The sequence below is a fragment of the Streptomyces phaeolivaceus genome, from assembly GCF_009184865.1.
In the GTDB taxonomy this organism is placed as follows: Bacteria; Actinomycetota; Actinomycetes; order Streptomycetales; family Streptomycetaceae; genus Streptomyces; species Streptomyces phaeolivaceus.
In genome coordinates this window covers 7,221,704-7,279,374 of record NZ_CP045096.1, presented here as the reverse complement: position 1 = coordinate 7,279,374, position 57,671 = coordinate 7,221,704, and the positions used below count along the sequence as shown (strand labels likewise).

Genomic DNA, 57,671 nt, shown 5'->3' with positions numbered 1-57,671 from the left:
GGAAGTCCTCCGGGCAGGCACGGACTTTGACGGCACGGAGCGCTCGCCCATGCGCAACGCCGAAGCGCGCGTCACGCTTGGCGTGACGGCCGCGCGGGAGGGCGACCTCGAAGGGGCTCTCATCATGGGGGAGCGCGCCCTCGTAGGTGATCGCCAGTCGGTCCCGTCGCTCATCATGACCAGCCGTGAACTGGCGGCGGAGATGCGTCTCCGGTACGCATCCGAACCGGCCGCTCAGGAGTACCTCGCGCAACTGCGCACGCTTGGGCAGACGGCGCCTGGCTTCCTGCCTCAGTAAGGACCGCCCTGTCGGGCGGACGACTCTCAGGCGCCTACTCCCGCTCGGGAGCTCCCGCCGGACGGCGACCGCGCCGGTTCGCCCCTTCCCAGGTATCCGCAACATCCGCAACGCCGCAACATCCCAGGTCAGAGGGGGTGATCGTGTTGCGGGTAGCTTCCGTGTTGCGGATACCTGGCGACACAGACCGCTCTTAGTAGGGGGGTTTCCTCCCCCTTCCCAGGGATCCGCCACGTCCGCCACGCCGCAACATCCCAGGTCAGATGGGGTGATCCCGTGGCGGATCGCTTCCGTGTGGCGGATCGCCCCCACGTAAAGCAAGACCGGAACGGCCCGTGCCGGGTGCCCCTTCAGGCGCCTGCCCGCTCAGCAGCTCCCGGCGGGACGGCGGGTGCGTCCGGGCCCGTTGGACTTGTCGTCTCCCTTGTCGCGTGGCTTGTCGCCTCGCTTGTCGTCTCGCTTGTCGCTTGTCTTGTCTTGTCGCTTGTCGCCTCCCAGGTCAAAGGCGGTTTTGCGGCCCACGAGCAGCCAAAGGAGCCACCTCGGGGCGGGGGCGGTCTCTTCGGCTGTCTCCGCCCCGAACTTGCGGGTGGCCTTCCAAGGGGGAGGCTCGGGAGCGCCGACCGTCAGGAGGTGTCAGGGGCACCGGGGAGCGCCCGCCGGCCGAACCGCCCCCGCCTGAAAAGCCGGGAGATTCGAGCGGGCCGGACGGGGCCCGACGGCGTTGCCCCGGACAACCTCCCCCTTGGAAGGCTCGTGTCCGGTCTTGCTTTACGTGGGGGCGATCCGCCACACGGAAGCGATCCGCCACGGGATCACCCCATCTGACCTGGGATGTTGCGGCGTGGCGGACGTGGCGGATCCCTAGGAAGGGGGAGGAGACGCCCCCTACTAAGAGCGTTGTGTGTCGGCAGGTATCCGCAACATGGGAGCCATCCGCAACACGATCACCCCATCTGACCTGGGATGTTGCGGCGTTGCGGATGTTGCGGATACCTGGGAAGGGGCGAACCGGCGCGGTCGCCGTCCGGCGGGAGCTCCCGAGCGGGAGTAGGCGCCTGAGAGTCGTCCGCCCGACAGGGCGGTCCTTACTGCCCTTACCGCGGGGGCAGTCGCCCCCAGCGCGCGACACACCTCCGACACACTCTGTGTCGTGGCGCGCCCCCTGCCGGGTTCCGCCGCAGGTCAGAGGGCATACAGAGGCATGATCAGACAATCACTCCGGAGCCGTGTGCGCAGGTTCGAATCCTGCCGGGGGCACCGGAAATTTAGGCCCTGACCAGCGGAAACGCCGGTCAGGGCCTTTCTTGTGCATGCCAAAACGCACACGGCTACTTGGCGATGACCACTCCGTTCAGGAAGGCTTCGACCTGCGGCTTTACGGCACCGCACGGATGGAATCCCAGATGTCCGATCCCGCAGAGTGCTCCGCGCGGGACATACGCGGGACGGCGAACCACACGATGCAGCCGCAGCAGAAAAGCACCTGCCGCGACCAGTGTGTTTTCCGATGAGGACGGCTCCAAATGAGACGGAGGAACACTCCGTTTCACTTTCGCGGGCCAGCACGCGACACGAATGTGAGAGCCCGTCGCCGCAGCCACCGCTTACGCACTGCATGACACAGACCGCCGGGGAAGCCCGCGAGCCACCGGCCCCCGCGGAGACGACCGGTGGTCTGGTTCAGCGACGCTTCTTGCCCCTGCTGTGACCGCCGCCCTCACGTCGCGTGGTCGACTGCGTTTGGCGTACCTGCGCCAGGTACGCCTTCTCGCACTCCTCGTACGCCAACGCAGCCGACCCGGCGATCTCCTCGTCCGGGTGGTCCGAGAGCAGTTGAAGGGCATGCGATGCGGTGGCGGGGTCGGCACGGGCGAGATCCGACACCAGCGTGGGTGCACCGCCCGGCCAACCGGTGGCCATCTGTTCCAAGCCCTCGTACAGGGCGCCGAGTTCCGGGGTGGGGCGGCCACCGTCCGTTCCTTCCGGCGGCACCTCCTCGTCCTCCGGGACTTCGTCGAGGGCGAAGGAGGCGCGCAAGGCCGGGACCGCGAGGGCGTGCAGCCGGTCCAGCCTCCACAGCAGCCGGGACGAGAGGGGCACGGCCTCTTCCTCGACCGCCTCCCCCACCGCCCGCAGGACCTCGGCGGCCCAGGCACCGAGTACTGGGTCACCGAGGTGACCGGCGAGCAGCCCGGGCGGGGAGTCCGGCAGGGTCAACGCCACCAGCCTGCGGTGGCCCGGCAGGTCCGTGGACGGCGCAGGGGCCGCCAGTGCCGCCAGCAGCGACGGCCAGCGCGCCTCGGGCCCCTCACCACCCCCGACCCACTGGCTCAGCACCCGGTGGGCGGCGGGATCGTCCCACTGCCGCGCGGCGGGGACCAGCCGTGCGGCATCCATCGCGACCACCGCTTCCATGGTGGGGAAGCGATCCGCCACACTCGAGGGCGTCCACCCGTGCCCCTCGCTGTCACCCGCGGCGGCCCCGTCTGTCTCCCGCGTCGGCTCACCGGCTCGGGGTGGCCAGCCCCCGCCGTACGCCAGCAGCAGCGCCTCTCGAAGTACGACAGCAGCCAGCGGGGTCAGCCCGTACGCGTCGCCACGCCGCCACACCGCACCGGCCGCGGCCAGCAGATCCAGGCGGCCGACCAGCCGCTGAGCCTCCGGCGCCAGCTCGATGGCGTCCTGTTCGTCCAACTGGCCCATCTGCAGCAGTCGTTCGAGCTCCGGCAGTGACGGCAGCCGGTACGTCTCCGCCGTGCACCCGGACTCCTCCAGCTCCGTGGAGTCCTGAGGGCCACGCACCGGCGCGGCGAGCGACGCCTCCGGGGGCACCACCCAGTCGGCTGCCACAGCCGCATCCCGCGCCACCGACCGGGTCTCGCCCGCCGCGCAGTGGAGTGCCATCAGATCGCCCAGGGTCTCGCCCTCGAAGCCGCCCCCGAGGTCCGGATCGTCGTCCAGCCGTGCGCACAGTTCCACCAGGGCGCGCACCGCGAGAGCCGCGAGTTCACCCACGTTCCGCTCACGCCATGCTTCCAGGGACGGCCCGTGCCGCGGCCTGCCCTCCGGATCCAGGACGAGAAAGCCGGTCGTGAGCGCGCTGTCGACCCCGGCCGTGTCGACGTCCGAGGGCGGGGACGCGGCGAGCTGCGCGGCGGGCGCGAGCAACCCGCTGCCGCACAGCGCGGCCACAAGGCAGTCCCGGTCCGCGGGCAGCGGGTGCGGCGGCGCGAACGGCTCTTCCCCTCGCAGCATGTCGTACTGCTCAACCACCTCGCCCACCGCGGTGAACAACGCCATGTCGTCCGGACGCGGACCGGGAGCGGGAAGCGCCGCCGACGGCAGTTCGGCCGGCCCCAACGACCAGCGGCGTCCCACGCGCAGCCCGGCTTTCGTGACGGCCTCGGTCCACTCGTCGACTCCATCGGCATCCATCAGACGCGCCACCTGTTCGGAGCCGAGCAGGTCCAGCACCCATGGCGCCTCGTCCGACTTTGTCAGATACAGGGCAAGGCGCTGCCCCAGCGCCATCGCGGCCACAGCCTGCCGCTCCATCGCCAGTCCGCGCCGGTATGGGCCGAGCGCCCACGCCGCCGGGACCGCGGCCAGTGAGCCCGCGTCGGGCTCCGCGGCATCCGTCGCGTCCGGAAGGGACAGCAGCCTGACACGCTCCGCGTACGGCAACCGCCCAAGTTCCTCCAACTCTCCCCGCACCGCCCGCGCGTCCCGCACGTCGACACTGCGCGACCGCAACAGGCCGCCCCAGAAGCGCGGGAGCGTCAACTCGCGTGGGTCACACATCACCCGCAGGTGTTCCTCGGCGCACTCGTCGATTGCCTCGCGCAGCCGCGCGTGCCGCTTGGCGTTGAGCCGTCCGTCCGCTCTGGTGCGGTCCGCCAGCGCGCGCAGCACCGCGAGTGCCGCGCCCTCCTCGCCCGGTGTGACGGACAGGAACTGCGGAAGCGCCTCGAGCAGCACGGCCCGTACCAGGTCGGGAGTGGCCTCGGGCAGCCCGTCGCGTACCTTGGCGCCGCTCAGGGCGAGCAGATGCAGGACCGCGTCCGCGGCCACTGGATCAAGACGTCCGCCACGCTCCGTACCCCAGGAAAGAAGAGCGTGGGTGGCCAGACCGGATTCCGCTTCGCGTGTCACCCGAACACCGTACAGAGCCGCTCCCGGGGGGTGAAGCCACTTCTGTCCGTCGCATGCGGCTCACAGAATGTCAGCAGAAGGAACACTCCGATGCCTTGCAGGCCCACTGCTGTTCACCGAGCAGGACAGCACAGAAGCCGACGCATCCGCCCGGCGATCCGCCAAGCCGACGGCCCGTCCTCGACCTGCTCGAGCGGGAACGTACGGGAACTCCACAGTCCGCTCTGGGCGGCCGTGTTCCGGCATGCCGCGTCGCGACAGCCCGCGGACTCAAGCCCAGGACGCCCGTTCTCCACGATGACGGTGGCTTCGACAAACCGGCATCGATCACGGGCAGCCCAATAGTAAGGTCGACCTGTACCATTTTTGTTCAGGTAGGCCCAAACGGAATTGGGGAAGCTGTGACTGGACAGAGCGACAAGCCGGGGCGGCTGCTGGACCGCGATCACGAGTGGGCCCTCCTGAACGACTTTCTCTCCGATCCAGCCACCGAGCTGCGGCTGGCCATCGTCTCGGGGCGCCGGAGAAACGGGAAGTCGTTCCTGCTGGAGGCACTGACAGAAGCGGTGGGCGGGCTGTACCTGACCGCCGTACAGGAGGAAGGCCGGGTGCCCGCGCTGCACCGGTTCACCGAGATGATCGCCGCGCACGCGGGTGTGCGGCCCGGGGCGATGCGGCTGGACGACTGGCGGGATGTGCTGACCGCCGCGCTGGAGGTGGTGAACCGGGCCTCGGGGGCGCCTCTGATCGTCATCGACGAGCTGCCGTACCTGCTGCAGCACTCCCCGGAGATCCCCGGGTTCCTGCAACTGCTGTACGACCAGTCGCAGTCAGGCAAGGCACCAGGCGGCCGGATCGTGCTGTGCGGCTCGGCGATGAGCGTGATGTCCGAGCTGCTGTCCGGGACCAAGCCGCTACGCGGCCGAGCGGTTCTGGACCTGCGCCTGCCGGCCTTCGACTACCGCACCGCCCGCACCCACTGGGGGATCGCGGACCCGGCGGTGGCACTGCAGGTCGACTCCGTGCTGGGCGGCGCCCCCGGCTATCGACCGCTGGCCGCCGGGCAACCCCCGCAGAGGGAGGCGGAGTTCGCCCCCTGGGTGGAACGCACCCTGCTGGACCCGGGACGGGCCCTGTACTCCCGGGTGGAGGCGGAGTTCCTGCTGCGCGAGGACCCGCGGATCACCCACCGCACGCTGTACTACGACGTACTGTCCGCGGTCGCCCGGGGCGCCTCGACCCCGGCGAAGGTCGGCTCGATGTTGGAACGGTCCCGCTCCGCCATGGTCGCCCCGCTGGAGGTGCTCGAGTCCACCGGCTACGTCCGCAAGGAGCAGGACCTGCTCAAGGCGCGACACCCGGCCATCAGCGTCGCGGACCCGGTGATCCGCTTCAACCAGCTGATCACCCTGCCCATGGTGGACCTGGTCGAACGGCGGCGCGGTGCCCAGGTGTGGCAGTCGTCCCGACCGACGTACCACTCGAAGATCCTCGGCCCGCATTTCGAGGAGACCGCGCGCGAATGGGCCCGCTCCTTCGCCATCGACGAGACGGGGCTGTCGCTCGGCGCGGTGGGCACGGCGGAGATCGCCGACCCGACCGCCCGGACCAGGCACGAGGTCGACCTGCTCGCCATGGCTCCCGGCGAACGCCCTCAAAACCCGCGAGCCGCCATCGCCCTGATCGGTGAGGCCAAGGCCACCGTCCAACCCCGAGGACTCAAGGACCTCGAGCGCCTCGAGCACATCCGAACCCTGCTCGCCGAACAGGGACACCGACCCCATGCCGCGTCCCTCGCCCTGTTCTCCCTGCACGGTTTCCACCCCGATGTCATCGACGCCGCCGGACGCCGCCGCGATGTCCTCCTGGTCGACATCGCCGCGCTGTACGGCGACGGGCCCATCCAGGGCCTGACATGACTGAGCCAGGGTCGCGTCACTGACGCGGGCGCCATGGGCCCAGTCCTGGTGGCCGACAGAGGCGGGATCGGCGCCGGCTGGCACACGAAAGCGCGATCACCGTCTCAAATGGGGTATTTCATTGCCGCGGGACATGCACGGGACGACGAGGCTGACTTCTCATCAGATACCCCGCCGACCTGCTAAAACGTCTGGGAACTGTCCGGCCTCCGGAGCCGTGTGCGCAGGTTCGAATCCTGCCGGGGGCACCTTGGATTAGGTGCCCGGGACCCCGTCATCAGCGGATGCCGAGGACGGGGTCTTTGTGTGTGGTCTGGCTCTGTGGGTGTCAGGGGGAGTTGCGGCGGGATGGTGGGGTGAAGAGGTAGAGGTCGAGGATGGGGGGCATGGGGGTGGTGCCGGGGCCGCCGGAGAGGATCCAGGTGGCTATGTCCTCGGTGGCTTCGGGGTCGTTTACCAGGCCTAGCCAGACGGGGCGGGCGCCGGTGGCTCGGGCTGCGGAGGAGGGGTGGACAACCACGACGTTGGCCTGGTCGCAGGCGTCCAGGCAGGTGGAGATTCGGGTGGGGACCAGGGATTGGAGGCGGGTGGTCTGGGCCTCGTGGTCCACGCCGGGAAGTTTGGGGGTGCCGCAGCAGCAGTCTCGGCAGAGGGTTACCCGGGATGGGGTGGGGGGTGTCATCCAGGGCCTCGTGGGGTCGTGAAGTGGGGGCTGAAGTAGGCAACTTCTGCGGGGAGTTTACTCGCACCCGCCGCCCCAACCCGTCCCGTCCCATCCACCAAGGGCTCTGCCCTTCGGCCCCTGGGCCCCCGCGCTGCGTCGTGGCTTGTCGCGCAGTCCCCCGCGGCCCTGAAGAGCGTGCGGTTCTGCCGTTTCTTCTACGTCTCCTCAAGGCCGAGCCGGTGTTACTCCGTGCCTGTCAGGCGGACCGCCGCGTCGTGGACCAGGCGGGCGTGGAGTTCGAACATGGCGAGCAGGTCGATCGCGTCGCCGTGGACCTCGCGCTGGATGAACAGGCCGTCGGCGCCGGCCACCGCGTAGGTGGTGAGGACGGCCACGGACGCGTCGTCCAGGTCCGGGAAGAGTTCCCTGACGACATCCGTGATCCTTCGGCTCGCGATGTCGCGGACCTGGAGGAAGACCGTACGGCCACGAGGTTCCGTGGGGCGGCGTTCCAGGGCGAGCATCAGGCCGAGGCGGAGGAAGTCGGGGGCGTCGACAAGCGACTTGGCCACGCCGACCGCCATGAGCGTGGCGCGCTCCAGCGGGGTGCCCGCGTCGGCGCCCGGCAGCTCGACGGCCTGGAGCCAGCTCTCGAAGCTGCGCTCGATCACCGCGGCGATCAGGTCGTCCTTGTCCTTGAAGTGCCAGTAGATCGAGCTGGCGGGCAGTCCGCACTTGGCGCTGACCGCCGCGATGGACGTGCCCTCGTATCCGCGCTCGCCCGCGATCTCCACGGTGGCGTCGAGGATGCGCTGACGCGACTCCACGCCGTTCGCGCGCTTCTTGCGCGCCGTCTGCGCCCCGGTCGTCGGCTGTGCCCCGGTCATCGGCTGCGGCCTGGTCATGGGCTGCGCCCCGCCCTTCCTGTCGTGTGCCGAGTGTCCGAGCGTGTTCGCACTCGGCCGGCTCTCCGTAGCGAGTGTTCCAATTATAGTGACCGTTACGTCAAGGGTGGGGCAAGGGCTGTTCGGTCCAGATGGTCTTGCCGTCGGGGGTGTAGCGGGTGCCCCAGCGTTCGGTGAGCTGGGCCACCAGGAACAGGCCCCGGCCGCCCTCGTCCTCGGTGCGGGCGCGGCGCGGCCGGGGTGAGGTGCCGCTGCCGTCGTAGACCTCGCAGATGAGGGCGCGGTCGCGGAGCAGGCGGAGCTGGAGCGGGCCGGTGGCGTGGCGGATGGCGTTGGTGACGAGTTCGCTGGCCACCAGTTCGGTGGTGAAGGCCAGTTCGTCCAGGCCCCAGGCGGCCAGTTGTGCGGTGACGGCCACGCGGGCGCGGGAGACGACCGCCGGGTCGCTGGGCAGGTTCCACTGGGCGACCCGCTCCGGGCCCAGGGTGTGCGTACGGGCGACGAGCAGCGCCACGTCGTCGCCCGGCCGGGCCGGGAGCAGGGCGTCGAGGACCGCCTCGCAGGTGTCCTCGGGGGCGCGGTCGGGGTGGGCCAGGACCTTGCGCAGCGCGTCCAGGCCGGTGTCGATGTCACGGTGCCGGTCCTCGACCAGGCCGTCGGTGTAGAGGACCAGCTGGCTGCCCTCGGCCAGGTCGAGTTCGGCGGTCTCGAAGGGCATGCCGCCGAGGCCCAGCGGCGGTCCCGACGGCAGGTCGACGAACTCGACCGTGCCGTCCGGGGCGACGACCGCGGGCAGCGGGTGCCCGGCGCGGGCGAGGGCGCAGCGTCGGGTCACCGGGTCGTAGACGGCGTACAGGCAGGTCGCGCCGACGATGCCGGTGTCCTGGTGGGTGTTCTCCACCGCCCAGCCCTCGCCCCGGTCGAGACGGCCGACCAGGTCGTCGAGGTGGGTGAGCAGTTCGTCCGGGGGCAGGTCGAGGGCGCAGAAGTTGTGGACGGCGGTGCGCAGCCGGCCCATGGTCGCGGCGGCGTGCAGGCCGTGGCCGACCACGTCCCCGACGACCAGGGCGACGCGGGCGCCGGAGAGCGGGATGACGTCGAACCAGTCGCCTCCGACGCCCGCCTGCGCGGGGAGGTAGCGGTAGGCGACCTCGACCGCGCTCTGCTCGGAACGGCCGCGCGGCAGCAGGCTGCGTTGCAGGGCGAGGGCGGTGTTGTGCTCACGGGTGTAGCGGCGGGCGTTGTCGATGCAGATCGCGGCGCGGCCGACGAGTTCCTGGGCGAGGGAGAGGTCGTCGTCCTCGAAGGGGGCGGGCTGCTCGGAGCGGTAGAAGCTGACGACGCCGAGGGTCGCGCCGCGCGCCCGCAGCGGCACGGTGATCAGGGAGTGGATGCCGGCCGCGAGGGCGCGTTCCAGCCGGGCCGGGTCCTGGGCGAGCCAGCCGCCCGCCTCCGCGAGCACCGGTTCGAGCACCGACCGTCCCGTCTCCCAGCTGCGCGCCTGCGGGGTGGTGGGCACGTATCGGACAGGGTCCCCGACCTCGTACAGGTGCGACTCCTCGTGTACGGCGCCCAGCGCGACCCGACGCAGGCGCATGCCGGGGCCGAGGGGTTCGGGTTCGTCGCCGAGGAGGACGGAGACGGGGAGGTCCACGGCCGCGAAGTCGGCGAACCGGGGGACGGCCACCTCCGTGAGTTCCTCGGCGGTACGGGTGACGTCCAGGGTGGTGCCGATCCGGACCCCGGCGTCGTGCAGCAGCTCCAGCCGCCGGCGGGCGAGCACGGCGAGCCGGCCGACCCCGGGTTCGCCGATGAGGAGGAGCCAGGCGTCGGAGGGGGAGTCGGGGGCCGCGGGGGCTTCGTACGGCGTGGGCTCGTACGGAGTCGGTTCGTGTGGGGTGGTGGGTACGAGGGTGCGGAGGACGACGGTCGGTGGTGGGGCGGTGTCGATGGTGGGACTCGGGGTGGTGCCTGAGGTGGCGGGTGGAGGGGTCAGTCGCGTGTGGTGCAGGTGGGGGCCGCCGAGGATGCGGGCCTCGACGACGACGCCGGTCTCACCGGACTCGCTCATGATCGGGCGGCGCAGGAGGGTGGCCGCTCGGCCGCCGGAGAGGGTGACCTCGTCGAGGGTGCGGTGCGGGGAGGCGATGAGTTCCTCGGCCTTCTCGCGGAGGACGGCGAGGTCGACGCGGCCGAGGGTCTCGCCGTACCGGCCGTCGTCGCCCCGCGCCCACGGCGGCTCGTCGGGCTGGCGCGGCCAGGTGCCGGGGCCGGCCGCGGTGCGGGCGGCGCGGTGGTACGCGGCGAGGAGCGCCCGCTCGCGTTCGGTGGCCTGTTCGAGGAGGCCGGCCTCGATGTCGTGGGCGGCCTCCCTGACCAGCCGGAGCATGGTGGGGTCGCCGTCGTCGCGCAGACAGGTCAGGTCGAGGACGGCCTCCACCCGGCCGCTGAGCGGGTTGCGGACGGGGGCGCCGGCGCAGGCGAAGGGCGAGAGGCAGTCGGCGAAGTGTTCGCGGCCGAGGACGTAGACCGGCTGGCGTTCGGCGAGGGCGGTGCCGACGCCGTTGGTGCCGGCGGCGGCCTCGGAGGCGCAGAAACCGGGGGCGAAGTTGACCTCGTCGAGGCGGGTGCGGAGCTGTCGGTCGCCGCCGTGCCGCTGGACCATGCGGGCCTGTCCGTCGCAGAGCACGACGGTCATACTGACGTTCGAAAGGGAGGTGGCGAGCCGCGCGAGCACCGGGTCGGCGGCGCGCAGGAAGGGGTCCTCCATGGCCAGGTCGGGCGCGTAGGGGATCAGCAGCCGGTGGGGTTCGAGTCCGGCGGAACGGCAGCGCTTCCAGGAGTCGAGCACCGGGTCCCGGACGGCCGAGTCGACCCGGGCACCGGCGAGGAAACGCTCATGGGCATCGACGAGACCGCCGATGTCGTCCCAGGAGACGGACAACGGGATCACTTCCTCACCTGTGGGCGGCCCCGCCGCACACCGCCACCCGATGCGCTCCCGGGGCCGCCTGCCAGGCGCTACAACCCTAGACCTTGGGTGACGCGCATCACAACAGCGCGAGGGGGCGGGGTGGGTGCGGGGCGGGCGGGGGGTGACATGTGTCTCACGCGGGGCGGCGGGGGCGGACCGGGTGTCGGTGGCGGAGCCGCTGCTCGGACGCGGTGTCGTCGTTCTGTCGGTGGCAGGAGTTCGGGTGGCGCATACCGGGGAGTCATTTGGGGTGGGAACGGTCCTGGGGTTCCCTTCGTTCTTGACTTGCCCTGCCTCCGTCGGTGCGGTCCCCCGCCGTACCGACGCGACGCGGAAGGACGACGTGCCCTTTGTTCCCGCTCCCGCTCGACGTGCCGCCCCCCTCGCGGCCCACCCCGTCCCCGGTCACCGACCCGCTCCCCCTGATACCCAGCCCGGCCCGCCCCGCGGACCTCACCCGAGGCCCGCGCCAGGGCACGGACACGGCCACAGCCACAGCCACAGCCACAGCCACAGCCACAGCCACAGATACGGCCACGGCTTGGGCCCCGGCCGCAACCCCCGTCCCGGATCCGGTCCCGAGACCGCTCGCCGAGGCGATCGGGGTCGACTACGTCCCCTCCCCCGCCGCTGTCCGTGATCCCGCGCCCTGCCTCCGGGCAGGGGATGCACGGGCGGCCCGGTTCCCGGCCTTTCTGCCCGCCCGGGTGCGGGCGCTGCTTCCCGCGCGGTCGGCCGTCAACGCGCGGCGGCTGCGGTTCGCGCTCACCTTGCTGCCGTTGGCGCTGCTCGGGGTGTGGGCGGCGGTCGACTGGCGGACGGTCCACGACGGGGCGGTACGGCTGGCGTCGGCCGACCCCTGGTGGCTGCTGGCCGGTGCCTTCTTCACGGCCCTGTGCTCGGTGGCGTCCGCGTGCATACGGCAGGGCGCGGTGCCGGAGCGGCTGCCGCCGGGGCAGTTGCTGGCGACGCAGTTCGCCGCCGGGGCCGCCGGGCACGCGCTGCCGGGCAACATCGGCGCCCACGCCGTCGTCCTGCGCTTCCTGCGCCGCCGGGGCATCCCCCTCTCCCGCGCCACCTCCTCGCTCGCCCTGTACTCGGCGGTCAAACCGGTGGCCAAGACGCTGGTCATCGTCGTCTTCGTGCTCGCCTTCCCGGGCACGCTCCGGCTGACCGAACTGCTCCCGGAGGGCGAGACCCTCGCCCTGGCCGGCGCGATCACCGGGGTCAGCCTCGCCGCCGTGGTCACGCTGGTCACGACCGTACGGCCGTTGCGGCGGCCCCTGATCGGAGGGCTGCGTTCCGCCCTCACCGACACCCGGCTCGTGCACAGCCGTCCCGTGCGGGCGCTGTCGCTGTGGGGCGGGGCCGCGGCCTTCCCGCTGTGCCAGGGGGCCGTGCTCGCCTCGGTCGGCTCCTCGCTCGGGCTGTCGGTGTCATGGGTCCAGATGATCTTCGTGTATCTCGTCGCCAGTACGGCCGCCGGTGCGGTGCCCGCGCCGGGCGGTCTCGGGCCGATGGACGCGGCGCTCGTCTTCACCCTCGTCGCCTTCGGCGCGCCGGCGACCCTCGCCACCACCACCGTCATCGGCTATCGCGTGCTCACCGTCTGGCTCCCGCTCCTCCCCGGCACGCTCGTCCTCTCGGCGCTGGTGCGCGCGAAGGTGCTCTGAGCGGCCCTCTCCCCCTCTCTGTCCCCCTCCCCGGGCCCGGTGCCGACATGGCTGTGAGTCCTCGGGTGCAGCAAGCAGTTGAAGCGGGAACCATCTCTGGTACAGGAGGCATCCGGCGGGGCTGGGCGGGTTGGGGGATGGTGCATGTCGTACGCGACGGGGCGGCGGGTGGTCGTCACGGGGCTCGGGGCTGTCACACCGCTCGGGGTGGGTGTGGGCGAGCTGTGGCAGGGGTTGCTGGAAGGCCGGTGCGGGATACGGGAGTTGGCGGGGGCGGAGTTCGCGGAGTTACCCGTGCGGGTCGCGGGGACGGTGCCGGTGGATCCGGCCGACCTGCTGCCCCGGCCCCGGGCCCGGCGGATGAACCGGGCCGCGCGGTTCGCCGTACTGGCGGCGCGGGAGGCCTGGCGGGACGGGGGGTTCGATCCCGGCGGTACGGCCGCGAGCGGGCTCGATCCGGAGCGGGTCGGGGTGTCCGCCGGGGCGATCCTCGGTGACGCGTCGGTGCTCGTGGCGGGCGACCGGCAGTTACGGGACCGGGGGCCGCGCGGGGTGTCGCCGCTCACCACTCCGATGTGCGTGCCCTCGCAGGCGGCGTCGCAGATCTCCCTGGACCTCGGTATCACCGGGGAGGCGCGGACCGTCACCAGCGCGTGCGCGTCCGGGACGGAGGCGATCGGGCAGGCGGTCGACCGGATCCGGTACGGGCGGGTGGACGTGGCGGTCGCGGGTGGGGCCGAGGCGGTGGTGACTCCGGCGATCATGGCGTCGTTCGCGGCGATGCGGGCGTTGTCGCGGCACGGGCTGGACGGGGGCGCGGGGAGTCCGTCCCGGCCGTTCGCGACGGACCGGGACGGGTTCGTGAACGGGGAGGGGGCGGGGTTTCTGCTGCTGGAGGCGGAGGAGCACGCACGGGCCCGTGGGGTGCGGATCTACTGCGAGGCGGCGGGGTGGGGGCTGTCCGCCGACGCGCACCACATGGCGGCGCCGGATCCCTCGGGCTCGGGGGTGGCGCTCGCGCTGCGGCGGGCGCTGGTGGACGCGGCGGCGTCGGCGTCGGATGTGGTGCATGTCAACGCGCACGCGACGGCCACGGTCGACGGGGATCTCGCCGAGGCGAACGCGTTGGCGGTGGTGCTGGCGGGGCGGCGGGTGCCGGTGACGGCGCTCAAGGGGCACCTCGGGCATCTTCAGGGGGCGGCCGGGGCGGTGGAGGCGCTCGCCACCGCGCTCACGCTGCACCACGGGGTGATCCCCCCGACCATCGGCTGCGCCGACCAGGACGACGCCATCACCCTCGACCTCGTCACCGCCTCCCCCCGGCCCCTCCCCTCCGACGGCGACCTCGCCCTCACCAACTCCTTCGGCTTCGGCGGCCACAACGCGGTCCTGGCCCTACGCCGCGCGGCATAGCCCCGGGTCCCTTCACGCGGTAGTCCGTGCGGCGGGTCAGGCCGAGCGAATGTGTTCGTGGGGCGGGTCAGGCCGAGCGAATGTGTTCGTGCGGCGGGTCAAGCCGAGCGTTTGCGTGGGGTTGCCTTCTTTGGTGGGGACTTCTTTGTCGTGGATTTGGTGGCTGTGGGTTTTGTGGTCGTTGACTTTGTCGGTGTTGCTTTCTTGGGGGTTGGCTTTTTGGCGGTGGTTGTCCTCTTCGTGGGCTGGGGGGCTTGGGGTGTTGACTTCTTGGTCGTGGCGGTGGACTTCTTGCCGGGGGGTTGTTTGGGGGTGGGGAGGGCGGTGATGTCGGCGACCGGCTCGGGTGGGGGTTCGCCTCGGGATTGTTTGGCTTCCCGGACGCTCTTCTCCAGGGCCGCCATGAGGTCGAGGACCTTGCCGCCCGCGGCCGGCGCGGGGGCGGAGGGCGGCTCCGCGCCGGAGGCCTTCGCGGCGATGAGTTCCTCGACCGCCTCGCGGTAGTCGTCGTGGAGGGATTCGAGGTCGACCTCGCCGAGCGTGTCCATGAGCGCGTCCGCGAGGTCGAGTTCCTTGTCGCGGACGGTGACACTCGCGTCGGGGGCGACCCCCTCCGTCGTACGGATCTCGTCGGGCCAGAGCAGACCGTGCATGGCGAGGACGTCGTCCACCACCCGCAGCATGCCGAGCCGCTCCCGCCCGCGCAGGGCGAACTTGCAGATGGCGACCTTCCCGCTGCGCCGCAGCGCCTCGCGGAGCAGGGTGTACGGCTTGGCGGCGGGGACACCGTTCGCCGCGAGGTAGTACGCGGCGTCCACCTGGAGCGGGTCGACGCTCTCCGCCGGGACGAAGCCCTCGATCTCGATCGTCTTGGCGGTGGGGATCGGCAACGCCGCCAGATCCTCGTCCGTGATCGGGATCATCGTGCCGTCCGCGTCCTCGTACGCCTTGCCGATCTCCCCCTGCGTCACCTCGCGGTCCTCCAGCTCGCAGACCTTGCGGTAGCGGATGCGACCGCCGTCCTCCAGGTGGACCTGACGGAAGGAGACGGAGTGGCTCTCGGTCGCGTTCACCAGCTTGATGGGGATGCTGACCAGGCCGAACGAGATGGCGCCGTTCCAGATGGATCGCACGGGCAGCACGCACCTTTCGGGTCGCCGCTTCCGGTTTGTCCACACCGTAACGCGGACCGAATTCACCTGCCCGTCGGCCGCCGGGGCCCTGCCGGGGGCCTGCCGGAGGACCCGGCGTCGGACCGGTCAGGATTCGAGAAGCGCGGGTCGGTGGGGCGCGCCTAGCGTGAAGGGCATGGACCTGACCTTCAACGCGAGCTTCCTCCCGCACGACGACCCGGACGCCTCCCTCGCCTTCTACCGCGACATCCTCGGCTTCGAGGTCCGCAACGACGGCGGGTACGAGGGGATGCGCTGGATCACGGTCGGACCGGCCGGCCGGACACCTCCATCGTCCTGGAGCCGCCGGCCGTCGACCCGGCCGTCGACGACGCCGAGCGGCGCGTGATCGTCGAGACGACGGCCAAGGGGACGTACGCCCGTGTCCTCCTCGCCAGCGCCGACCTCGACGGCACCTTCGCCCGGCTGGAGGCGGCCGGCGCCGAGATCGTGCGGGAGCAGATGAAGCAGCCGTACGGCGTCCGTGACTTCGCCGTCCGGGATCCCGCGGGCAACCTGATCCGCGTCCACGAGGTCTGAGGTACCGCCGCGGTCGGACCGAAGACACCCACAGGGCCCACCAGCGCCCGTACTGTTCCCAGCGGATCGGATCCGGACAGGCGACGCCGACGGGGACCGCGGACGCGGCCCCCGCCCGACAGATGGAGGAACGATGACCAAGGCCACGAGGGCGCGGACGCAGGCGCAGTCTCCCGGGCCGCACGCCGCCGACAGCCATGATCTGATCCGTGTGCACGGGGCGCGGGAGAACAATCTCAAGGACGTCAGCATCGAGATCCCGAAGCGCCGGCTGACGGTGTTCACCGGGGTCTCCGGCTCGGGCAAGAGCTCGCTGGTGTTCGACACGATCGCCGCGGAGTCGCAGCGGCTGATCAACGAGACGTACAGCGCCTTCCTGCAAGGCTTCATGCCGAACCTGGCCCGTCCCGAGGTGGACGTGCTGGACGGGCTGACCACCGCGATCACCGTGGACCAGCAGCGGATGGGGTCGGACCCGCGCTCCACGGTCGGCACCGCGACCGACGCCAACGCGATGCTGCGGATCCTGTTCAGCCGGCTCGGCAGGCCGCACATCGGCCCGCCCGGCGCGTTCTCCTTCAACGTCGCCTCGGTCTCGGCGAGCGGCGGGCTCACGGTCGACCGGGGCGCCGACAAGACCAAGACGGAGAGGGTGACGTTCAGCCGTACCGGCGGGATGTGCACGCACTGCGAGGGCCGGGGCAAGGTCTCCGACATCGACCTCACGCAGTTGTTCGACGATTCCAAGTCGTTGTCCGAGGACCCGTTCACCATCCCCACCTACACCGGGGACGGTTGGGTGGTGCGGATCATCGCCGAGTCGGGCTTCTTCGACAAGGAGAAGCCGATCCGCCGCTTCACCAAGAAGGAGCGGCACGACCTCCTGTACCGCGAGCCGACGAAGGTGAAGGTCAACGGGGTCAATCTGACGTACGAGGGCCTGATCCCGAAGCTGCAGAAGACCTTCCTCTCCAAGGACCGCGAGTCGATGCAGCCGCACATCCGCGCGTTCGTGGACCGGGCGGTCACCTTCGCCGTCTGTCCCGACTGCGAGGGCACCCGGCTCGGCGAACTGGCGCGTTCCTCGCGGATCGGCAAGGTCAACATCGCCGAGGCCTGCGCGATGGAGATCCGTGACCTGGCCGAATGGGCGCGCGGGGTCAAGGACGCGTCGGTGGCGCCGCTGCTCGCCAAGCTGCACTACACGCTCGACTCGTTCGTGGAGATCGGCCTCGGCTATCTCTCGCTGGACCGGGCCTCCGGCACGCTCTCCGGCGGTGAGGCGCAGCGGACGAAGATGATCCGCCATCTCGGTTCCTCGCTCACCGATGTCACGTACGTCTTCGACGAGCCGACCATCGGGCTGCACCCGCACGACATCGAGCGGATGAACAACCTGCTGCTGCGGCTGCGCGACAAGGGCAACACCGTGCTCGTCGTGGAGCACAAGCCGGAGACGATCGCCATCGCCGACCATGTCGTGGACCTCGGCCCCGGCGCCGGTACGGCGGGGGGCACGGTCTGTTTCGAGGGCACCCTGGAGGGGCTGCGGGCGAGCGACACCGTCACCGGGCGGCACCTCGGCGACCGGGCCGCCCTGAAGGAGACGGTCCGCAAGCCCACCGGGAGGCTGGAGATCCGGGGCGCGTCGGCCAACAACCTCCAGGACGTCGACGTCGACATCCCGCTCGGTGTGCTCACCGTCGTCACCGGGGTCGCCGGGTCCGGCAAGAGTTCGCTGGTGCACGGCTCGATCCCCACCGATGAGGGCGTGGTGTCGATCGACCAGACCCCGATCCGGGGCTCCCGGCGCAGCAACCCGGCGACGTACACCGGCCTCGCCGACCCGATCCGCAAGGCCTTCGCCAAGGCCAACGGTGTGAAGCCGGCGCTCTTCAGCGCCAACTCCGAGGGCGCCTGCCCCACCTGCAACGGCGCCGGGGTCATCTACACCGACCTGGCGATCATGCAGAGTGTGGCCACCACCTGCGAGGAGTGCGAGGGGAAGCGGTTCGAGGCGTCGGTGCTTGAGTACCGCTTCGGCGGCCGGGACATCAGCGAGGTGCTCGCGATGTCGGTGACCGAGGCGGAGCGGTTCTTCGGCGAGGGTGAGGCCCGCACCCTCGCGGCCCATCGGATCATCGAGCGGATGGCGGACGTCGGGCTCGGCTATCTCACCCTCGGCCAGCCGCTGACCACGCTCTCCGGCGGTGAGCGGCAGCGGCTCAAGCTGGCCACCCACATGGGTGACAAGGGCGGGGTGTACGTGCTCGACGAGCCGACCACGGGTCTCCACCTGGCCGATGTGGAGCAGCTGCTCGGGCTGCTCGACCGGCTGGTCGACGCCGGGAAGTCGGTGATCGTCATCGAGCACCACCAGGCGGTCATGGCCCATGCCGACTGGATCATCGACCTCGGCCCCGGCGCCGGTCACGACGGCGGCCGGATCGTCTTCGAGGGCACCCCGGCGGACCTCGTCGCGGACGGCTCCACGCTCACGGGGGAGCATTTGGCCGCGTACATCGGCGCCTGACGGGCGGTCGGGCGCCCGGCCCCTCCGGGCGGGCGCCCGCAACCGCCGACCCCTTTGCCCCCTTCCGTACCGAATGGGATTCTGGCTCCCATGACACCGATCACCGAGGTGGAGGGCCACAGGGTCGCCCTCTCCAACCTGGAGAAGGTCCTCCACCCGGCGACGGGCTTCACCAAGGGCGAGTTGCTGCACTACTACGCCACGACCGCCGGCGCCCTGCTGCCGCATCTGCGCGACCGCCCGGTCTCCTTCCTGCGCTACCCGGACGGGCCGGGCGGCCAGGTGTTCTTCACCAAGAACGTGCCGCCGGGCCTCCCGGACTGGGTCACCACCGCGGAGGTACGGCGGATGGAGGGCCCGGCCCGGATGGTGCTGGTCCAGGATCTGGCGAGCCTGATGTGGGCGTCGAACCTGGTCGCCGAGTACCACACCCCGCAGTGGACCGTCCGTACCTCCGACGAGGCCGACCGGCTGGTGTTCGATCTGGATCCGGGGGCGCCCGCGACGGTCGTCGAGTGCTGCGAGGTGGCACGCTGGCTACGGGAGCGGCTCGCGGCGGACGGGATCGAGGCGTACGCGAAGACGTCCGGGTCGAAGGGGCTGCATCTGCTGGCGGCGGTGCGCGGGGCGTCCTCGGAGCGGGTGACGGAGTACGCCAAGACGCTGGCCGTGGAGGCGGAGGAGGCGCTGCCCCGCCTGGTCGTGCACCGGATGACCCGCAGTCTGCGTCCCGGCAAGGTCTTCGTCGACTGGAGCCAGAACGCCGCCCGCAAGACCACGGCCACGCCCTACACCCTGCGCGCCCGCCCCGAGCCGACCGTCTCCGCGCCGGTCACCTGGGCCGAGGTCGAGGAGTGCGCCTCCCCCGGCCGGCTGGTGTTCCGGGCCGAGGACATCGCGCCCCGCCTCCAGGACCACGGCGATCTGCTGGCACCGCTCCTGGACCCGGACACCGCGCACGTACTGCCGTGACGGTCCACGCCTGCACCCGGGTCCACGCCCCCACCGGCGTCCCCGTCTACACCCGGGTCCATGTCCGTCGGTCGCGGGCCGTCGCGTGCAGCCCCTCCACGTCCGCCGGCTTCAACACCCCACCCGCGCGGGCGAGTTCCGCGAGGTCCGTGTCGCGCAGGACGCGGACCTCGCGCAGGGGGGTGGCGATGTCGAGGGAGGCGGGTTCGGCGAGGGCGAGGACGGGGCGGACCTCGGCGGTGAGGGCGTAGGAGGCACGGTCGGCGTCGGCACGCAGCCCGCGCAGCAGCGCGCGGGGTTCACGGCGGCCGACGGCGACCAGGGGGTCGGTGACGACGACGCGCTGCTTGCGGGCGTACAGGGAGCGGACGCAGTACAGGCCCCCGGGTCCGACGACCAGATGGTGGATGCGGTCGCCGCCGGGCAGCGGCACGGAGTGCAGGGTGTGCCAGCCGGCGCCCTCCAGCCGGTCCAGCGCGTCACCGACGGTCCGCTCGGCGGCCAGGGCGCGGCGGCGCGGGTCGGGACGCAGCCGGCGCGGCGGTCCGGGGGCTCGGTCGAGGGCGATCAGCAGGGCCTCGCCCGGGCGGTTGGGGGCCAGGTCGTCGTCCGGGTGAAGGCTCAGCCGGGCCAGTTCGGCGGGGGTGGGCACGGGTGGCGGGCCCACCGCGACCGGGCCGGTGAGGAACGGGCCGAGGACGGCCAGCACCTCCTGTCTCGACCCCTCGCTGAGCAGGTTCACCCGGCCCGCCTCGCGGTCGTACCAGGCGATGGTCCTCCCGTCGGTCCGGCAGACGTACAGGCGCTCCTGTCCGTGCCGCCAGGTCGGTATGACGCGCGGTCCGCTCATGCACCATCACCCCACGACCATGGGAACAGGCGGGGTGCTCCATCGGCAAGAACCCGGTTACCTTTGGGAGGACGACCCGTCGTCAGGGCTTGGGGAGGCGCCGTTGCGGACGCGCAGGATGCAACCCGATGTTCCCGCTCCGGGGGAACCGTGGAGCGAGATCGTGCCCGGACTGTGGATGGGCGGGCACGAGTTCGCGCCGAGGACCGGTGCCGGGGGCATCGAATTCGCGGTCGTCCGCGACGAGTTCGATCTGGTGCTGACCCTGCTGCGGCTTCCGGGGTACGGGCCCGACGACGGCGTGGAACACCATGTGTGGCCGATCCCGGACGGGCCGCTGGACGGTACGCAGCTGGCGGGTGTGCTGCGGCTGGCGCGGGCGGCGTGCGACGCGCTGGAGGACGGCAAGCGGGTCCTCGTCCGCTGCTACAGCGGGTACAACCGGTCCGGTCTGGTCGTCGCACAGGCGCTGATCCGTGACGGGCACTCCGCCGAGGAGGCGATCCGGCTGGTCCGCGCCCGCCGTTCGCCGTGGGCGCTGCACAACGAGCTGTTCGTGGACTATCTGCGCACCGGGCTGGCGACGGTCCGGTTCCTGGAGGAGCTGGAGGAGCTGACGGAGTAGTGCCGCGGGCGGAGGACTTCGGTACGAATAGGGTGTACGGGACCGTATCGACACCCTCAGGAGTCCCGTGTCCCCCAGTCGCCGTCACCGTCACCGTGCGCGGGTGGCCGTCGGTGCGTCGGCCGCCCTGGCCTGCGCCCTGCTGCTGGGTGCCTGCGGCGACTCCGGGGGTCTGGTGAGCGCGGGCGCCACCCCCACCGCGAGCGGCCCGACCCGGCTGTGGCCCGGGGAACCGCCCGCCTCCTCCCCCGCCTACGACTACGGCGAGGCCGAGACCGAGGTCGTCAAGGGCGTCGGGGCAGTCGGCGAGGACATCCACCGGGTGGACCCGGTGGCCGTCGTACGGGCGGAGATCGCCGCGCACCCCGACATGTACTCCGGGTCGGCGGCCCCTTACGGCGGGACGGCCGCGCGGATGGCGGAGTGCGGCAGGAGCGAGCGCGAGGGTGAGGAAAGAGGCGGAGGCGAGGAAAGGAGCGGGGGCGGGGACCCTGCCCGATGTCCCGTCCTCAAGGCCTACTACCGGGATCTGACCGGTGACGGGCGCGACGACATGGTGCTCGGGTTCCGGCTGCTGCCCGGGAACCAGACGGCGGTGCGCATGTACACCTTCGAGGCGGACCGGCTGGTGCAGGTGCTGGCCAGCGACGACGCGGTGCTCGCGGTCGAGCTGGCCGGCCGTACGGTGATCATCCGCTCGCCCGCGGCGATCGTCGGCTACGAGTACCGCACCCAGTGGACCTGGGACGAGGACCAGTTGGCGATGCTGCTCACCCGGGACGAGATCCTGCGGGTCGGCGGGGCGTCGGCGAAGCCGAGCCGCTCCCCCTCGGCCTCCCCCTCGGCCTCCCCCTCGGCCTCCCCCTCCGGCTCCGCCCCGCTCTCCTCCGCCCCGCCCTCGCCGTCGGTGAGTGCGCGGTGAGCGCGGCGGGGACCTCGCGGAAACGGTTCGGCCTGCCCGGCTGGACCTCCTCGCTCACCTGGAAGGCGCTGGCCTTCATCACGGTCATGTGCTGCGGGCTGGCCGCGCTGCTCGGCGCGCTCGTGCATGTCTCCGTCACCAACCGGACCGTGAGCGACGCCCGCTCCCGGGCGCTCGTCCGGCTCGACGAGGCGGTACGGGCGTACGAGGCCGGGAACCGGCTGCCGCCGAACTCCGGGATCGACGCGCGGGGGCTGCCGAAGCCGCTGCGCGAGCTGGCGGTGGGCGGGCGGCGCGGCACGATGGTCGGGGTCGCCGACGGGTACCCCACGATGTGGGCGGCGGCCCCCGCCGACGGCCGCGCTCTCGCCGTACAGATCGACTACGCGCAGAGCGCGGCCACCATCGAGAACCTCGACCGGGCCATCCTCGGCTCCTCCGCGCTGGCGATCGGGGTGACGCTGATCGTGGGCGCGCTCGGCGTCAGCGGGGTGACCCGGCGGCTGCGGACGACCTCGCAGGTGGCCCGGCGGATCAGCGCGGGCGACCTGGACGCGCGGGTCGGCGACCCCCGGACGACGGACCCGGCGCGGTACCGCGACGAGGTGGCCGCGGTGGCCGCCGCGCTCGACACCATGGCGTCCACGCTCCAGCGGAAGCTGCTGAGCGAGCAGCGGTTCACCGCGGACGTCGCCCATGAGCTGCGGACGCCGCTGACCGGGCTGCACGCGGCGGCCGAGCTGCTGCCGGCGGGGCGGCCGACGGAGCTGGTGCGGGACCGGGTGGCCGCGCTGCGGACACTGACCGAGGATCTGCTGGAGATCTCCCGGCTGGACGCGGGGAGCGAGCGGCTGGAGCTGGACACGATCCGGCTCGGGGTGCTGGCGGAGCGGGTGGCCGCGCACGCGAGTGGCGGCGACACGGAGGTCCGTGTCGCCGAGGACGCGTGGGTGGAGACGGATCGGCGGCGGCTGGAGCGGGTGTTGGGGAATCTGGTGGCCAACGCGCACAAGCACGGGGCACCTCCGGTGGTGGTGACCGTGGAGGGGGCCTCGGTCAGTGTGCGGGATCACGGGGGTGGGTTTCCGGGGTATCTGGTGGCGGAGGGGCCGCAGCGCTTTCGTACGGAGGGCTCCGCCAAGGGGCATGGGCTGGGGCTCACCATCGCGGTGGGGCAGGCGGAGGTGTTGGGGGCGCGATTGGGATTTGAAAACGCTCCTGATGGGGGTGCGTTGGCCGTATTGCGGCTGCCGGTGAGTGGGGGCTGGTCGCGCAGTTCCCCGCGCCCCTGAGGGCGCGGGGCTGCCCTTATGGCCCAGTGCGGAAGGCGCCGCATCCCCCCTCCTCCTAGCGTGGCGGATAGTCAGACTCGCCCCCTTTTGTTCTGGAGGAGCATCAGATGTCCTTGCGGATTCTGCTCATGCGGTTCGGTATAGCGGCTGCCGGTGGCGCCCTGCTGGCGTTCGCGGCCACGACGCCCGCCGCCGGTGTCGGACAGGAGGACCCACGGGAGAGCAAGCAGATCGTCAAGGGCGAGGTCGTCGCCCGTAGCGGTCTGATCCTGCGGAGCGCGCCCACCCGCGGCGGCGCGATCATCCGGGTCGCGCACCACGGCGAGATCGTCAGGATCTACTGCCGGACCGAGGGTCAGCCGGTCGACGGCACCCGGCAGTGGTACCTGCTCGTCGACGGCACCTGGGCCTGGGGTTCGGCCCGCCACATCGAAGCCTTCAGGACGCCGCGCTGGTGCGACGCCTGAGCGAGGGAACGCGCGGCGACAAGAAGACAAGACGCGCAAGACATCCCAAAAGGGTCCCATGTGGGTAAGTTCCGGGCATGACCACCAAGGCCGGACCGACCCTGGCGGCGGATCCCTCGGACCCGTCCCCGCCGCCCGCCGTACGCCTGCTCCGGCGCCGAGGCGTCGAGTTCACCCTCACCGTCGTGGCCGTCCTGCTCTCCGTGTCCGGCTACTGCGCCGTCGGTCTGGCGAAGCACGGCACCGTCCCGCCCGGCGCCGCCGACTACGGCGCCGGGCTCGGCGTGCTCGCGCTGCTGGCCCATCTGGCGGTGCGGCTGCGGGCGCCGTACGCGGATCCGCTGCTGCTGCCGATCGCGGTGCTGCTGAACGGCCTGGGCCTGGTGCTGATCCACCGGCTCGACCTGGAGACCCCGGCCGACCTGGCGGCGCCCGCGCAGCTGAACTGGTCGACGCTCGGGGTGGCGCTGTTCATCACGGTAGTGGCGCTGCTGCGGGACCACCGGGTGCTCCAGCGGTACGCGTACGTCTCGGTGGTCGCGGCCCTCGCCCTGCTGGCGCTGCCGATCCTGTTCCCGCCGGTCAACGGGGCCCGGATCTGGGTGCGGATCGCCGGGTTCTCGCTCCAGCCGGGCGAGTTCGCGAAGGTGCTGCTGGCGCTGTTCTTCGCCGGCTATCTCGCGGCCAACCGCAACGCGCTGGCGTACGCCGGGCGCCAGATCTGGCGGTTCAAGCGCCTCCAACTGCCCACCGGGCGTGTGCTCGGCCCGATCGTCACCATCTGGCTGCTGAGCGTCGGCGTCCTGGTCCTGGAACGGGACCTGGGCACCTCGCTGCTGTTCTTCGGCCTGTTCGTGATCATGCTGTACGTGGCCACCGGCCGGACCGGCTGGATCGCGGTGGGGCTGCTGCTGGCGTGTGTGGGCGCGGTGGCCGTCGGCTGGCTCGAACCGCATGTGCACAGCCGGGTCGAGGACTGGCTGCATCCGTTCGCGTCGATCGAGGCGGGCCGGGGTCCCGGCCAACTCGCCCAGTCCCTTTTCGCGTTCGCCGCCGGCGGGCTGCTCGGCACCGGTCTGGGCCTCGGCCACTCCGTGCTGATCGGCTTCGCCGTGAAGTCGGACTTCATCCTGGCCACGGCGGGCGAGGAACTAGGGCTCGCCGGGCTGGCCGCGATCTTCCTGCTCTACGCCCTGCTGGTGGAGCGCGGCTTCCGTACCGGCCTCGCCCTGCGCGACCCCTTCGGCCGACTGCTCGCCACCGGGCTCGCCTCGATCGTCGCGCTCCAGGTCTTCGTCATCGCGGGCGGTGTCACCGGTCTCATCCCCCTCACCGGCATGGCGATGCCCTTTCTCGCCCAGGGCGGCTCCTCCGTCGTCACCAACTGGATCATCGTGGCCCTGCTGATGCGGATGAGCGACTCCGCGAGACGGCAGTACGACCCCGGACCACCGCTCACCGAACCCGGCCGGGAGGGGCAGCAGGAGCAGGACGGCAGCCGGGAGGGCCGGGGCGCATGACCAAGTACATCCGCCGTGCCGCCGCGCTCTGCGCGCTGCTGCTGCTCGCCCTTCTGGTCAACGCCGCCCGCGTCCAGGTCGTCCAGTCCCGCGCCCACGACGACAATCCCGCCAACCGCCGCCCGGCGATCGCCCGTTGGGGGCAGCCGCGCGGGAACATCGTGGTCGAGGGGCGCGCGGTCACCGGCTCGAAGGACACCGGGGAGCAGCTCCGCTTCGAACGGACCTATCGGGACGGCCCGTTGTACGCGCCGGTCACCGGGTTCGCCTCGCAGGTGTACGGGACGACGTTCCTGGAGCACGCGCAGGACCCGCTCCTGGACGGCAGCGACCCGCTGCTGTCCTTCCTCCCCCTCTGGAACGACATCACCCGCGACCGGAACGCGGGCGGCGAGGTCGTCACCACGCTCCGGGAGGCGGCCCAGCGGGCGGCCTATCGGGGACTCGGCGCCCGCCGGGGCGCGGTCGCCGCGCTCGAACCGGCCACCGGGCGCGTCCTGGCGCTGGTGTCCCGGCCGTCGTACGACCCCGGGGTGCTCTCCGGCAACGGGCGCGAGGCGGCCGAGGCGTGGGCGCGGCTCAACGCGGACGCGAGCAAGCCGATGCTCAACCGGGCGGTGCGGCAGACCTATCCGCCGGGTTCGACGTTCAAGGTGGTGACGGCCGCCGCCGCGCTGGACTCCGGGGTGGTCACGGATCTCGACGCCCCCGTCCGCTCCCCCGACCCCTACACCCTGCCGGGGACCACGACGTCCCTGTCCAACGAGGTCGAGGGCTGCGAGAACGCCTCGTTGCGCTATGCCTTCGAGTGGTCCTGCAACACGGTCTTCGCGAAGCTGGGAGTGGATGTGGGCCTTGGCGCCATGACGGACTCGGCCCGCGCGTTCGGCTTCAACGACCCGGGGCTGCGCATCCCGTTCTCGGTCGCCCCGAGCAGCTTCGACACCGAGATGGACCGGGCACAGCTCGCGCTCTCCTCCATCGGCCAGTACGACACCCGGGCCACGCCGCTGCAGATGGCGCTGGTCACGGCGGCCGTGGCCAACGGGGGCTCGGTGCGGACGCCGTACCTCGTCGAGCGCACCACCACGGCGAGCGGGCGCCCGGTCGCCGGTTCCGGCGCGCACCCCCTGCGCCAGGCCATGAACCCCACCACCGCGCGGCGGCTGCGCGAGCTGATGCGGGGGGTCGTCGAGGACGGCACCGGCGCCAACGCCGCCCTGCGCCACGCCACCGTCGGCGGCAAGACCGGCACCGCCCAGCACGGCATCGGCAACTCCGGCACCCCGTTCGCCTGGTTCATCGGCTGGGCCCAGTCCGACGACGCGATCGAACCCGAGGTGGCGGTGGCCGTGGTGGTGGAGGACGCGGAGGCCGTACGGGGGGACATCAGCGGGGGCGGGGACGCGGCACCGATCGCGCGGGAGGTGATGCGGGCGGTGCTCAAGACCTCCGGTTGACGGCAGCGCCCCCGACGAACCGTGACCACCTGCTGAGAAAACGGTGTGCCCCGCGATCGGCGCCGACCTATCGTGCGCCCCATGACGACCGCCACGTACGAACTCGCCCAGGTCAACATCGCCCGCCTCAAAGCCCCCTTGGACTCCCCGCAGCTCAAAGACTTCGTCGACGCCCTCGACCCGGTGAACGCGGTCGCGGACGACTCCCCCGGCTTCGTCTGGCGCCTCCAGAGCGACTCCGGCAACGCCACGGACATCCCCGTCCTCGGCGACGAGTGGCTGGTCATCAACATGTCGGTGTGGCGGGACACCGACGCCCTGACCGCGTTCATGTACCAGGGGCAGCACCGGGAGCTGCTGTCCCGCAGGCGGGAGTGGTTCGAGCGGCTGGCCGAGGCGGCGACCGCCCTGTGGTGGGTCCCGGCCGGGCACCACCCCACCGTCGCCGAGGCGGAGGAGCGGATCCTCCACCTCCGCGCCCACGGCCCGACCCCGTACGCCTTCACCCTGCGCACCTCGTTCCCGGCGGGACCGGCGGGACCGAACGCGGAGCCGGGCGCGCAGTCGGGCGCCGAGCCGGGCGCGGAGTCGGGCGCGGAGTCGGGCGCCGAGCCGGGCGCGGAGTCCGTGGCCCCGGGTGCCGCCGTCGTCAGCTGATCGGCTGCCGGATCTCGTCGCGGACCTGAAGGGTGCGCTCCGCGAAGGCCTCCACGTCCACCTTCTCGGGGTCCTGGCCGACGCTCTCCACGCCCAGCTCCGCGACGGACGCCCCGGTGTTGCCGTCGGCCCAGGCGCACATCGGGTACGTGACCTCGCTGCCGGCCTGGTCCTGGGTGACGACCTGGCAGCTGATGGTGACGTCCGAGCCGTCCGGGGTGTAGTCCTCGGACGGCACGGCCACCGTGATCGCGTCGACCCCGGCCGCGCCCTTCAGCATGTTGTCGCGGGCGGCGTCGGTGTTCTTGAACCGGCCGTACATGCCCGAGACGATCAGGGCACCCTGGGCCCCGTCCTCCTGGGGCGCGTACTGCGCGACGGCGGCCGTGACATCGCGCGCGTCGAAGGCACCCTCCGCCTCGTCCTCCACCTGCTTGCCCGTGGTGTCGGAGAGGTCCTGGGCGAGCTTGTACTCACCGTCCAGCACGGTGTCGGGCAGCACGAGCCGGTACTCGGCCTCCGGGAAACCGCTCGAACTCTGCGTCCCGACGACCCACAGGCCCACCGCGCCGACCACCACGAGACCGACGACGCCGCCGACTGTCCCGAGGATCAGCCCGACCCGGCTCTTCGGCGGCGGCACGGGCTGCCACCCGCCGGGAGGGGGCGGGCCGCCGTACGGCTGCTGCTGCGGGTAGGGCTGCTGACCGTACGGCTGGGGCTGCGGCTGCTGCGGGTACGGCCGGCCGTACGGCTGTTGGCCGTAGGGGCCGGGCTGCTGGGGCGGTGGAGGCATGGACACGCCAGCACGGTACTCCACAAGTGGCGCGCAAAGGATTGACGGCCTTGCTGACAAGTAGTCTCATAAGCGGTGACCGCTGGTAACTGCCAGAACTCCCGTACGAGGAGCTGCGACAGCATGACAACGGTGACCTCGGTGGACTCGACGAACCCCGTGTCGGAGGCGGAGGTCCTGCGCGACGCGCTCGGACTCCTCAAGGACCGCGAACAGGTGGCCGAACGACTGCTCGTGTCCTCCGCGAAGCACTCCTTCGACCCGGACAAGGAACTGGACTGGGACGCCCCCTTCGAGGAGGGCAAGTGGTACTGGCCGCCGGAGCTGGTCTCCCTCTACGGGACTCCGATGTGGCGGAAGATGAGCGAGGAGCAGCGGATCGCGCTCTCCCGGCACGAGGCGGCGGCGCTGGCCTCCCTCGGCATCTGGTTCGAGATCATCCTCATGCAGCTGCTCGTCCGGCACATCTACGACAAGGCCGCGACCAGTGCGCACGTCCGCTACGCGCTCACCGAGATCGAGGACGAGTGCCGGCACTCGAAGATGTTCGCCCGGCTGATCAGCAAGGGCGACACCCCGTACTACCCGGTGAGCCGGCTGCACCACAATCTGGGCCGCCTCTTCAAGACGATCTCGACGACGCCCGGCTCCTTCACCTCCACCCTGCTCGGCGAGGAGATCCTCGACTGGATGCAGCGGCTGACCTTCCCCGACGAGCGGGTCCAGCCGCTCATCCGGGGCGTCACACGCATCCATGTCGTCGAGGAGGCCCGGCATGTGCGGTACGCCCGTGAGGAGCTGCGCCGCCAGATGGTGACGGCTCCGCGGCTGTCCCGGAGCTTCACCCGGGTCACCTCCGGGGAGTTCGCCCGCGTCTTCGCGGTCGCCTTCGTCAACCCCGAGGTCTACTCCCACGTCGGCCTCGACCAGCGTTCGGCTCTCGCGCAGGTACGGGCGAGCGGGCACCGGCGGGAGGTCATGCAGACGGGCGCGAAGCGGTTGACCGACTTCCTGGACGACATCGGGGTGTTGCGGGGCGTGGGGCGGCGGATATGGAGGTCTTCGGGGTTGCTGGCGTAGGGGGTGTGTGGGGGCGCGATACGGGGTGGGTGCGCGAGGTGCGTCGGCGGGTGCGGGTCCGGTGGGGCTGGTCGCGCAGTTCCCCGCGTCCCTGAAGAGCCGGGGCGCAACCCCGCTTTTTCAGGGGCGCGGGGAACTGCGCGAGAAGCCCCACCGGACCCGCACCCGAACACATGGCCGACCAGCGGAGCTATGAGGCGCCCGGCGCGGCGGCGCAGCCCGTACGCTGCGAGGTATGACGTCCGAGGCCCCCACCCGCGCGTACCGCCGACTGAGCGTGGAGGAGCGGCGTGGTCAGCTGCTGGACGCCGCGCTGGAGCTGTTCGCGCACCACGCGCCGGAGGACGTGTCCCTGGACGATGTCGCGGAGGCGGCCGGGGTCTCCCGTCCCCTCGTGTACCGCTACTTCCCCGGCGGCAAGCAGCAGCTCTACGAGGCGGCCCTGCGCTCCGCCGCCGAGGAGCTGGAGCACTGCTTCGACGAGCCCGCCGAGGGCCCCCTCACCCGCCGGCTGGCCCGCGCCCTCGACCGCTATCTGGCGTTCGTGGACGAGCACGACACCGGTTTCAGCGCCCTCCTCCAGGGCGGCAGCGTCGTGGAGACGTCCCGGGCGACGGCCATCGTGGACGGGGTCCGGCGGGCCGCCGCCGAGCACATCCTGCGGCATGTGGAGGTCGCCGAGCCGAGCCTCCCGCTGCGGATGACCGTGCGGATGTGGATCACCTCCGTGGAGGCCGCCTCGCTCATCTGGCTCGACGAGGGCAAGCGACCTGACGTCGGCGAGCTGCGCGACTGGCTCGTCGAGCAGTTCGTCGCCTGTCTCACCGCGACCGCCGGGCGCGACCCGCAGACCGCAGCCGTCGTCCGGCACGCCCTGACCGTCGAGACCCCGGACGGCGCCGTCGCCGCCCTGGCCCGCCGCGTCCTGCCCGTGGTCGGCGACGCCGGCCACCTGCTGTGACACCCACGCCGGTGCTGTGACACTGGTCCGGTGAAGAGCCAAGACACCCCCTTCGTGGGCGGCCCCCTGGACGGGCGCGTCCTGCCCGTGCTGCTCGGCATCACCGGGCACCCCCCGAAGACGTACCGGGTCCCGGTGCCCGACGCGGCCGGCGGCCCCCCGACCGTGCTCGTCTACCGCCGGGTCGACGCCGGCCGGGGCGGCTTCATGCACCAGCTGTGGAAGTACGAGTACGCCCCCGACGCGGACCCGAGCCGCCGGCCGAGGTGGCCCTGGTCCAGGCCCGGTGCTCCGGCCCGCCCCGGCACCCCGGACACCCCCGGCGGCAAGTCCGCCACGCCGCCCTCGGGGCCGCGCCCCACCGACGAGTGACACCCCGGCGCCGAACGGTCCACCCGGCGCGCGCCCGCCCCGCACTCCCCCCATCCTGCCGATGCGAGGTGGACGGCCCACCCCCGCACCGGAGGTGATGACGTGTCAGGAAGGCTTCTGCGCCTGGTCGGTACGGCGGCGGTCACGGCCCTCACGGCCGGCGCCCTGATCGGCACACCCCCCGCCCCCGCCCTCGCCGCGCCGAAGCCCCCGGCGGCCGGCGACCCGGAGGCCGAGGCCCCGGCGTCCCCCGGCACCCGCTCGGTGGCCGATCTGCTCACCGACCTGCGGCGGCTCCACCACGAGGCCGAGTCGGCAAAGGAGGCGTACTCCGCGACCGGCTCCGCGCTGACCAGGCAACGGGCCGAGGTGAGCAGGCTCGACCACCGGCTCGCGACGGCCCGTCTCTCCCTCCACGACAGCCGGGGCGCGGCCGGGCGGCTGGCCCGGCAGCAGTACCAGAGCAGCAGCACCGCGCTCTCCCCGTACGTCGGGCTGCTGATGGCCCGCGACCCGTACCGGGCGCTGGAGCAGGGCCATGTGATCGGCCAGGTCGCCCGGGAGCGTGCCGAGACGATCGAGCGCCTGACCGGCGACGAACAGGACACCGACACCCTCGCCCGCAGGGCCCGCGCGGCCCTGGACCGCCAACTCACCCTCACCGAACAGCACCGGAGACAGCACGACACCGCGTCCGACCGCCTGGCCGAGATCGAAAAACTCCTCGCCTCCCTGACCCCGGCCCAGTTGACCGCCGTGCGGAAATCGGAGGACACCGCCGAGGCCCCACCGTCGAAGCCGCAGGACACCCCGGTCTTTTGGTCTTTGGTCTTTTAGGGGCGCGGGGAACTGCGCGAGAACCCGCACCCACCCCGCACCCGCCGACGAACCCCGCACCCCACCCCATAGGCGCCCGGCCCCTAACCCCCCGCCACCTCCGCGAGATAGGCCCGCGTCTTCTCCGCGTCATAGAAATAGCTTTCGAAGTCCGACGGATCGTCGAACCCATTGGCAAAACGATCCGCCACCACCGGCAACCCCTCCGCGGCCCCGACCAGCCCCAGCACATGCTCGGCCGGCGGAGCCAACATCGTGTTGGTCCACTTGGTGACCGGCCCCGCGATCCGCCAGAACCGCTCGAACGTGCGCCGCATCCACGCCTCGTCGAACTCCCCGTCCCCGTGGTCGAGGATCGCGGCGAGATAGACGGCCGCGCACTTGGTCGCGGAGTTCGCGCCCTGCCCGGTGAGCGGGTCGTTGGCCACGACGACGTCCCCGGCACCCAGCGCCAGACCACCGCCGGGCAGCCGCCCGACGGGGTTCCGGACGACCGGGGTGTAGCGGCCGGTGAGCGCCGCCCCGGGGTCCGTCACCTCGACGCCCGCGGTGCGCGCGTACTCCCAGGGGACGTACCGCTTCATGAGGTCCAGGGTCAGCGCGAGCTGTTCCTCGGCGTTCCGGACGCCGTCGAAGGCGTCCAGCGGCCCGCCGGGCAGGCCCAGCCAGAACAGGGCGTCCGCGTGGCCGGAGGTGGTCAGGACCGGCTGGACGATGAGTTCGCCGAGGCCGGGCAGCAGGTTGCAGCGGGCCGCGTCGAACTCCGGGTGCTCGGGGCGCGGGCCCAGTCCGTGGACGTAGACCGCGGCGAGCGCGCGCTGTGGCTCGGTGTGGGGTGAGCGGGCGGCGTCGCGGGGGAACATCCGGACCAGTTCGCCCTTGCCCGCGGTGACGAGCACCAGGTCGTAGACGCGGGAGAACCAGTCGAGGTCGGAGACCGCGGCGCCGTGCACGACCAGCTGGCCACCGCGCCGGGCGAAGGTCTCCAGCCAGCCGGCCATCTTCACCCGCTGGTCCACGGCCTGCGCGTACCCCCGCAGCCGGCCGACCCAGTCGACGGCGCGCGCGCCGTCCGGGCCGGCGACGGACACGCCGACGCCCTCGATCCTGGGGGCCTGGCTCTCCCAGAAGTTCAGTTCGAGGTCGCGTTCGTGGCGCAGCGCCGAGTCGAACATGCACTGGGTGGACATGATCCGGCCGGCGCGGATCTCGTCCGGGGTCCGATTGGACATCAGTGTGACCTCGTACCCGTGCGACTGGAGTCCTAGGGCCAGCTGCAGCCCGGACTGGCCGGCTCCGACGACGAGTATCTTCCGCATCCGGACAGGTCTCCTGGTTCGTCCGTGGTGTCCCGCTGGCGGGACTTACTCGGGGCTGAGGGATATCGCGTGGCCGCACAGTGCCAGCAGGGTCTCCATCGCGGAGGCCCGCTTGCGCGCGTCCATGATGATGACAGGTACATGCTTGGGCACGGTCAGTGCGTCCCGGACGTCCTCGGGGTCGTAGCGCACACTGCCCTCGAAGGCGTTGACCGCGACGATGTACGGCAGTCCACAGCTCTCGAAGTAGTCGAGCGCGGGGAAGCAGTCGCCGAGGCGGCGGGTGTCGGCGAGGACGACCGCGCCGATCGCGCCGCGCACCATGTCGTCCCACATGAACCAGAACCGCTCCTGTCCGGGCGTGCCGAACAGGTACAGGACGAGGTCGTCGTCGAGGGTGATGCGGCCGTAGTCCATGGCCACCGTGGTGGTCAGCTTGCCCGGTGTCGCGGACAGGTCGTCCGTGCCGGCGCTGGCCTCGGTCATCAGGGCCTCGGTGCGCAGCGGGGTGATCTCGGAGACCGCGCCGACGAAGGTGGTCTTGCCGACGCCGAAGCCGCCCGCCACCACGATCTTCGTGGCGATGGGGGCCCGGCTGAGGTCGGCCTGCCAGGGTTTCAGCTCCTCCTCGGGCTCCTCCGCCGGCTCGGCCTCGGGAGGGGCGGCGTCCGGGTCGACGCGGAGCGCGCCGGCGTCGAGACGAGGGGCGTGCGCGTCGACATGGACGCGGGGGGCGTCGTCCTTGACGCCCGGGGTGACGCCGGCCGAGGCGTCGGGGTCGACGCCGGCCGAGGCGGCGTCAGAGACGGCGGAGTCCACTCAGCACCCTTTCCAGCAGAACGCGGTCCGGCTGTCCCGGTCCGTGACCTGTTCCGTACACACGGATCTTTCCCTGGTCCGCGAGATCGCTGAGGAGGACGCGGACCACACCGAGCGGCATCTTCAGCAGCGCGGCGATCTCCGCCACCGTCCGCATACGGTGGCAGAGTTCGACGATGGCCCGCATCTCGGGCATCACCTTGGCGTTGAGTGAACCTCCCCCACAACTAAACATGTGGGCGGTACCCCCAGGCAACTCCCGCCGCTCCGCCGGGGCTTCGAGTACGGCGACGAAGGTCTCCATGTGCAGGACATGGCCGAAGCGGGTGCGACCGCCGGTGAGCGAGTAGGGGCGTACGCGGGCGGGTTTGCGGTCGCCGCCGCGCACCGGGAGACGCTTCGCGCCCCTCCCGCCGGGCGTGCCCTTGCCGCCCGCCGCGTTCTTCCCGCCCACCGCGCCCTTCCCGGACTTCGCGCCCTTCGGGCCGGCCGGCCGCTTCGCCGGACCGGACTCGGGGGCACGCGCCCGGCCCTGCCCGGGGCCGCTCATCGACGGCTCCCGGCGGCCTCGGTCTCCTTCTGGGACTCGGCCTCCAGGGACTTGCGCAGCTCGCTGCGGAGTTCCGGGGTGAGGACATGGCCGGCCCGGCCGACGAAGAGCGCCATGTGGTACGCCACCACGCTCATGTCGCAGTCCGGGGAGCCGTGCACCCCGAGCAGCGAGCCGTCGCTGATCGACATCACGAAGAGGCTGCCGTGGTCCATCGCGACCATCGTCTGCTTGACCCCGCCGAACTCCATCAGCTTGGCGGCGCCGATGGTGAGGCTGCCGATGCCGGAGACGATGGTGGCCAGGTCGGCGGCGGAGTCCCGGGGGCTCTGGGGCCGCTCTTCCCGGGCCTGGCGGGCCTCGGCGTTTCTGCCGGGGTCGGAGGAGAGCAGCAGCAGGCCGTCGGAGGAGACCACCGCGACCGACAGCAGCCCCGGCACCTCCTCGACGAGGTTGGTCAGGAGCCAGTGCAGGTTGCGGGCTTCACTGCTCAGTCCGAAGGTAATGGGCGCGGTCAACTGCTTTCCTCCTCGGAAGTGCCCCCCGTGGTGTCAACTGCCTCTGTTCGGTACTCATGTGCCACGTGCTCACGCGCCTGGGGCATCCGTGTCTCACCCGACTGCTCGGCGATCTCCGCCTCGACGTCGCGGCGCCCCTGGCTGGCCCCCTGGTGGAACCCGCCGAGCCTACGGCGCAGTTCCTCGGCGTTCACGCCCCCGGCGCGCGGCCTGGGCGGCATGGGTGTGGGCTCGGTGATCCTGGGCGTGCGCTTGGGCAGGCCCTTGTCGGTGAGCCGCGGGGTCTCCTCGCCCCGTGGCCCCTCCGCCGTGCGCGCCGCGTTCCCTTCCTCTGCCTCGGCACGCTCATGGGTGTCGGGGTGGCCCGCGTACGGGGTGTCCTCGTCCTCGTGGGCGATGTCCTCCTCGGCGATGTCCTCGTCGGCGCCCTTCCCCGGGGCCACCGGAGCGAAGAGCTCCATCGTCGTCTCGGACACGGACTCGGCCCTGTTTCCGGGACCGGCCGCGGGTTCGTCGTCTTCCGGTACGACGGTCCCGGCGGCCTCCACCGCGTCGGCGGCGTCGGCGGCCGTCCCCACGGCCTCCCTCGCCAGCAGTGCCCGCTCGGCCGCCTCGATGAGCGGGTCGCCGTCGCCTTCCGGCTCGCGTACGGCGACGGAACGGCCGGGCAGGACGTTCGAGTTGGCCTCGGCGTCGGCGCCCGGCAGCGTGAGCTGGGACGTGACGGAGACGGGGGTGCCCACGGGCACGGCGGGCGTGGGGGCCAGCAGTGCCTTGGGCAGGACGACGACCGCGGCGGTGCCGCCCGAGCCGTGCGGCTGGAGCCGGACGGGGGTGCCGAGCCGGTGGGCGAGGCGGGCCACGACGTACAGGCCGAGCCCGAGGCCCTCGCCGTCCTCCTGCTCGTAGGGCGCCTCGGGGTCGAAGTCGGTGAGGCGGGAGTTGAGCCGGGCGAGCCGGTCGGGGGCGACGCCGATGCCGCCGTCCTGGACGGAGAGGGTGATCTCGCCGTTCTCCATCAGCCAGCCGGAGACCTCGACGGACATCTCCGGCGGCGAGAACGACGTGCCGTTCTCCATCAGTTCGGCCAGGAGGTGGCTGAGGTCGTCGGCGGCGAACCCGGCGACATGCGCGCCCGGCGGCAGCGCGGCGATGCGGACGCGTTCGTAGCGCTCGATCTCGCTGACCGCGGCGCGGACGACGTCCACGAGCGGGACGGGTCCGGCGTGGTGCTGGATGTGCTCGTGACCGGCCAGCACGAGGAGGTTCTCGCTGTGGCGGCGCATGACGGTCGCGAAGTGGTCGAGCTTGAAGAGCGTGGCGAGCCGGTCCGGGTCCTGCTCGCGCTCCTCCAGGGACTCGATGACGGCGAGCTGCCGCTCGACGAGGCCGAGGGTGCGCAGCGCCAGGTTGACGAAGGTGGCGTGAACGCTGTGCTGGACCTTCGTCAGATGCGCGGTGGCCTCGGCGAGTTCGGCGCGCAGCCGGTCGCGGTCGTCGGCCATGGTCTGGCGCTGGCCGATGAGGTGCTTGCGGTCGCCCTCCAGGGGCGCGAGCCGCTCGTGCAGTGCGAGGGCGTGCGCGTGGAGCGCGTTGACGGAGCGTACGACCTGGGCGAACTCGTCGTTACGGCCCGTGAACTTGACCGGTTCCTCGTCGGCCGGGTCGCCCGCCACCCGTGCGGAGCCGATGCGCAGCACGGCGAGCGGGCGGGTGAGGGAGCGGGCCATGCCGGTGGCGACACCGACGGCGAGGAGCATCAGGGCGCCGAGGACGGCGATCCGGATCTCCAGCGCGGTGACGTCCTCGTCGCGGAGCTGGGCGAGGTCCTTGGTGCGCCGGTCGTAGAGGGAGGACTCGGCGCCGCGCATCAGGTCCACCCGGGCGGAGAGCGCCGCGCCCACCTTCTTGGCGCTGGTGCCCGCCTCGCTCGCGGAGAGCGTCGGCTGGTCGGTGAGGTCCGTCAGATACTTCTCGGCGGTGCCGGCCTCGGGGCCGGTGACCGTGGCGTCGTACGAGGAGCGTCCGGCGGCGGGCGCGGTCTCGCGGAAGTGGGCGAGCGCGGCGTCGGAGCGGACCCGGGCCTGCTGGGCGACGGCGGTGAGGGCGTCGCGCTGCTTCGCGTCGGCCTCCGAGGCGCCGGTCGTGGTGGTGGGCAGCCCGGTGACGGGGTCGACGACGGTCCGGGTGGTCGTCGGGACGCTGAGCGCGGCGACGAGCAGCCCCCGGGCGGCGGCGGCCTGCTGGACGGCGGTGTCGAGTTCGGCGAGGGCGTAGGCGCCGCCGCCCGCGCGCGGCGGCAGTTCGGCGGCGAGTTCCTCGGCGAGGGCGTGGAGTTCGGTGACGACGGTGGTGTACGCCGTGTGCGCCTCCAGGGCGGTGCTCTTCCCGGAGAGCGCCGCCTGACGGATGCCGGCGATGGACTCCGCGCTCTCGATGGTCTCCCGCAGCCCGGCGGAGGTGTCGGTGTCCGCGCTCAACTCCTCGACCTGGGTGTCGACGCGGTCGCTGCGCTGCTTGCTGGGCTCGGCCGCCTTGGGCCGCCCGGCGGCGATGTAGGCGGTGACCTCGTCACGCTCGTCCGCCAGCGCGTGCGCCAGCGTGAGCGCCTCCTGCGTCTGTTCGGCGAGGGTGACCAGGCTCTGGGTGTCGCGCAGTTGCTCGGAGGCGGCGAGGATCGAGGGCGCCCCGGCACCCGCTATGGCGGCGGCGACCACGGCCACGGCGACGATGAGCCGGTTGCGTACGTGCGCCTTCCGCCCGGTGCCGACGGCGGGAGCCTCGGCCCTGGCCGTCCCCCCCTGGTTCGGAGAGGCCGCCGAGGCCTTCGAGGCTGCCTGCTTGCCTGCGCGCCGAGGCCGCGTCTTCTGCACCGGTGCTCGCATTCCTGACTCGTGTACCCATGGGCCGGGGTGACGATCCGTCGACCGGTCGAAAGCCGTCGGTCGAAAGTCGTATGTCGTGCACAGCCGTCCCCCCGGTACGGCTCCCGACCCTCCCAGTGCCGGTGGGCGGCGGTCCCGCATCATCAGTCCCGCCACCCGAAGGAGTGAACATCGCCGGGGAGTTGGCGGGCAAGTTCCTCCGGCTCGTGCCGATGCCCTCTGCCGCGGGCCGGTTGGACGTCGGCGACGCGCTTTGACAGTATTCGCCGCCGCGCTTCACCGCTCACGATCATTCCATGCCAAACCCGGCGCCCCGCCTGGAGGGTCCGGGGCGTACGGCGACCATTGTCGGCCTTTCCCGGATCTCGTGGAGGGCTCGTGCAGACTGGCCGAATGCGCACGGAACTCGCCTCGGAGCCCGGCAACCCCTTCCACCCCAACGAGGACTTCGCGGCGGTGGCCCTGCCCGCGGGGGGACAGGGCGGTGCCCTCGTGGTCCTCGACGGAGTGACCCCGCCGCCCGACGGCTACGGCTGTCGACATTCGGTCGCATGGTTCACTTCCCGCCTCGGCGGCTCCCTGACCGAACTGTCCGTTTCGGAGTGGGATTCGCCGTTGTCCGACGTGCTCTCACAGGCCATTTCTCGTACCGCCCGAGCCCATACGCAAACCTGTGACCTTTCTCACCCGAGAACCCCACAGGCCACAGTGGTTGTCGCCCGCTGGTCCCCGACGACCGTGGAGTACCTGGTGTTGTCGGACTCCGCGCTGCTGTTCGAGCGGCCGGACGGCACCGTGACGGCCGTGCTCGACGACCGTCTCTCGCTGCTCCCCCGCTCCGCCCTGGCGACGGCCGCGCATGTCGACTCGGTGCTCCGCAACAGGGAGGGCGGTTTCTGGACGGCCGCGGCGGATCCCGCCGTCGCCGTCCGCGCGGTGACCGGAACCGTCCCCCGCGAGGAGGTCCGCACGCTCCTCGCGTTGACGGACGGCGCGGGCCGCTGGACGGAGATGTTCCACGAGGGCGACTGGACCGACTGCCTCACCTTCACCCGCAAGTCGGGGACGCGGGGCCTGGTGCAGCGGGTGCGGGAACTCGAAGTCACCGACACGGACCGGGCGTTCCTGCGCCGCGCCAAGACGCACGACGACGCGAGCGCGGTGTTCGTGGAGTTCTAGGGCCTGTCGCCAAATTCCCGTCGGCCTCCGGGCGACGACGGGAATTTGACGACAGGCCCTAGTCAGCCCTCCACACCACGGTTCAACTGGTGCAGCAGCTGGGCCAGTTGGGCCACCTCGTCCCGGTCCCAGCCCGCGAGCTGCCGTACGTACGCGACCCGGCGGGCGTCCCGGACCGCGCGGAAGCGGGCCCGGCCCTCGTCCGTGAGGTGGACGAGCCAGGCCCGGCCGTCGGCGGGATCGGGTTCACGGGCGATGAGGCCGAGGTGTTCCAGGGCGCGTAGCTGACGGGACATGGTGGCCTTGCCGACGCCGATGTAGGCGGCGAGTTCGGTGGCGCGCAGCCGGCCGGCCTCGTCGAGGCGGGCGAGGAGGCCGTAGGCGGCGGACTCCAGGTCCGGGTGGACCGCGCGGGCCATCTCCCCGGACTTGGCGCGGGCCCGCCGCAGCAGGACCGTCAACTCCCGCTCCAGCGCGAGGTACGCCTGGTCCATCCCGCCCGCCGACAGGTCGGCCTCGCCCCCGCCGCCGTCGCCGTTTCCGCCCTCGTCCTGCACGTCAGCGCTCCTGATTCCGATTCCGGGTACCTGCGGGTCAGTATTTCGCAGGTGGGGGGTGGACACCGTCCGGGTCGCCCGCGGGTCCGGTGGGGGCTGATCGCGCAGTTCCCCGCGCCCCTGAAAGAACCAGGCCCCCGCGGCTCTGAAAGGCGACCGGCGGTGGGCCTGAAAAGCCAAGGCCGTGAAGTTATGGGCTGATCGTCGGCGTCAAGATGTTGATGCTGAGGGTGGCTGTGTAGGTGCGTCGGTCGATATTGAGGCTTTTGTAGGCGTATCGGGACAGGGGTCGTTTCACTGCGCGGGGGCTGATGCGGAGGCGGCGGGCGGGCATGAGGTGTTCCAGGACGGTTCGGCCGATCGTCCCGACGAGGTCGATCGTGGTGCCGGCGATGATGCCCGCGGCCTGGACGATCTGGTCGCGGGCGCATCGCAGGGCAACGCTGAAGCTGGCCCGGTCCGGGTCTGTTCCGGGTGTGGCCCCGGTGGCGTCGGCGATAGCGATCCGCAGGGCCTGGTAGGCGCTCAGCAGGGCGTAGACCTCCTGGGCGATGCCGGGCGGAGTGGTGGAGCGCAGGACCCGCCGGCCCAGCATCGTTTTCTTGATCGCGAAGTAGGCGGACTCCACTTCCCACCGCTCGTGATACAGACTGACCAGGTCGGATGCCGGGTAGCGGTGGTGGTCCAGGAGGTTGGTGGCCAGCCGGTAGAGCCCGGTGCGGCGGCCCTGGCTGGTGGTGACGGTGATCTCGCATTCGATGATGCGGACCTCGAGGGCGCCGAAGCGGGAGAGGTGGGAGCCGTCGCCGAAGCGGGCCAGGACGGGAGGTTTGCGGGTGGCAGTGATGCGTGCGAGGAAGGAGGCTTCGGTGGCGGCGACGGCTGTCAGGAACGCGTTGCCCGAAAAGCCCCGGTCCAGCAGGACGATCATTCCGGCGTGCAGGGAGCGCATGAGCCGCCTGCCGTGTCCGGTCTCTCCCTGGGAGCGCGGTCCGAAGGCGGCATCCAGGATCGCCCGGGTGCCACAGGCCACCAGCGCGGTCAGGCAGATCTGCGGGTAGCCGGCAGTTCCGAACCGGTTGGACCCCTTGCCCAGACGGGCCCGGTGCGGCGGGCTGTCGGGAACGTCGAGGTAGGTGCCGTCGATCGCAACGGCCAGCAGGCCCTTGAAGCGGGCGCCGCGGGTGCGGATCACCGTGGCCGGCCCGCGCAGCAGATCGAACAGGGCCCGCATGGGCCGCACGCCCAGACGCCTGCGGGCGTCCCAGAGCCCCGCGCCGGTGATCTTCACGACCGGTATCGTCTCCAGCGCGGCGGTGAGCCTGCGCCAGACGGCCAGGTAGCCGCAGTCCTCGAACAGGGCCGCGGCCAGCAGCAGGTAGACCACCACCCGGGCGGGAATCTTCCGCAGCCGTTGCTGGACAGCACCGGTCTCGGCAAGGACCGCATCGACCATCTCGAACGGGATGATCCGGGTGAGTTCCCCCAGATGCCCCGGGGCGAACACGCCCTTGGCTACCGTGATTTCCCGCGTGATGACACACTGATCGGACAGCGGAGCCTCCGGTCCTGTGAACGGCTGTCTTGGTCGACTGCCAGTTCTACCGGGGCTCCGCTTCCCACGTTCCAAGAAGCCATAGAACCAGAGCGCACTTGCCAACGCTCCCAAAGCCCTAACTTCACGGCCTTGCCTGAAAAGCAGGGGCGCAGCCCCTGCTTTTCAGGGGCGCGGGGAACTGCGCGAGAAGCCCCACCGGACCCGCACCCGACAACGCACCCCACCCGTCAGGCAGCCAGAGGCACCCCCACCTCCGCCGGCGCGAGCGCCAGCTCCAGCACCTGCCGGACATCGGTGACGGCGTGGACGTCGAGCTTGTCGAGGACCTCGGCGGGGACGTCGTCGAGGTCGGCCTCGTTCCGCTTGGGGATGATGACCGTGGTGACACCGGCCCGATGCGCCGCGAGCAGCTTCTGCTTGACACCACCGATCGGCAGCACCCGCCCGGTCAGCGACACCTCCCCCGTCATCGCCACATCCGTCCGCACGAGCCGCCCGGACAGCAGCGAGGCGAGGGCCGTCGTCATGGTGACACCGGCGCTCGGTCCGTCCTTCGGGACCGCGCCCGCCGGGAAGTGGATGTGCGCGCCCCGGTCCTTGAGGTCGGCGACCGGCAGCTCCAGCTCCGCGCCGTGCGCGCGCAGGAAGGAGAGCGCGATCTGCGCGGACTCCTTCATCACGTCACCCAGCTGACCGGTGAGCGTCAGCCCCGCCGCGCCCGTCTCCGGATCGGCGAGCGACGCCTCGACGTACAGCACGTCACCGCCCGCGCCGGTGACCGCGAGCCCGGTCGCGACACCCGGCACCGCCGTACGCCGCTCCGCCGGGTCCTGGGCCGACTCGGGCACATGGTGGGGGCGGCCGATGAGCCCGCGCAGATCCCCGTCGGTGACGGTGAACGGCAGCTCCCGCTGCCCCAGTTCGTGCTGGGCCGCGACCTTGCGCAGCAGCCTCGCCACGGACCGCTCCAGGTTCCGTACGCCCGCCTCGCGGGTGTACTCACCGGCCAGCTTGCGCAGCGCGCTCTCGTCGAGGACGACCTCGTCGGCGCCGAGCCCGGCCCGCTCCAGCTGCCGGGGCAGCAGGTGGTCGCGGGCGATGACGACCTTCTCGTCCTCGGTGTAGCCGTCCAGCCGGACCAGTTCCATCCGGTCGAGCAGCGCCTCGGGGATCGCCTCCAGCACATTGGCCGTGGCGAGGAAGACGACGTCGCTGAGGTCCAACTCCACTTCCAGGTAGTGGTCCCGGAAGGTGTGGTTCTGCGCCGGGTCGAGGACTTCGAGCAGCGCGGCGGCCGGGTCGCCCCGGAAGTCGGAGCCCACCTTGTCGATCTCGTCGAGGAGCACGACGGGGTTCATGGACCCGGCTTCCTTGATGGCGCGGACGATCCGTCCGGGGAGCGCCCCGACATACGTACGCCGGTGCCCGCGGATCTCCGCCTCGTCGCGCACCCCGCCGAGCGCGACCCGGACGAACTTCCTGCCCATCGCGTGCGCCACGGACTCGCCGAGGCTGGTCTTGCCGACACCGGGCGGCCCGACGAGCGCGAGCACGGCACCGCCGCGCCGCCCGCCGACGACACCCAGTCCCCGGTCCGCGCGCCGCTTCCTGACGGCCAGATACTCGGTGATGCGCTCCTTCACGTCCTCCAGCCCGGCGTGCTCGGCGTCCAGCACCCGCTTCGCGCCGCGGATGTCGTACTCGTCCTGGGTCCGCTCGTTCCAGGGCAGTTCGAGCACGGTGTCGAGCCAGGTCCGGATCCAGCCGCCCTCGGGCGACTGGTCGCTGGACCGCTCCAGCTTGTCGACCTCCTTGAGCGCGGCCTCCCGTACCGTCTCCGGCAGATCGGCGGCCTCGACGCGGGCCCGGTAGTCGTCGGACTCCTCGCCGTCCTGCTCGCCGTTGAGTTCACGCAGTTCCTTGCGGACGGCTTCGAGCTGCCGCCGCAGCAGGAACTCGCGCTGCTGCTTCTCGACGCCCTCCTGGACGTCCTTGGCGATGGTCTCCGCGACGTCCTGCTCGGCGAGGTGGTCGCGCAGCTGCTGGGTGGCGAGCTTCAGCCGGGCGATCGGGTCCTCGGTCTCCAGGAGCCGGATCTTCTGCTCGACGGTGAGGAAGGGCGAGTAGCCGGAGTTGTCGGCGAGCGCGGAGACGTCGTCGATCGCCTGCACCCGGTCCACGACCTGCCAGGCTCCGCGCTTGCGCAGCCAGCTGGTGGCGAGTGCCTTGTACTCCTTGACGAGTTCGGTCACCTGTCCGGGCAGCGGCTCCGGCACGCTGTCGTCGATCCGGGTCCCCTCGACCCACAGCGCGGCACCGGGCCCGGTGGTCCCGGCCCCGATCCGTACGCGTCCCCGCGCGCGGATGAGCGCGCCGGGGTCTCCGTCCGCCAGCCGTCCGACCTGCTCGACGGTCCCGAGCACACCCGTGCTCGCGTACGCCCCGTCGATCCGCGGCACCAGCAGGACCTTCGGCTTCCCGGGCTCGGCCCGGGAAGCCGCCTGCGCGGCCTCCACCGCGGCCCGTACATCCGTGTCATTGAGGTCCAACGGCACCACCATTCCCGGCAGCACGACCTCTTCGTCGAGCGGCAGCACGGGCAGGGTGAGCGGTGCGGACGTCGATGCCATGATCTCTCCCTAGGCAGTCAAGTTGAGCTATGCCGACTCAATGCACATGAGCCGAGGAATGTTCCCCGAGGGGCGGGGCGTTCGCTGTGGGCGATCACGCGCCCCGCCCGACCGGGGTCGCGCCACCCCACCCCGACGTAATACCCTCCATCCACCCACACCCATTACATACGCGGAGGTCGTGGTGGACGGACTGGTACGGGCCTGGGTCGACGGATGGGTGCTCTCACGCGGTGCCGCGCCCCCGGTGGTCGAGCCGTGGGGCCGCACGATCGACATGGGCATGGCCCAGCACGTCACCCGCCACGTCCTCTCCGCGACCGGCGACCAGGTGGAGGAGACGACGGTCCGGAAGGTCGCGGACGCCGTCACCGGGACCGGGGTCTGGCTCAAGGTCTTCGCGGAGCCGTCGAGGGTGACGCCCTGGCTGGGCGAGGGCTGGTGGGTGGACCCCGAACCGGGCTGCCTGATGTCGACCCGCCTGGGAACGCACGGGTCCCCCGCCGCCACTCCCCTCCCCGTCCCCGACGGCTACCGGCTCCGCACCTGGTCGTCCGGTGGCGTGACCCGGGTGATGATCGCCGCGCCGGACGGCTCCTTCGCCGCACGCGGCCAGATCGCCCCCACCGGCACCACCGCCGTCGTCGACCAGATGGAGACGTCCCCGGACCACCGCCGCCGCGGCCTCGGCACCCTCGTCATGCACACCCTCACCCGCTCCGCGCTCGCCCGGGGCGCGGAGATCGGCGTCCTGGGCGGAACACCGGACGGCCGGGCGCTGTACGAGTCACTGGGGTGGAGGGTGGAGGCACCACTGACGAGCGCGAGGTCCACGGGGCGGTCGTGAGCGGCCCGAGGCGAGCCGGCGGCTACACGGCGGTCGTGGCCGTCCGACCCCGCCCGGGGCCGACGGCCGGACCGGCCCGCTCCGCCCGCCGCCAGCGCCGCACCACCGGCCAGGTCGCCACCCCGATCGCCAGGGACAGCAGATGGCCCCAGTTCGCCATCGGGTCCGTGAACGCGATCAGGTCGTCCACCAGCATGCCGCCGAACCCCAGCAGGATCGGCCACCGCAGCCACGGCGACAGCAGTCCGGCCAGGGCACCCACACTGGCCGCCACCCCGAAGCTGATGCCGTAGTCGAGGCGGTGGAGGGAGCTGTCGGGGAGATGTCCCGCCAGGACGGCGAGGCCCACCGGGATCTCGGTCGCGAGCGTGGCGAGGACATGCCCCAGCAGGAAGACCCCGGCCGTGCGCCGACCACCGATCCGGCGTTCCAGCGCGGTCAGCACCAGCAGCAGACCGAGGGCGTACGGCGATCCGACCCCGCCCGCGACCCACAGCGCGCTCGCGAGCAGCACGAGCGCGGGGGTCCCGACCAGGTGCGCCACATCCGTACTTGAGCCCTGGTGCAGCGCGTGCACCAGGGCCGGATCGGCGTACTCGGCGATCAGCGAGGTGACCACCAGGACGGTGGCGTAGAAGAAGGTGAAGGGCGTCCCGGTGGGGGTGGGGAGCAGCCGCCAGGGGCGCGGGATCGGGGAGCGCGTACGCCGGGCGGACGCGCCGCCTTCGAGCCCCGCGAACTCCCGCTCCGGCCGCTCCGCTTGCGCTTCCGGCGCCAACTCCGGTGCCGGTTCCGGTGCCGGTTCCAGTGCCGGTTCCGGTTCGGGTTCCGGTTCGGGTGCCGGTTCGGGTGCCGGTTCGGGTGCCGGTTCGGGTGCCGGTTCCGGTTCGGGTGTCGCCACCCGCGCGGGCGCCGCACCCGGCTGCCGCGGCATGCCGTCGAGGACGGGTGCCGGGACGCTGGCGGCCGGGGGCCCCGCGATGTCCACGGGCCCCGCACCGTCCACGGTCTCGACGGCGTCCACGCTCTCGGCGGCGTCCAAGGTGAGGCGCTCCTTCCGGTTCACCCCACCCTCGACGCCCCGGTACGCCCTTGTCTGTGACCCCTGCCACCCACGACGCGATTCACAGCAACCCGACAGCCGACGAGCACCCGGCGCCTCCGCGGCCCGACGCCCCCTACATCCCCTGCGCCCCCTCCACCCCGATCCCCCGAGCCACCCGTTCCAGATACGCCCGGAACCGGCCCGTCATGTCGAACCCCTTCGGATCCAGCACCCACTGGATCTGCAGCCCGTCCATCACCGCCGCCAACTCCTGCGCGACGGCGACGACATCCGTGTCGGCCCGCAGTTCACCGGCGTCCACGCCGTGCCGCAGCACCCCGGCCACGGTGTCCACCACCTCGGCGTACCGCCTGACGAAGTACGCGTGGGCGGGATGCCCGGGGTCGCCCGCCTCGGCGGCCAGGACGTTGAACATCCGGGTGCGGCCCAGCCTCGCGCCGTTGTACTCGGCGAGTCTCACGAGCGCCGCGAACATCTGGGCCGTCGACGCGAACTCCTGGGAGAAGAAGCGGTCCCGGTCGGTCTCGTCTATGCGCTCCAGCACCTGGACGAGCAGGTCCTCCTTGCTGCGGAAGTGGTGCAGCAGCCCGCCCTGGGTGATGCCGACGTCCTTGGCGATCCGGGCGAGCGAGGAGGCGTGGAACCCCCGCTGGGCGAAGTGCTCGACGGCCGCGTCGAGAATCCGCAGCCGCCGCTCGTCCCCGACGGCGTACGAGCCACGCGCGCCGGACCCTTCCGACCTCCGGTTCTGCACCATGCCCGCCACCATAGCCCCCGCGACGCGGCCTCGAAGGCCCCTGCGGACCGGCGGTTACACGAGTCAACCACCCCCTTCTTTCAAGCCATGTGCGGCGTGATTGTGGCCACTTGTCCAAAACCTAGTACCCACTCGGTTTTGCTGCTTCCCTGAACGAGCCTGCGCGGCAACGAAGCCGCCCTCGTCCCCCAGGAGAGCCCATGGCCGTCACCCCGGACGCCGCCCCGCTCGGCAAGGCCACCGCCCCGTCCCCCGAGCGCCCCGAACAGATCGAGAACGCCCCCGCGAGCCTCGTACTCGGCCTCGCCCTGGCCCAGTTCGGCACCTATCTCGCGGTCCTCACCCCGGTCATCGTCACCCTCGCCCTGCGCGTGAACCAGATCGTCCCGGAGGCGAGCCGGGGCGCGGCCCTCGGCCAGGTGCTCTCCGTCGGCGCCCTGCTCGCGATGCTCGGCAACCCGGTCTTCGGCGCCCTCTCCGACCGTACGACCAGCCGTTTCGGCCGGCGCCGCCCCTGGCTGCTCGGCGGCATGACCGTCGGGCTCGCCGGTCTGCTGGTGGTCGCCCTCGGCGGCAGTGTCCTCACCCTGATGCTCGGCTGGGCGCTGGCGCAGCTCGGCATCAACGCCACCCTCGCCGCGCTCACCTCCTGCGTACCGGACCTGGTCCCGGACCGGCAGCGGGCCCGGGTCTCCGGCATCGTCGGCATGACCCTGTCGCTGTCGCTGGTCGCCGGAGCCGGACTCGCCCAGCTCTTCAGCGGCTCGCTCTTCCTCGCGTTCCTCGTGCCCGGGCTGATCGGCCTGGCCTCCGTCGGCCTTCTCGCCGTGATCATCAAGGACCGCGACCGCCCGGCGCGCGTCGGCGCGTTCCAGCCGTACAGCGTCAAGGAGTTCCTGCGCAGCTTCTGGGTGAATCCGCGCCGGCACCCCGACTTCATGTGGAACTTCGTCGGCCGCTTCCTGGTCTTCACCGGCGCCGCCTGCGTGACCAGCTACTCCGTCTACTTCCTGATGGACCGCATGGGCTACGACGGGAACGAGGTCACCGACAAGTTCTTCCTCGGCACCCTCGTGTTGGTCGCCGCGACCGTCGTCGGCTCGATCGCGGGCGGCCAGCTCTCCGACCGCTCGGGCCGCCGCAAGCCGTACGTCCTCGGCTCCTCGCTGGGGATGGCGGTCGGGCTCGCGCTGGTGGCGACCTCGCAGACCTTCGGGATGTATCTCCTCGCCATGGTCGTCTTCGGCTTCGCCGAGGGGCTCTATCTCTCGGTCGACATGGCGCTGGCCGCAGCCGTGCTGCCCAACCCGGAGGAGTCCGCCAAGGACATGGGCGTCCTCAACATCGGCAACGCCCTCCCCCAGTCCCTCGTCCCGATCATCGCCCCGGTCCTGCTGGCCGTCGGCGGCAGCGGCTCCAACTACAACGCCCTGTTCCTCTTCGGCGCGGTCGCCTCGATCGCGGGCGCCCTCGCCGTCCAGTTCGTCCGCTCGGTCAAGTAGCCCTCCACCGGCCTCCCGGACCCTCGAACCGGCCTCCCGGCCCCGTACAAGGAACCGCATGCTCCCGTACCGCGACCCGAACCGCCCCGTCGACCAGCGCGTGGAAGACCTGCTGTCCCGGATGACCCTCGCGGAGAAGGCGGGTCAGCTCTTCCACGCGATGCTGACCATGAACGCCGACGGGTCCCTGGCCGAGGCCGCCGACGGACCGTTCCTGCGGCACGGCACCACCGAACTGGTCGCGGACGGTCATCTGACCCACTTCAACCTCCTGGGCCGGTACGGGGTCCGGGAGACGGCGGAGTGGGTCAACCGGCTCCAGGCGCTCGCGGCGGACACCCGGCTGGGCATCCCGGTCACGCTCTCCACCGACCCGCGCCACGCGTTCACCGACAACCCGGGCGCCTCCTTCAACTCCGGCGCCTTCTCGGCCTGGCCCGAACCCCTGGGCCTGGCCGCGATCGGCGAACCGGAGCTGGTGGAGAGGTTCGGCGACACGGTCCGCCGCGAATACCTCTCCGTCGGCTTCCGGGTCGCCCTGCACCCGCAGATCGACCTCGCCACCGAGCCCCGCTGGTCCCGCCAGTCCGGCACCTTCGGCTCGTCCGCCGAGGTCACGAGCGCCCTGGTCCGGGCGTACGTACGCGGTCTGCAGGGACCCCGGCTCGGACCGCGCTCGGTCGCCGCCATGGTCAAGCACTTCCCCGGCGGCGGCCCGCAACGGGACGGCGAGGACCCGCACTTCCCGCACGGCAAGGAACAGATCTATCCGGGCGGGATGCACGAGTACCACCTCGCGCCCTTCCGGGCCGCCGTCGAGGCCGGCTGCTCGCAGATGATGCCGTACTACGGCCAACCGATCGGCGTGGACGGCTGGGAGGAGGTCGGCTTCGGCTTCAACCGGGACGTCCTCACCGGCCTGCTGCGCGAACGCCTCGGCTTCGACGGCATCGTCTGCACCGACTGGGGCCTCCTCGACGACGCCCCCATCGGCGGCGAGCCGCACGAGGCCCGCGCCTGGGGCGTCGAACACCTCACCGTCACCGAACGCGCCGCCAAGGCCCTGGACGCGGGCGCCGACCAGTTCGGCGGCGAACAGTGCCCCGAGGTGATCGTCGAACTGATCCGCTCCGGCCGGATCTCCGAGGAGCGGCTCGACGCCTCCGTACGCCGTCTGCTGCGCGAGAAGTTCGTCCTCGGCCTCTTCGAGCGGCGGTACGTCGACCCGGACCGCGCCGAGGAGACCGTCGGCGCAGCCGAGTTCACCACCCTCGGCGACACCGCCCAGCGCCGCTCGCTCACCGTCCTCACCAACCACTCCCTCCTCCCGCTCACCGACCGCCCCAACCTGTACGTCGAGGGCGTGGGCGCGCAGACGGCGTCCCTGTACGGCAACGTGGTGGCCGATCCGGCCGACGCGGACGTGGCCGTACTGCGGCTGCGGACGCCGTACGAGGAACGGCCGGGTTTCTTCGAGTCGTTCTTCCACTCCGGGTCACTGGCCTTCGGCGAGGAGCGGCTCAAGGAGATCCTGGGCCTGCTGGCGGCGGTGCCCACGCTGGTCTGCGTCAACCTGGAGCGGCCCGCCGTCCTCCCGGAGATCGCCGCGAAGGCCGCCGCGCTCGTCGCCGACTACGGGGCCTCGGACGCGGCCCTGCTCGACGTCGCCTTCGGCCGGGCCCGCGCCGAGGGCCGGCTCCCCTTCGAACTGCCGCGTTCCATGGCGGCGGTGGAGGCGTCCCGCCCGGACGTCCCCAACGACACCGAGGACCCGGTCTTCCCGTACGGCCACGGCCTGGCGCTCTGAACCCCGGGCCGGTCCGCCGGAACTCGGCCGCCCGCCCGCCACGGACACGTAAGGATGGGCGTATGCCCATCACCGACGAACCCGAAGTCATCGACCGGCGCGAGGGCCCCTACGGCGAGGTAGTGCTGCGACGGCACGGAGACCTGCTGCAGATCATCGCCAACGGCTGCTTCCTGATGGACACCTCGGACGGCCGTTCGGAACGGCTGCTGGTCGACGCCGCCCTCGACACCCTGGGCGGTCGTTCTCGGCCACGTGTGCTCATCGGAGGTCTCGGCGTCGGCTTCTCGCTGGCACACGCCGCCGCGGATCCGCGCTGGGGTCCGATCACAGTTGTCGAACGCGAACCCTCCGTCATCGACTGGCACCGCGCGGGCCCCCTGGCCGAGGTGTCCGCCGGAGCCCTCGCGGACCCCCGTACGGAGATCGTCGAAGCCGATCTCGTCGAGTACGTCAATGAGACATCCGCCACGTTCGACGCGCTCTGCCTGGACATCGACAACGGGCCCGACTGGACCGTCTCCGAGGCCAACGGGAACCTCTACTCGCCGATCGGACTCGCAAGCTGCGCAAGGGTGTTGAGCCCTGGTGGGGTGCTTGCCGTGTGGTCCGCCCGGCCATCTGCGGAATTCGAGGAAACCTTGGGGAATGCCGGGTTCCAGCAGGTGCGTACCGAAGAGATCCCGGTTGCCCGAGGAGTTCCGGACGTGGTGCACCTCGCGGTCCGACCTGGATAGCCCTGGTGCGGTGACTGCCCGTACCCTGCTTGCCTGACGCCGATCATTCAAGCGTCAATCGCAGTCATGCGCAGCCATGCGTAGTCAAGGGATCACCCCACGGATTCCGGAAAGCAACACAGGGGCGGGCGATGGAGCAGACACACACCACCCACAGCGGCACCACAGCGACGCCGGGCGCACAGCGCAGGGTGCTCGTGGTCGAGGACGACCCGACGATCGTCGACGCCATCGCGGCCCGCCTGCGCGCCGAGGGTTTCGTCGTGCAGACCGCGTCCGACGGCCCGGCCGCGGTGGACACCGCGGAGGCCTGGCAGCCCGATCTGCTGATCCTCGACATCATGCTGCCCGGCTTCGACGGCCTGGAGGTGTGCAGGCGCGTCCAGGCCCAGCGGCCCGTCCCCGTGCTGATGCTCACCGCCCGGGACGACGAGACGGACATGCTGGTCGGGCTCGGTGTCGGCGCCGACGACTACATGACCAAGCCGTTCTCCATGCGTGAGCTGGCCGCCCGCGTGCACGTCCTGCTGCGCCGGGTGGAGCGTGCCGCGCTGGCCGCCACCACCCCGCGCTCGGGCATCCTGCGCCTCGGCGAGCTGGAGATCGACCACGCGCAGCGCCGCGTCCGGGTGCGCAGCGAGGACGTGCACCTCACGCCCACCGAGTTCGATCTCCTCGTATGTCTCGCGAACACCCCGCGTGCCGTACTCTCGCGCGAGCAGCTGCTCGCCGAGGTGTGGGACTGGGCGGACGCGTCCGGGACGCGGACCGTGGACAGCCACATCAAGGCGCTGCGGCGGAAGATCGGCGCGGAGCGGATCCGCACGGTGCACGGTGTGGGGTACGCCCTGGAGACCCCGAATCCCTGACCCCGTGCCCGCCGACCGCGTGCGCGGGGCGTACACAGGCACGTAGGCACGTAGGCACAGGGGGCTGGTGGCGTGATGAGCGGACTCGGTGACCCGAGGCACCGGAACCGGAACCTCGGTGGCGCGCAGTCACGGAAGGGCGCGGGCCCGCTCGGCGGTGTGCGCCCCTTCTCGATCAAGACCAAGCTCGGCGCGCTCGTCGTCATCTCGGTCCTGATCACGACCGGTCTGTCGATGATCGCGGTGCACACCAAGACGGAGCTGCGCTTCATCACGGTGTTCTCGATGATCGCCACACTCCTGATTACGCAGTTCGTGGCCCATTCGCTCACCGCCCCCCTGGACGAGATGAACGCGGTCGCCCGGTCCATCTCGCGCGGCGACTACACCCGCCGGGTCAGCGAGAACCGCCGGGACGAGCTGGGCGACCTCGCCCACACGATCAATCTCATGGCCGACGAGCTGGAGGCCCAGGACCGCCAGCGCAAGGAGCTGGTGGCGAACGTCTCGCACGAGCTGCGCACCCCCATCGCCGGCCTGCGCGCGGTCCTGGAGAACATCGTCGACGGCGTCACGCGGGCCGACCCCGAGACGATGCGTACGGCCCTGAAGCAGACCGAACGCCTGGGCCGCCTGGTGGAGACCCTGCTCGACCTGTCCCGGCTGGACAACGGCGTGGTCCCGCTGCGCCGCCGCCGCTTCGAGGTCTGGCCGTATCTCTCGGGCGTCCTCAAGGAGGCCCAGATGGTCTCCTCGGCCCGCGGCGGCATCACCTCGGGCTCCGGCAACCACACCCGCACGGACGTCCATCTGCACCTGGACGTGCACCCGCCGGAGCTGACGGCCAACGCCGACCCGGAACGCATCCACCAGGTCGTCGCCAACCTCATCGACAACGCGGTCAAGCACAGCCCGGCGCACGGCCGCGTCACCGTGAAGGCCCGCCGCGGTCCGACCCCGGAGTCCCTGGACCTCGAAGTCCTGGACGAGGGCCCCGGCATCCCCGAATCCGAGTGGCACCGCGTCTTCGAACGCTTCAACCGCGGCGCCGTCAGCTCCCCCCACGGCCCCGGCAGCGACGGCGGCACGGGCCTGGGCCTCGCCATCGCCCGCTGGGCGGTGGACCTGCACGGCGGTCGCATCGGAGTGGCCGAGTCCCCGAAGGGCTGCCGCATCCAGGTGATCCTGCCCGGCGCCCTCTCAAGACCGCAGGGAACCGCCGGCTCTTGAGGGGCGCGGGGAACTGCGCGGGCAACCACGACGCACCCGCACGCGCCCACCCACCCACCCACCGCGCCCTCCCGCTTCCGGAGCGGAGCGCGAACGCGGGGGCGAAAAATCCGCAGATACCCACATCACCCATGGCTGAATCCCCCCACCATTGCCGAATATCGCTCATTCTCCCGGGGCTTACATCTCTGCCAAGTTGACGTAAAGTTCGAACCGGAGCCACAAGATCCACGTCCGTTCCGCCCAGCCGGACACGTGTGATCAGGTGCGTTCAGGCAGAGGGCCGCGTGCACATCCCCGCAGGCCCCGCCCGACGCATGCCCGGCACCCACCCCCCACACCCATTCCAGACCGGAACCACGCTTGTTTCCCGCCATTTCCACCCCCGAAACACGCTTTCCGATGTGACTTACGCGACGAAGAGCGGACTCGGCCTGACCTTCCCGGCCACGGGGGCGTAGCCTTAATTCCCGCTGTCCATCACCTTGTGAAGCGGAAGAGGGCGGTTGCCGCCGTGTCGCCACAGTCCCCCAGTAACTCGAGCATCTCGACCGACGCAGACCAAGCGGGTAAGAACCCCGCCGCGGCCTTCGGTCCGAACGAGTGGCTCGTCGACGAGATCTATCAGCAGTACCTCCAGGACCCGAACTCGGTAGACCGAGCCTGGTGGGACTTCTTCGCCGACTACAAGCCAGGCGCAGCTGCCGCCTCGGCTCCGGCGAGCACTGCGGCCGCGGGGGCCGCAGCGACCACCACACCCGCGGCTCCCGCCGCCCCGGCCCAGGCCGCACCCGCCGCCCAGGCCGCACCCGCCCCGGCTGCCCCGAAGCCCGCCGCCGCCCCGGCCCCGGCCCCCGCGAAGCCCGCGGCCGCCGCGCCCGCGCCGGCCAAGCCGGTGGCCGCCGCCCCCGCGAAGCAGGCCGCGCCCGCCGCTGCCGCCGCCGGGGGCCCGGAGCTGATCACGCTGCGCGGCCCCGCCGCCGCGGTCGCGAAGAACATGAACGCCTCCCTGGAGCTGCCCACGGCCACGTCCGTGCGCGCGGTCCCGGTGAAGCTGCTGTTCGACAACCGCATCGTCATCAACAACCATCTGAAGCGCGCCCGGGGCGGGAAGATCTCCTTCACGCACCTGATCGGCTACGCGATGGTGCAGGCCATCAAGGCCATGCCGTCGATGAACTGGCACTACGCGGAGAAGGACGGGAAGCCCACCCTCGTCAAGCCGCCGCACGTCAACTTCGGCCTCGCCATCGACCTGGTGAAGCCCAACGGCGACCGCCAGTTGGTCGTCGCGGGCATCAAGAAGGCCGAGACGCTGAACTTCTTCGAGTTCTGGCAGGCCTACGAGGACATCGTCCGCCGCGCCCGTGACGGCAAGCTGACGATGGACGACTTCACCGGTGTCACGGTCTCCCTGACCAACCCCGGCGGCCTCGGCACCGTCCACTCCGTGCCCCGTCTGATGCCCGGTCAGTCGGTCATCATGGGCGTCGGCTCCATGGACTACCCGGCCGAGTTCCAGGGCACCAGCCAGGACACCCTGAACAAGCTCGGCATCGCGAAGGTCATGACGCTCACGTCGACCTACGACCACCGGGTCATCCAGGGCGCCGCCTCCGGCGAGTTCCTCCGCGTCGTCGCCAACTCCCTCCTCGGGGAGAACGGCTTCTACGACGAGATCTTCGAGGCCCTGCGCATCCCCTACGAGCCGGTCCGCTGGCTCAAGGACATCGACGCGTCGCACGACGACGACGTCACCAAGGCCGCGCGCGTCTTCGAGCTGATCCACTCCTACCGGGTCCGCGGCCATGTCATGGCCGACACCGACCCGCTGGAGTACCGCCAGCGCAAGCACCCCGACCTGGACATCACCGAGCACGGGCTCACCCTGTGGGACCTGGAGCGCGAGTTCGCGGTCGGCGGCTTCGCCGGCAAGTCCCTGATGAAGCTCCGGGACATCCTCGGCGTCCTGCGTGACTCGTACTGCCGTACGACCGGCGTCGAGTTCATGCACATCCAGGACCCGAAGCAGCGCCGCTGGATCCAGGACCGCATCGAGCGCCCGCACACCAAGCCGGAGCGCGAGGAGCAGCTGCGCATCCTGCGCCGGCTGAACGCGGCGGAGGCCTTCGAGACCTTCCTGCAGACGAAGTACGTCGGCCAGAAGCGCTTCAGCCTGGAGGGCGGCGAGTCCGTCATCCCGCTGCTCGACGCGGTCATCGACTCGGCGGCGGAGTCCCGTCTCGACGAGGTCGTCATCGGCATGGCCCACCGCGGCCGGCTGAACGTGCTGGCGAACATCGTCGGCAAGTCGTACGCGCAGATCTTCCGCGAGTTCGAGGGCAACCTCGACCCGAAGTCGATGCACGGCTCCGGCGACGTGAAGTACCACCTGGGCGCCGAGGGCACGTTCACGGGCCTGGACGGCGAGCAGATCAAGGTCAGCCTGGTCGCGAACCCCTCGCACCTGGAGGCCGTGGACCCGATCGTCGAGGGTGTCTCCCGCGCCAAGCAGGACATCATCAACAAGGGCGGCACGGACTTCACCGTCCTGCCCGTCGCCCTGCACGGCGACGCGGCCTTCGCCGGCCAGGGCGTGGTGGCCGAGACGCTCAACATGTCGCAGCTGCGCGGCTACCGCACCGGCGGCACGGTCCACATCGTCATCAACAACCAGGTCGGCTTCACCGCCGCCCCGGAGTCCTCGCGCTCGTCGATGTACGCGACGGACGTGGCGAGGATGATCGAGGCCCCGATCTTCCACGTGAACGGCGACGACCCGGAGGCCGTGGTCCGCGTCGCGCGGCTCGCCTTCGAGTTCCGTCAGGCGTTCAACAAGGACGTGGTGATCGACCTCATCTGCTACCGCCGCCGCGGTCACAACGAGTCGGACAACCCGGCGTTCACCCAGCCGCTGATGTACGACCTGATCGACAAGAAGCGCTCGGTGCGCAAGCTCTACACCGAGTCCCTCATCGGTCGCGGCGACATCACCCTGGAAGAGGCCGAGCAGGCGCTCCAGGACTACCAGGGCCAGCTGGAGAAGGTCTTCACGGAGGTCCGTGAGGCCACCTCGCAGCCGGCGTCCGCCGAGGTCCACGACCCGCAGGACGGCTTCCCGGTCGCGGTGAACACCGCGATCACGGCGGAGACCGTCAAGCGGATCGCCGAGTCCCAGGTCAACGTCCCGGACCACATCACCGCCCACCCGCGGCTGCTCCCGCAGCTCCAGCGCCGGGCGTCGATGGTCGAGGACGGCACGATCGACTGGGGCATGGGCGAGACCCTCGCGATCGGCTCCCTCCTCCTTGAGGGCACCCCGGTCCGCCTGGCCGGCCAGGACTCGCAGCGCGGCACCTTCGGCCAGCGGCACGCGGTGATCATCGACCGTGAGACGGGCGAGGAGTTCACGCCGCTGATGTACCTCTCCGAGGACCAGGCGCGGCTGAACGTCTACAACTCCCTGCTCTCCGAGTACGCGGCGATGGGCTTCGAGTACGGCTACTCGCTCGCCCGCCCCGAGTCCCTGGTGATGTGGGAGGCCCAGTTCGGCGACTTCGTCAACGGCGCCCAGACGGTCGTGGACGAGTTCATCTCGTCGGCGGAGCAGAAGTGGGGCCAGACCTCCGGCGTCACGCTCCTCCTCCCGCACGGCTACGAGGGCCAGGGCCCGGACCACTCGTCGGCCCGCCCGGAGCGCTTCCTCCAGCTCTGCGCGCAGAACAACATGACGGTCGCGATGCCGACCTCGCCGTCGAACTACTTCCACCTCCTGCGGTGGCAGGTGCACAACCCGCACCACAAGCCGCTGGTCGTCTTCACCCCGAAGTCGATGCTGCGTCTCAAGGCCGCCGCGTCGAAGGCGGAGGAGTTCACGAGCGGCGAGTTCCGCCCGGTCATCGGCGACGGCTCGGTCGACCCGAACGCGGTCAAGAAGGTCGTCTTCTGCGCCGGCAAGGTCTACTACGACCTGGAGGCCGAGCGTCAGAAGCGCGGCGTCACGGACACGGCGATCATCCGCATCGAGCGGCTGTACCCGCTGCCGGGCGCCGAGGTCCAGGCCGAGGTCAACAAGTACCCGAACGCCGAGAAGTACCTCTGGACGCAGGAGGAGCCGGCGAACCAGGGTGCCTGGCCGTTCATCGCCCTCAACCTGATCGACCACCTCGACCTCGCGGTCGGCGCGGACGTCCCCCACGGCGAGCGCCTGCGCCGTATCTCCCGCCCGCACGGCTCCTCGCCGGCGGTGGGTTCGGCCAAGCGCCACCAGGCCGAGCAGGAGCAGTTGGTGCGTGAGGTGTTCGAGGCGTAACAGCGCGCGAAGACCGTACGCGGGCCGGGCCGCACCCCCTCTCCAGGGGGTGCGGCCCGGCCGTTTCGGCGTTTCGGCGCACTTATCCTTGACCCATGTACTTCACGGACCGTGGCATCGAGGAACTGGAGAAGCGGCGTGGCGAGGAGGAGGTCACCTTCGAGTGGCTGGCCGAGCAGCTGCGGACGTTCGTGGATCTGAACCCGGACTTCGAGGTGCCGGTGGAGCGGCTGGCCACGTGGCTGGCGCGGCTGGACGACGAGGACGAGGACGAGTAGCCGGCCGTCGGGGTCGGTCGGTCTCCGGGCCGCCGGTCAGTCGCGTGGGTGGGCCAAGTCGTAGAGCAGGCCGAGGGTGCCGTGGGCGATCAGGAGACCGCCGGCGGCCAGCCAGCCGGGACTGCGGCGGTGCAGGCCCCAGCCGGTGAGCGGGAGGCCCGCGAGGAGTTGGGCGGTGGCGAGGGCGCGGGCCCTGGGGGTGCCGGCCCAGGGGAGCCAGGGGCCCAGACGGCCGCGTTCGAGGGCGTCGAGTTCGGTGCGGACCGCCCCGCGCCAGCCGGTCCACTCGATGCGCTGGACTCCCGGCTGGACACGGGCGACCTCCCGGAGCCGGTCCGCGGGTTCGCCGGGGGTGAGACCGGCGGGGAGCGCCACTCCGGCACGGGTGAGGACGGCGAGGAGGCCCAGCAGCCGGGCGCGGACGTCCGCCGCCGGGTCGGGTTTCGTGAGGTCGTCCAGGGACTGTGTGTCGAGCACCGGGTCCAGGCCCAGCCGGGCGGCGAAGGTACGCATCGCCTCGTCCTCGCCGACCGGGGTGCCGTTCGCCAGCCAGACGTAGCCGACGGTGCGGCGGAAGCCCGCGGCGAGGGTGAAACCGCCGCGGTCGGCGTCCCACCAGAGGGCGAGCACCGGCCAGGGGACGCCGACGGCCAGGGCGGTCGCCCAGCCGGTGAGCACGCGGTCGACCGGCTCCCCGCCCAGCAGCCAGGGCTTCCCCTCGGGCACGAGCGCGGTCCACTCCCGGCCCGCCGGGGTGAGCAGCATCCGCTCCCGGAGCAGTTGGGCGACGGGGGCGACGGAGTCGGGATCCGCCCGGCAGAGCAGCAGCGCGCCGGGGGCGGGGGTGGGTCGCGGGGGACGCGATCCCTGGGAGCGTTCCGTCGACATGCCCCCACGCTAGGGCGATTTGCCCGCATACATCCCTGCGGGATCACCAGAACGGGTGTATTGACTTTCCATGACCGCGATATATCGTGAATCGGGAAAGACGCGATAGTGCGTGTTGTGTGTTTGCTGGAGGAGGTCGGCACATGTCCGAGTGGTCCGTCGCCGAGCCGCGGAAGCTCACGTTCGACAAACCGGTGACGGCACTGCATGTGCGGGTCGTCAACGGCACGGTGAACGTGGTCGGCACCGACGAGGCTTCCCCCCGTCTGGAGGTGTCCGACGTCGAGGGCCCGCCCCTGACGGTGA

45 protein-coding genes and 1 pseudogene (2 of these 46 running past the window's edge) are annotated in these 57,671 nt (G+C 71.6%); 28 read left to right on the top strand and 18 right to left on the bottom strand.

The window, feature by feature from the left end:
• Nucleotides 1–298: the 3' end of an XRE family transcriptional regulator gene (locus F9278_RS33725; protein ID WP_152171676.1), read on the top strand. The gene continues 950 nt to the left of window position 1, outside the view; only the last 298 of its 1,248 coding nucleotides appear in the window; its start codon lies beyond the left edge, outside the window; its stop codon occupies nucleotides 296–298.
• A gap of 1,683 nt (nucleotides 299–1,981) precedes the next feature.
• On the opposite strand, the gene F9278_RS33720 is transcribed toward F9278_RS33725, so the two are convergent.
• Nucleotides 1,982–4,453 carry a hypothetical protein gene (locus F9278_RS33720; protein WP_152171675.1) on the bottom strand — a complete coding sequence of 824 codons (2,472 nt, stop codon included), beginning with the start codon at nucleotides 4,451–4,453 and terminating at the stop codon, nucleotides 1,982–1,984.
• 401 nt (nucleotides 4,454–4,854) lie between these two features.
• On the opposite strand from F9278_RS33720, the gene F9278_RS33715 reads away from it, so the two are divergent.
• Nucleotides 4,855–6,372, top strand: a complete 1,518-nt coding sequence (locus tag F9278_RS33715) for an AAA family ATPase (RefSeq protein WP_152171674.1) — start codon at nucleotides 4,855–4,857, stop codon at nucleotides 6,370–6,372.
• A gap of 328 nt (nucleotides 6,373–6,700) precedes the next feature.
• On the opposite strand, the gene F9278_RS33710 is transcribed toward F9278_RS33715, so the two are convergent.
• From F9278_RS33710 to F9278_RS33700, 3 genes are all read right to left on the bottom strand, one after another.
• Entirely contained in the window at nucleotides 6,701–7,054 is a 354-nt protein-coding gene (locus F9278_RS33710) for a hypothetical protein (RefSeq protein ID WP_152171673.1), read from the bottom strand.
• A gap of 224 nt (nucleotides 7,055–7,278) precedes the next feature.
• Nucleotides 7,279–7,941: a TetR/AcrR family transcriptional regulator gene (locus tag F9278_RS33705; RefSeq protein WP_226967070.1), complete on the bottom strand. Its 663-nt coding sequence runs from the start codon at nucleotides 7,939–7,941 to the stop codon at nucleotides 7,279–7,281.
• A 100-nt stretch (nucleotides 7,942–8,041) separates the two neighbouring features.
• A complete protein-coding gene (locus tag F9278_RS33700; RefSeq protein ID WP_152171672.1) occupies nucleotides 8,042–10,894 on the bottom strand; it encodes a SpoIIE family protein phosphatase in 2,853 nt (950 codons plus the stop codon).
• Nucleotides 10,895–11,622: 728 nt separating this feature from the next.
• On the opposite strand from F9278_RS33700, the gene F9278_RS33695 reads away from it, so the two are divergent.
• Both F9278_RS33695 and F9278_RS33690 read left to right on the top strand, forming a co-directional pair.
• Nucleotides 11,623–12,588 carry a lysylphosphatidylglycerol synthase transmembrane domain-containing protein gene (locus F9278_RS33695; protein ID WP_226967069.1) on the top strand — a complete coding sequence of 322 codons (966 nt, stop codon included), beginning with the start codon at nucleotides 11,623–11,625 and terminating at the stop codon, nucleotides 12,586–12,588.
• A 144-nt stretch (nucleotides 12,589–12,732) separates the two neighbouring features.
• The gene (locus F9278_RS33690) at nucleotides 12,733–14,001 is read left to right on the top strand and encodes a beta-ketoacyl-[acyl-carrier-protein] synthase family protein (RefSeq protein ID WP_152171670.1); all 1,269 of its coding nucleotides are present in this window, start codon (nucleotides 12,733–12,735) and stop codon (nucleotides 13,999–14,001) included.
• A 98-nt stretch (nucleotides 14,002–14,099) separates the two neighbouring features.
• Here F9278_RS33690 and ku read toward each other — a convergent pair whose 3' ends face one another.
• Nucleotides 14,100–15,134: a non-homologous end joining protein Ku gene (gene ku, locus F9278_RS33685; RefSeq protein ID WP_450372868.1), complete on the bottom strand. Its 1,035-nt coding sequence runs from the start codon at nucleotides 15,132–15,134 to the stop codon at nucleotides 14,100–14,102.
• Nucleotides 15,135–15,309: 175 nt separating this feature from the next.
• On the opposite strand from ku, the pseudogene F9278_RS33680 reads away from it, so the two are divergent.
• From F9278_RS33680 to ligD, 3 genes and pseudogenes are all read left to right on the top strand, one after another.
• Nucleotides 15,310–15,713 (top strand): annotated as a pseudogene (locus F9278_RS33680) (VOC family protein).
• Between the two features lie 133 nt (nucleotides 15,714–15,846).
• On the top strand, nucleotides 15,847–18,246 hold the full coding sequence (locus tag F9278_RS33675; RefSeq protein ID WP_152171668.1) for an ATP-binding cassette domain-containing protein: 2,400 nt from the start codon (nucleotides 15,847–15,849) through the stop codon (nucleotides 18,244–18,246).
• 90 nt (nucleotides 18,247–18,336) lie between these two features.
• The gene (gene ligD / locus F9278_RS33670; protein WP_152171667.1) at nucleotides 18,337–19,218 is read left to right on the top strand and encodes a non-homologous end-joining DNA ligase; all 882 of its coding nucleotides are present in this window, start codon (nucleotides 18,337–18,339) and stop codon (nucleotides 19,216–19,218) included.
• Between the two features lie 46 nt (nucleotides 19,219–19,264).
• Here the strand turns inward: ligD and F9278_RS33665 are convergent, their stop codons facing one another.
• Nucleotides 19,265–20,068 carry a nuclease-related domain-containing protein gene (locus F9278_RS33665; RefSeq protein ID WP_152171666.1) on the bottom strand — a complete coding sequence of 268 codons (804 nt, stop codon included), beginning with the start codon at nucleotides 20,066–20,068 and terminating at the stop codon, nucleotides 19,265–19,267.
• A gap of 118 nt (nucleotides 20,069–20,186) precedes the next feature.
• Between F9278_RS33665 and F9278_RS33660 the strand changes: the two genes are divergently transcribed.
• From F9278_RS33660 to F9278_RS33630, 7 genes are all read left to right on the top strand, one after another.
• The gene (locus tag F9278_RS33660) at nucleotides 20,187–20,693 is read left to right on the top strand and encodes a protein-tyrosine phosphatase family protein (protein ID WP_152171665.1); all 507 of its coding nucleotides are present in this window, start codon (nucleotides 20,187–20,189) and stop codon (nucleotides 20,691–20,693) included.
• A gap of 103 nt (nucleotides 20,694–20,796) precedes the next feature.
• Entirely contained in the window at nucleotides 20,797–21,615 is an 819-nt protein-coding gene (locus F9278_RS33655) for a hypothetical protein (protein WP_152171664.1), read from the top strand.
• Nucleotides 21,612–22,907 (top strand): sensor histidine kinase, encoded by a 1,296-nt coding sequence (locus tag F9278_RS33650; RefSeq protein WP_226967068.1) that lies wholly within the window; start codon nucleotides 21,612–21,614, stop codon nucleotides 22,905–22,907. The genes F9278_RS33655 and F9278_RS33650 overlap by 4 nt, the downstream gene beginning before the upstream one ends.
• A gap of 107 nt (nucleotides 22,908–23,014) precedes the next feature.
• Nucleotides 23,015–23,374 carry an SH3 domain-containing protein gene (locus F9278_RS33645; RefSeq protein WP_152171663.1) on the top strand — a complete coding sequence of 120 codons (360 nt, stop codon included), beginning with the start codon at nucleotides 23,015–23,017 and terminating at the stop codon, nucleotides 23,372–23,374.
• Between the two features lie 77 nt (nucleotides 23,375–23,451).
• On the top strand, nucleotides 23,452–24,894 hold the full coding sequence (locus tag F9278_RS33640) for an FtsW/RodA/SpoVE family cell cycle protein (protein WP_226967067.1): 1,443 nt from the start codon (nucleotides 23,452–23,454) through the stop codon (nucleotides 24,892–24,894).
• A complete protein-coding gene (locus tag F9278_RS33635; RefSeq protein ID WP_152171662.1) occupies nucleotides 24,891–26,354 on the top strand; it encodes a penicillin-binding transpeptidase domain-containing protein in 1,464 nt (487 codons plus the stop codon). Before F9278_RS33640 ends, F9278_RS33635 begins: the two co-directional genes overlap by 4 nt.
• 81 nt (nucleotides 26,355–26,435) lie before the next feature.
• Nucleotides 26,436–27,011, top strand: coding sequence for a DUF3291 domain-containing protein (locus F9278_RS33630; RefSeq protein ID WP_152171661.1), 576 nt, complete (start codon nucleotides 26,436–26,438; stop codon nucleotides 27,009–27,011).
• Here the strand turns inward: F9278_RS33630 and F9278_RS33625 are convergent.
• Nucleotides 27,004–27,807: a hypothetical protein gene (locus tag F9278_RS33625; protein WP_319023150.1), complete on the bottom strand. Its 804-nt coding sequence runs from the start codon at nucleotides 27,805–27,807 to the stop codon at nucleotides 27,004–27,006. The two genes, F9278_RS33630 and F9278_RS33625, sit on opposite strands and share 8 nt — an antisense overlap.
• Nucleotides 27,808–27,930: 123 nt before the next feature.
• Here F9278_RS33625 and F9278_RS33620 point away from each other — a divergent pair, with 123 nt between their 5' ends.
• The 4 genes from F9278_RS33620 (at nucleotide 27,931) to F9278_RS33605 (ending at nucleotide 31,057) form a co-directional block, all read left to right on the top strand.
• Nucleotides 27,931–28,887 (top strand): AurF N-oxygenase family protein, encoded by a 957-nt coding sequence (locus F9278_RS33620; RefSeq protein ID WP_152171660.1) that lies wholly within the window; start codon nucleotides 27,931–27,933, stop codon nucleotides 28,885–28,887.
• Between the two features lie 235 nt (nucleotides 28,888–29,122).
• A complete protein-coding gene (locus F9278_RS33615) occupies nucleotides 29,123–29,848 on the top strand; it encodes a TetR/AcrR family transcriptional regulator (protein WP_152171659.1) in 726 nt (241 codons plus the stop codon).
• 30 nt (nucleotides 29,849–29,878) lie between these two features.
• The gene (locus F9278_RS33610; RefSeq protein WP_152171658.1) at nucleotides 29,879–30,220 is read left to right on the top strand and encodes a hypothetical protein; all 342 of its coding nucleotides are present in this window, start codon (nucleotides 29,879–29,881) and stop codon (nucleotides 30,218–30,220) included.
• A 102-nt stretch (nucleotides 30,221–30,322) separates the two neighbouring features.
• A complete protein-coding gene (locus F9278_RS33605) occupies nucleotides 30,323–31,057 on the top strand; it encodes a coiled-coil domain-containing protein (RefSeq protein WP_152171657.1) in 735 nt (244 codons plus the stop codon).
• Nucleotides 31,058–31,140: 83 nt separating this feature from the next.
• Here the strand turns inward: F9278_RS33605 and F9278_RS33600 are convergent, their stop codons facing one another.
• The 5 genes from F9278_RS33600 to F9278_RS33580 form a co-directional block, all read right to left on the bottom strand.
• Nucleotides 31,141–32,376 carry a styrene monooxygenase/indole monooxygenase family protein gene (locus F9278_RS33600; protein WP_152171656.1) on the bottom strand — a complete coding sequence of 412 codons (1,236 nt, stop codon included), beginning with the start codon at nucleotides 32,374–32,376 and terminating at the stop codon, nucleotides 31,141–31,143.
• Nucleotides 32,377–32,421: 45 nt separating this feature from the next.
• Nucleotides 32,422–32,997 carry a GTP-binding protein gene (locus tag F9278_RS33595; protein WP_226967353.1) on the bottom strand — a complete coding sequence of 192 codons (576 nt, stop codon included), beginning with the start codon at nucleotides 32,995–32,997 and terminating at the stop codon, nucleotides 32,422–32,424.
• A gap of 178 nt (nucleotides 32,998–33,175) precedes the next feature.
• Nucleotides 33,176–33,649 (bottom strand): DUF742 domain-containing protein, encoded by a 474-nt coding sequence (locus F9278_RS33590; protein ID WP_152174287.1) that lies wholly within the window; start codon nucleotides 33,647–33,649, stop codon nucleotides 33,176–33,178.
• A gap of 92 nt (nucleotides 33,650–33,741) precedes the next feature.
• Nucleotides 33,742–34,263: a roadblock/LC7 domain-containing protein gene (locus F9278_RS33585; protein WP_152171654.1), complete on the bottom strand. Its 522-nt coding sequence runs from the start codon at nucleotides 34,261–34,263 to the stop codon at nucleotides 33,742–33,744.
• A complete protein-coding gene (locus F9278_RS33580) occupies nucleotides 34,260–37,136 on the bottom strand; it encodes a sensor histidine kinase (protein WP_152171653.1) in 2,877 nt (958 codons plus the stop codon). The genes F9278_RS33585 and F9278_RS33580 overlap by 4 nt, the downstream gene beginning before the upstream one ends.
• A gap of 405 nt (nucleotides 37,137–37,541) precedes the next feature.
• On the opposite strand from F9278_RS33580, the gene F9278_RS33575 reads away from it, so the two are divergent.
• Nucleotides 37,542–38,327, top strand: a complete 786-nt coding sequence (locus tag F9278_RS33575) for a protein phosphatase 2C domain-containing protein (RefSeq protein WP_152174286.1) — start codon at nucleotides 37,542–37,544, stop codon at nucleotides 38,325–38,327.
• Between the two features lie 62 nt (nucleotides 38,328–38,389).
• Here F9278_RS33575 and F9278_RS33570 read toward each other — a convergent pair whose 3' ends face one another.
• The 3 genes from F9278_RS33570 to lon all read right to left on the bottom strand — a co-directional run bounded on the left by F9278_RS33570 (nucleotide 38,390) and on the right by lon (nucleotide 43,072).
• A complete protein-coding gene (locus F9278_RS33570) occupies nucleotides 38,390–38,884 on the bottom strand; it encodes a MarR family winged helix-turn-helix transcriptional regulator (RefSeq protein WP_152171652.1) in 495 nt (164 codons plus the stop codon).
• 190 nt (nucleotides 38,885–39,074) lie between these two features.
• Nucleotides 39,075–40,391: an IS4 family transposase gene (locus tag F9278_RS33565; protein ID WP_193241414.1), complete on the bottom strand. Its 1,317-nt coding sequence runs from the start codon at nucleotides 40,389–40,391 to the stop codon at nucleotides 39,075–39,077.
• A gap of 278 nt (nucleotides 40,392–40,669) precedes the next feature.
• Nucleotides 40,670–43,072, bottom strand: a complete 2,403-nt coding sequence (gene lon, locus F9278_RS33560) for an endopeptidase La (RefSeq protein ID WP_152171651.1) — start codon at nucleotides 43,070–43,072, stop codon at nucleotides 40,670–40,672.
• Between the two features lie 184 nt (nucleotides 43,073–43,256).
• On the opposite strand from lon, the gene F9278_RS33555 reads away from it, so the two are divergent.
• Nucleotides 43,257–43,919: a GNAT family N-acetyltransferase gene (locus F9278_RS33555; RefSeq protein WP_226967352.1), complete on the top strand. Its 663-nt coding sequence runs from the start codon at nucleotides 43,257–43,259 to the stop codon at nucleotides 43,917–43,919.
• A gap of 22 nt (nucleotides 43,920–43,941) precedes the next feature.
• Here the strand turns inward: F9278_RS33555 and F9278_RS33550 are convergent, their stop codons facing one another.
• A complete protein-coding gene (locus F9278_RS33550) occupies nucleotides 43,942–44,961 on the bottom strand; it encodes a rhomboid-like protein (protein ID WP_404818965.1) in 1,020 nt (339 codons plus the stop codon).
• Nucleotides 44,962–45,097: 136 nt separating this feature from the next.
• Nucleotides 45,098–45,742 carry a TetR/AcrR family transcriptional regulator gene (locus tag F9278_RS33545; protein ID WP_226967065.1) on the bottom strand — a complete coding sequence of 215 codons (645 nt, stop codon included), beginning with the start codon at nucleotides 45,740–45,742 and terminating at the stop codon, nucleotides 45,098–45,100.
• 200 nt (nucleotides 45,743–45,942) lie between these two features.
• Between F9278_RS33545 and F9278_RS33540 the strand changes: the two genes are divergently transcribed.
• The 7 genes from F9278_RS33540 (at nucleotide 45,943) to F9278_RS33510 (ending at nucleotide 56,477) form a co-directional block, all read left to right on the top strand.
• Nucleotides 45,943–47,244: an MFS transporter gene (locus F9278_RS33540; RefSeq protein WP_152171649.1), complete on the top strand. Its 1,302-nt coding sequence runs from the start codon at nucleotides 45,943–45,945 to the stop codon at nucleotides 47,242–47,244.
• 58 nt (nucleotides 47,245–47,302) lie between these two features.
• Entirely contained in the window at nucleotides 47,303–49,051 is a 1,749-nt protein-coding gene (locus F9278_RS33535; RefSeq protein WP_152171648.1) for a glycoside hydrolase family 3 protein, read from the top strand.
• A gap of 62 nt (nucleotides 49,052–49,113) precedes the next feature.
• On the top strand, nucleotides 49,114–49,788 hold the full coding sequence (locus tag F9278_RS33530; RefSeq protein ID WP_152171647.1) for a spermine/spermidine synthase domain-containing protein: 675 nt from the start codon (nucleotides 49,114–49,116) through the stop codon (nucleotides 49,786–49,788).
• Between the two features lie 131 nt (nucleotides 49,789–49,919).
• Nucleotides 49,920–50,657, top strand: coding sequence for a response regulator transcription factor (locus F9278_RS33525; protein ID WP_152171646.1), 738 nt, complete (start codon nucleotides 49,920–49,922; stop codon nucleotides 50,655–50,657).
• A 75-nt stretch (nucleotides 50,658–50,732) separates the two neighbouring features.
• Nucleotides 50,733–51,887: a sensor histidine kinase gene (locus F9278_RS33520; RefSeq protein ID WP_193241747.1), complete on the top strand. Its 1,155-nt coding sequence runs from the start codon at nucleotides 50,733–50,735 to the stop codon at nucleotides 51,885–51,887.
• A 514-nt stretch (nucleotides 51,888–52,401) separates the two neighbouring features.
• Entirely contained in the window at nucleotides 52,402–56,199 is a 3,798-nt protein-coding gene (locus F9278_RS33515) for a multifunctional oxoglutarate decarboxylase/oxoglutarate dehydrogenase thiamine pyrophosphate-binding subunit/dihydrolipoyllysine-residue succinyltransferase subunit (RefSeq protein ID WP_152171645.1), read from the top strand.
• A 95-nt stretch (nucleotides 56,200–56,294) separates the two neighbouring features.
• Nucleotides 56,295–56,477 carry a DUF6104 family protein gene (locus tag F9278_RS33510; protein ID WP_003961784.1) on the top strand — a complete coding sequence of 61 codons (183 nt, stop codon included), beginning with the start codon at nucleotides 56,295–56,297 and terminating at the stop codon, nucleotides 56,475–56,477.
• A 36-nt stretch (nucleotides 56,478–56,513) separates the two neighbouring features.
• Here F9278_RS33510 and F9278_RS33505 read toward each other — a convergent pair whose 3' ends face one another.
• A complete protein-coding gene (locus F9278_RS33505) occupies nucleotides 56,514–57,365 on the bottom strand; it encodes a hypothetical protein (RefSeq protein ID WP_152171644.1) in 852 nt (283 codons plus the stop codon).
• A 143-nt stretch (nucleotides 57,366–57,508) separates the two neighbouring features.
• Here F9278_RS33505 and F9278_RS33500 point away from each other — a divergent pair, with 143 nt between their 5' ends.
• On the top strand, nucleotides 57,509–57,671 hold the beginning of the coding sequence (locus F9278_RS33500; protein ID WP_152171643.1) for a DUF4097 family beta strand repeat-containing protein. It continues 962 nt past the right edge of the window; 163 of the gene's 1,125 nt are visible here — the first part of the coding sequence; the start codon lies at nucleotides 57,509–57,511; its stop codon lies off the right edge, out of view.

Excerpts from the sequence above, each read along its gene's own strand:
- F9278_RS33710 (WP_152171673.1), bottom strand. The coding sequence starts at position 7,054 with ATGACACCCCCCACCCCATCCCGGGTAACCCTCTGCCGAGACTGCTGC.
- F9278_RS33705 (WP_226967070.1), bottom strand. The coding sequence starts at position 7,941 with ATGACCAGGCCGCAGCCGATGACCGGGGCACAGCCGACGACCGGGGCG.
- F9278_RS33690 (WP_152171670.1), top strand. The coding sequence starts at position 12,733 with ATGTCGTACGCGACGGGGCGGCGGGTGGTCGTCACGGGGCTCGGGGCT.
- F9278_RS33675 (WP_152171668.1), top strand. The coding sequence starts at position 15,847 with ATGACCAAGGCCACGAGGGCGCGGACGCAGGCGCAGTCTCCCGGGCCG.
- ligD (WP_152171667.1), top strand. The coding sequence starts at position 18,337 with ATGACACCGATCACCGAGGTGGAGGGCCACAGGGTCGCCCTCTCCAAC.
- F9278_RS33665 (WP_152171666.1), bottom strand. The coding sequence starts at position 20,068 with ATGAGCGGACCGCGCGTCATACCGACCTGGCGGCACGGACAGGAGCGC.
- F9278_RS33660 (WP_152171665.1), top strand. The coding sequence starts at position 20,187 with ATGCAACCCGATGTTCCCGCTCCGGGGGAACCGTGGAGCGAGATCGTG.
- F9278_RS33645 (WP_152171663.1), top strand. The coding sequence starts at position 23,015 with ATGTCCTTGCGGATTCTGCTCATGCGGTTCGGTATAGCGGCTGCCGGT.
- F9278_RS33640 (WP_226967067.1), top strand. The coding sequence starts at position 23,452 with ATGACCACCAAGGCCGGACCGACCCTGGCGGCGGATCCCTCGGACCCG.
- F9278_RS33635 (WP_152171662.1), top strand. The coding sequence starts at position 24,891 with ATGACCAAGTACATCCGCCGTGCCGCCGCGCTCTGCGCGCTGCTGCTG.
- F9278_RS33630 (WP_152171661.1), top strand. The coding sequence starts at position 26,436 with ATGACGACCGCCACGTACGAACTCGCCCAGGTCAACATCGCCCGCCTC.
- F9278_RS33625 (WP_319023150.1), bottom strand. The coding sequence starts at position 27,807 with ATGCCTCCACCGCCCCAGCAGCCCGGCCCCTACGGCCAACAGCCGTAC.
- F9278_RS33620 (WP_152171660.1), top strand. The coding sequence starts at position 27,931 with ATGACAACGGTGACCTCGGTGGACTCGACGAACCCCGTGTCGGAGGCG.
- F9278_RS33615 (WP_152171659.1), top strand. The coding sequence starts at position 29,123 with ATGACGTCCGAGGCCCCCACCCGCGCGTACCGCCGACTGAGCGTGGAG.
- F9278_RS33600 (WP_152171656.1), bottom strand. The coding sequence starts at position 32,376 with ATGCGGAAGATACTCGTCGTCGGAGCCGGCCAGTCCGGGCTGCAGCTG.
- F9278_RS33575 (WP_152174286.1), top strand. The coding sequence starts at position 37,542 with ATGCGCACGGAACTCGCCTCGGAGCCCGGCAACCCCTTCCACCCCAAC.
- lon (WP_152171651.1), bottom strand. The coding sequence starts at position 43,072 with ATGGCATCGACGTCCGCACCGCTCACCCTGCCCGTGCTGCCGCTCGAC.
- F9278_RS33545 (WP_226967065.1), bottom strand. The coding sequence starts at position 45,742 with ATGGTGCAGAACCGGAGGTCGGAAGGGTCCGGCGCGCGTGGCTCGTAC.
- F9278_RS33540 (WP_152171649.1), top strand. The coding sequence starts at position 45,943 with ATGGCCGTCACCCCGGACGCCGCCCCGCTCGGCAAGGCCACCGCCCCG.
- F9278_RS33535 (WP_152171648.1), top strand. The coding sequence starts at position 47,303 with ATGCTCCCGTACCGCGACCCGAACCGCCCCGTCGACCAGCGCGTGGAA.
- F9278_RS33530 (WP_152171647.1), top strand. The coding sequence starts at position 49,114 with ATGCCCATCACCGACGAACCCGAAGTCATCGACCGGCGCGAGGGCCCC.
- F9278_RS33525 (WP_152171646.1), top strand. The coding sequence starts at position 49,920 with ATGGAGCAGACACACACCACCCACAGCGGCACCACAGCGACGCCGGGC.
- F9278_RS33520 (WP_193241747.1), top strand. The coding sequence starts at position 50,733 with ATGAGCGGACTCGGTGACCCGAGGCACCGGAACCGGAACCTCGGTGGC.
- F9278_RS33510 (WP_003961784.1), top strand. The coding sequence starts at position 56,295 with ATGTACTTCACGGACCGTGGCATCGAGGAACTGGAGAAGCGGCGTGGC.
- F9278_RS33505 (WP_152171644.1), bottom strand. The coding sequence starts at position 57,365 with ATGTCGACGGAACGCTCCCAGGGATCGCGTCCCCCGCGACCCACCCCC.